Below are 55,763 nucleotides of genomic sequence, written 5' to 3'. Positions count from 1 at the left end.
GCCCTTCAGCCGTACGACCGACTTGCCCTGCTTCGCGTGCTCGATCAGGGCGTTGTTGATGGCCTCCTGGGCCATGTAGCGGCCGTAGGGGATCTTCGCCGCGTCGATCACCTCGACGTGCGGCGGGAGTTCGGCGAGGAGGTCGCGGGGGCCGAGGCGGTCGGCGATGACCACGTCGGCCTCGGCGAGGAGGCGGCGGCCGCGGACGGTGATCAGGTCCGGGTCGCCGGGGCCGCCGCCGACAAGCGCGACGCCGGGGGTGCGGGTGCGGTGGTGGGGGGCGACCAGGGTGCCGTCGCGCAGGCCCTCGACGACCGCGTCGCGGATGGCGGCGGTGTGGCGGGGGTCGCGGCCCTTGGCGTCCGTGGTGAGCACGGCGACGGTGACGCCCTCGCTGTGGCCCGTCGCCGGGGTCCAGGCGGTGGCCGCGTCGGCGTCGTCGGAGCGGACGCACCAGACGCGGTGTCGCTCGGCCTCGGCGGAGGCCAGGGTGTTCGCCTGCGTGTCACCGGTGGCGATCAGCGCGTACCAGGCGCCTTCGAGGTCGCCCTCCTCGTACGGCCGCCGCTGCCAGCTGATCTCGCCCGCGTCCGCCATCGCCTCGACGGAGGGGGTGACCTCCGGGGAGACGAGAAGGATCTCCGCGCCCGCCGCGATGAGGGCCGGGAGGCGGCGCTGGGCCACCTGGCCGCCGCCGAGGACGACGACCTTGCGGCCGGTGAGGCGGAGGCCTACGGGGTAGGCGGGGTTCTCGGCCATGAGGGGCGGCTCCTCTTTACGGCAGTGCAGTGGCCCTGACGTGCGAATTTTACGGGGTGGGCGGGGAGGACGGCGCGGGTGTCCGGTGGCTGGGCTTCGTCGCCCGGGCGGGAGAGGGACACGGCGACACAGGCGAGGGGGCTCGGGGACGGCGTCCCCGAGCCCCCTCCTCGCGGCTACTTCTCGGTGACCCCTGCGGAGTCGAAGGTCGCCACCTCGTGCATCGCCCGGGCCGTGCTCTGGACCAGGGGAAGGGCCAGCAGTGCGCCCGTGCCCTCGCCCAGGCGGAGGTCGAGGTCGACCAGGGGGCGCAGGCCGAGTTTGTTGAGGGCGGCCACGTGGCCGGGTTCCGCGCTGCGGTGGCCCGCGATGCAGGCCGCGAGGACCTCGGGGGCGATGGCACGGGCGACCAGGGCGGCGGCACCGGCGCTGACGCCGTCCAGGATGACCGGGGTGCGCAGGGAGGCTCCGCCCAGCAACAGGCCCACCATCGCGGCGTGTTCGAAGCCACCGATGGCGGCCAGTACGCCGATGGGATCGGCCGGGTCCGGGCTGTGGAGCTCGATCGCGCGGCGGACGACCTCGGTCTTGCGGGCGAGGGTCTCGTCGTTGATGCCGGTGCCGCGACCGGTGACCTCGGCGGGGTCGGTGCCCGTGAAGACCGAGATCAGAGCGGCGGACGCTGTGGTGTTCGCGATGCCCATCTCACCTGTGAGGAGGGCCTTGTTGCCGGCGGCGACGAGGTCGCGGGCCGTCTCGATGCCCACCTCGATGGCCTGCTTGGCCTCCTCGCGGCTCATCGCGGGACCGGTGGTCATGTCCGACGTGCCGGCCCGGATCTTGCGGGGCAACAGCCCGGGCGTGGCCGGGAGTTCGGCCGCGACGCCGACGTCCACCACGCACACCTCGGCGCCCACCTGACCGGCGAAGGCGTTGCAAACTGCGCCGCCGCCGAGGAAGTTGGCGACCATCTGGGCCGTCACCTCCTGCGGCCAGGGGGTGACGCCCTGGGCGTGCACACCGTGGTCGCCGGCGAAGATCGCGACGGCCGCGGGCTCCGGGATCGGCGGCGGGCACTGCCGCGAAAGCCCGGACAGCTGGGCGGAGATGATCTCCAGCATGCCGAGCGAACCCGGCGGCTTCGTCATCCGCTTCTGCCGCTCCCAGGCCTCGCCGAGCGCCTTGGCGTCCAGCGGGCGGATCTGCGCGACGGTCTCGCCGAGCAGGTCGTGCGGCTCCTCGCCGGGCAGGGCGCGACGGCCGTACGTCTCCTCGTGCACGACCCACGACAGCGGGCGCCGCTTGGACCAGCCGGCCTGCATCAGCTCGGGCTCGTCCGGGAACTCGTCGACGTACCCGACGCACAGGTAGGCGATGACTTCGAGGTGCTCGGGCAGCCCCAGCGCGCGGACCATCTCGCGCTCGTCGAAGAAGCTGACCCAGCCGACGCCCAGGCCTTCGGCGCGGGCGGCGAGCCAGAGGTTCTCGACGGCGAGCGCGGCGGAGTACGGGGCCATCTGCGGCTGGGTGTGCCGGCCGAGGGTGTGGCGGCCGCCGCGCGTGGGATCGGCGGTGACGACGATGTTCACCGGGGTGTCGAGGATGGCCTCGATCTTCAGTTCCTTGAACTGCTTGGCCCGGCCCTTGGGCAGCGACTTGGCGTACGCGTCGCGCTGGCGCTGGGCGAGTTCGTGCATCGCGCCGCGGGTCTCGGCGGAGCGGATGACGACGAAGTCCCAGGGCTGCGAGTGGCCCACGGAGGGCGCGGTGTGCGCGGCCTCCAGCACCCGGAGCAGCACCTCGTGCGGGATCGGGTCGCTGCGGAAGCCGTTGCGGATGTCCCGGCGCTCCCGCATGACCTTGAGAACGGCCTCGCGCTCGGCGTCGTCGTAGGCGGGCGCGGCGGGACCCGTGGACTGGCGTGCTTCTTCCACGGGGGCCGTGCTCACTTCTTCCTGGACCTGCTGGACGTGCTGGTCTCCCTGGACCTGCTGGACGTCCTGGTCTTCCTGATCGGCCGCTCTGGTGTCCAAGTCGTCGGCCTGCTGTACGAGTTCGGCGTCGGCGTCGGCCTCGCGGGGGGCCGGGACCACCGGCTGCTGTCCGTCGTCCACGGGCAGCCGCAAGGGGTGCGGCGGGGTCGGCGCGAGGTGCGGGGTGGTCGGCACCTGACCGTCCACGGGCACGAACTCGCCGAGCGGCTGGCCCGGTTGAGGCTCGGTGGGCACCCCGGCGGGCAGCACCACGGGCACCTCGGCGGCTGCGGCGTCGGCGAACTGCGGCTGGGCGTCGGGAAGTTCGGCGGGCAGCGGCTGCGGGCCCTGCGGCGCCTGGTCCGGGATGGCCGTGACGTCCTCCGGTGCGGTGGGGGCCGACAGGGGCTGCGCTTCGGGGGCCGGGTCCATCGGCTGTACGTCGACGGCGGCCGGCTCCGCGGCGACGGGCTCGGCGGAGTCCGGGGCCGGGAGGAGGTGGGGGTCCTGCGGGCCCGCTACGGGCAGGGTGTCCGGGGCGGACTCCTGGGCCTGCTCCGGGGCCGGTACCGGCTGCTCGGCCTGCGGCTCGGGAAGCGGGGCGGCGACGGCGTCCTCGGCGGGGACCTCCGTGGGCTGCGGGGCCTGCTCGGGCTCCACCGCCTCCGGGAGGGCTACGGCTTCGGGGGCATCCGGGGCGGACTCGGCGACGGGCATCTCACCGGGGAGCGCGGCTTCCGGACCGGCGAGTTCCGCAGCGAGGGGCGCGGCTTCCTCGGTCGGCGGTGCGGCTTCCGGAGTGGCGACGGCGCCCTCGGACTCGGGCAGCGCGTCCGTCTCCTCGGCGGCGACGGGTTCCTCAGCAGCGGCCAGCACCTGAGCGGCGTCCGTCTCCGCAGACAGGCCCGCGTCCTCGACAACGACCGTTTCCGGCACGTCGGCGGCCTGCGGGGCCTCCTCGGCATCAGCGACCTGGCCGTCCGTGGGCGACTCGGCTCCGGCGATCTCCACCTCTGGCACGACAGCCTCGGCGACCGGCTCCACGACCTCGGGAGCAACGGCATCCGGAACAGCGGCCTCGGGAGCGGGCGTCCCCTCGACAGCCACGGCCTCCGGCAGGGGCTCCTCCGCAGCGGGAGCGGCCTCGGCCACGTCTCCAGCCTGTACGTCCTCGGTCACCGGCACGGCTTCGGCGGCCTCGGCGGCGTCCTCCGCCACGACCTGTGCCGCGTCCGCCACGACCTGTGCCGCGTCGAGCGCGACGCCCTCCCCCGGCACCTCACCCAAGGCAGCGTCCGGCACGGACCCGTCCCCCGGCACCTGCCCCGCGCCCAGGTCGGCTCCCTCGACCGACCCCTGCTCGGCAGCCGGATCCACGGCGGCGACAGGCACAGACCCGTCCCCCGAGTCGCCCCCGTCCTCCAGAACCTGCCCGGTTCCAGGAGCGGGCACCTCGGCGGGCTCCGGGGCGTAGGCCCCCTCGGCGGCCACCGGCGCCTCCGTCGGCACCTCGTACCCCGCGGCGCCGGCCTCGGACGCCAGCCGGGCCACCGCGGCCTGCGCGGCGCCCACCGGCTCCGGGGCCGGAACAACCGTTTCGGCAGCCTGGGCCACCGTGCTCACCGGCGTCTGGACGGCGGCCTGGGAGGGCGCGCCCCACGGGACCGCGCCCTGCGGCTGGGGGGCGTCGAAGTACTCGGTGCCCGGCGCGGCCACGGCGGGCTGGCGTACCGGCGCGCCCGCGGGGCCGCGGTCGGCGAGGGAGCGGACCGGGCTCGCGGAGGCGTCGGGGATCGGCGGGCCGAGGTGCAGGGGCCGACGGGGCGTGATGGGCGGGATCGGCGTCGACGGGGCCCGGGCCGTGCGGACCGCGCTGAGGTCGTGCGCGCCGCTGTCGCGCCCGGACATCTCGTGCGGGCCGGGCTCGTGGACGGCGTCGACGACCGGCTCCGGTGCGGGCGGGGCGACCTCGTTGCCCCAGGGGCTCTGGGCGCCCGGCAGCAGCAACAGGTCTTCGTCCTCGGCGGTGGTCTCGGAGAGGTAGGTGTACGCACCCGGCGCGGGGACGCCCGGCTGTTCCACCATGCCTGCGTTCTCCGGCAGTCCCTCGCCCGGGACCTGGCCGGTGTCGGTCATGCGTACCCCTCGCCCATCGGTTAGTGCTTCTACGACCAGCTCACCGGGGACGGCGCACCGACCGCCCCCGTAGTGAAGAACGAGCGTGCGTGCCCAGCGGCACGAACGGCCCGCCGAGAAAGACGACAAAGCCATTAACTGGCATTGTCCCGGCCGTTCGGCCGTCGCGACAGCTTGATCCGCGACGGTCTGCTGTGGACTGCGCCACGTTGCGCGTCCTCCGGTTCCGCCGTACCACACCTGCCCCAAAACGGGCGCGCTTTCCGGACATTGACGAACGAAGTGCCGGTCCACCCGGTGCGGTACAACGGTCGGCCAGCCTACCGCGAGCAGTACGACAACAGGATCACCGGGACGGTGATCCGAGGGCCGACAGGGTCAGGCCGTACGGTCCGGGAGAACCCCGCTGAGCAGGAACGCGACACTCCGTTCCGTCTCCGTCCAGGCCCTGGTGTCGAGTTCGACGGACTGGAGGAGGGCGCACTCGACCCGGTAGCCGTGCTCGGTGAGGTCCCGGCCGAGGAGTTCGGCCTCGTCACGGGTGGCCGCGTGGGCGACGATGCGCTGCGGACGCCGGTCCGCGACCGCGGAGACCACGGCGAGGCCCCCGCCGCCGACACGGACGACGTCGGGCTCGGGGAGGTTCTCCAGGACGTGCGGGGCGATGCCGGGGACGATCTGGAGCTGGAGTCCGAAGGCGCGCGCGTTGGCCTCGGTGCGCTCGCAGGCCCGCAGATCGCGGTCGACGGCGATGACGGCGGCCCCGGCCCGGGCGGCCTCGGTGGCGAAGGCGCCGCTGCCGCAGCCGATGTCCCAGACCAGGTCCCCGACGCGCGGGCCGAGCCGGGCGAGTTGGGCCGCGCGGAGCGGTTCCAGTTCGCCTTCGCCCATGAGACCGCCGTACGCCTCGGCGGGCAGGGTCCAGCCGCGCGGGGCCGCGGACGGGTCACGGCCGGCGATCCAGCCGCCGCCGTCCGTCACGGTGGCGGTTCCGCCGATGACGATCACGAGGTTGGGGTCGCGCCAGGTGTGGTCGGCGGCCTTGTCGGAGGTGACGACGGTGACCTGCTCGCGGTCGGTGCCCAGTTCCTCGCAGATGACGAAGGTGCGGTGGACGCCCTCCATCAGCAGGCCGAGTTCGGCGGGGCCCGCGCCGGGTGAGGTGAGGACGGCGACCTTGGTGTGGGCCCGGCACACGTTCACCGCGCGTCGCAGGGTGCGCCGGTGTGCGACGACCACCTGGGCGTCGTCCCAGGCCATACCGGCGCGGGCGAAGGCGGCGGCGACCGAGGAGACCCCGGGGACGACCTCGACCTCCAGGCCGAACTCGGGTGCGCGCAGGGTCCGTACGACTCCGAAGAACCCGGGATCGCCGTCGGCGAGCACGACCGCGGTGCCGCGGTGGCCGGTGATGCGGCGGGCGGCGAGGGCGACGCTGCCGAGGCGGATGCGCTCGGCGGCGGGCGGCACCTCGGGGAGTGCCAGGTGGTGCGCGGCGCCCGCCACGAGCGTGGCGGCGCCGAGGGCGGCGCGTGCCGCGGCGGTCAGCGGCGAGCCGTCCCAGCCGATCACCGTGACCCGGTCGGCCATCTTCTCTCAGTCTCCAGGAGTGTGCGCAGGTGGTCGTCGGGAGGTTACCCGGTACGACGGGGAAGCGCTTTCGTCGGGCTGGGACGGGATCCGGTCAGTTCCAGTCCGAGTACGTCGTGAAGTCACCGCTGTCGGCCAGCTGCTCGCCCGCACCCTCGATGTCCTCGGGCAGCAGGCTCCACACGATGAAGTCGGTGCGGACGTCGGTCCAGGTGCCGTCCTCGGTGCGATGGTGCGCTATGCAGGCGTTGCGCAGGACGCCCTCGCTGATGCAGCCGATCTTCTGGGCGACCTGCTGGGACGCGGTGTTGTCGGCCGCCGTGCGCAACTCGATGCGCTCGAGCTTCTGGTCGCCGAAGAGCCACTGCGCGGTGGCGAGCGCCGCCTCGGAGGCGTACCCCTCGCCGCGGGCCCAGGGGGCGATGATGTACGACAGCTCGGTGGACCGGACGTGCCAGTTGGTCCTGGCGAGCTGGACGATGCCGACCAGGCGCTGGGTGAGGAACTCGGTGACGGCGAGGTCGATTCCGCGGCCCGCCTCGCGTTCGGTGGGCGCGTACTCGGTGATCCAGCCGCGCGCCTGCTCCTCGGTGTAGGGCTGGGGGACGTCGGTCCAGGCCCCGACCTGCTCGTCGTTCATCATCTCGGCCAGCGCGGGCACGTCGTCCTCATCGAGAGGACGCAGCACCAACCGCTCCGTGCTGATGGAGATGTTGGGGAAGGTGCCAGTCATGCGCCGCTCCGTAATCGTCGGAAACCTTCAGGGCCTGCGAACTGCCCAGCATGCAGCATGGAGGCACGCGACCGCACCACAGGGTCCACTCCATGTGACGGAGCGGACCCTGTCCGCTGTGGCCGTGTCTCAGAAGGACGTCTCTCAGAAGGAGGCGATGACGGAGCCGTCGTACTTGTCCTCGATGAACTTCTTGACCTCGGCGGAGGTGAGGAGCTTCGCGAGCTTCTCGACCCGCGGGTCGTCCTCGTTGCCGTCCTTCACCGCGAGGAAGTTGCCGTACGGGTTGTCCTTGGCGGACTCCAGCACGAGGGCGTCGTCGGCGGGCTTGAGGTCGGCCTCGATGGCGTAGTTGCCGTTGATGACGGCCGCGTCGACGTCGTCCAGGGAGCGCGGGGTCTGGGCCGCCTCCAGCTCCTTGAACTTGAGGTTCTTCGGGTTCTTCGCGATGTCCGAGGGGGTCGCCTCGTTGCCCACGCCGTCCTTGAGGGTGATGATCCCGTTGGCGTCGAGGAGCTTGAGGGCACGGGCCTCGTTGACGCTGTCGTTCGGGACGGCGATCGTCGCACCGCTCTTGAGGGCGTCCGCGCTCTTGACCTTGTTGGAGTAGAGGCCGAGCGGCTCCAGGTGGACCGTGACGACGGGCACGATGTGGGTGCCGTTCTTCTTGTTGAAGTCGTCGAGGTACGGCTGGTTCTGGAAGTAGTTGGCGTCGACCGAGCCGTCCTCCGTCGCCGTGTTCGGCGTGACGTAGTCGGTGAACTCCTTGACCTCCAGGTCGAGTCCGGCCTTCTTCGCCAGGTTCTCCTTGATGTAGTTCAGGATCTCGGCGTGCGGGGTCGGGCTCGCGGCGACGACCAGCGGGCCGCTGGTGTCGGAGGCGGAGTCCGAGCCGGACGAACCGCAGGCGCCGAGGCCGAAGGTGAGGGCTCCGGCGGCGAGGACGGCGGTGGTGAGCTTTGCGGTGTTACGCACGAAAAGTGCCTTTCCTTTTGGGTGCAGCGATCCCGCGAAGGGTGTGCGGGGTGTCTCAGACGGTCTTGGTGTCCGCCGTCGCGGCCTTCAGCAGCCGCAGTCTCGGCGCCGGGCCCGATGTCCCGCCCCGGCTGTGCAGCGAGCGGGCCGCGTAGTCGCCGGCGAACTGGATGAGCGAGATGACGACGGCGAGGATCGCGACGGTGATCCACATGAGCTGGGTCTCGAAGCGCTGGTAGCCGTAACGGATGGCGATGTCGCCGAGGCCGCCCGCGCCGACCGTGCCTGCCATCGCGGAGTAGCCGATGAGGGCGACGATCGTGGTGGTGGTGCTGGCGATCAGCGAGGGCAGCGCCTCCGGTACGAGGACCTTGCGGACGACGGTCCAGGTGTTGCCGCCCATCGACTGCACGGCCTCCACGAGCCCGCCGTCCACTTCCCGGACAGCCGTCTCGACCAGGCGCGCGAAGAACGGGATGGCCCCGATGGCGAGCGGCACGATGGCGGCCTCGCGGCCGATGGTCGTGCCGGTGATCGAGCGGGTGAAGCCCATCAGCGCGACCATCAGGATGATGAACGGCATCGAGCGGGCGACGTTCACGACCTGCCCGATGACCTTGTTCGCGACGACGTTCTGGAGGAGCCCGCCCCGGTCGGTGAGGACGAGGAGGACGCCGAGCGGAAGGCCGCCCACGACGGCGATGACCGTGGACCAGCCCACCATGTAGAGGGTGTCCCAACACGCCTGCTCCAGCAGGGGCTGCATCTCGGACCAGGTCACTTGGCACCTTCCTTCACCAGCTGGGGCTCACCGACGACGTCGATCTGGAGGCCCTGCTCGCGCAGGAAGCCGACCGGTACGACGTTGTCCTCGTAGCGGCCGGGCAGTTCGATGCGCATCCGGCCGACCTGGAGGCCGCCGACGGTGTCGATGGCCGCGCCGAGGATCGAGATGTCGATGTTGTAGGTGCGGGACAGCTGGGAGATGACCGGCTGGGTGGCCGCCTCGCCCTGGAAGGTGACGTCGAGGACGGTCCGGTCCTCGCCGGTGGCCTCGCCGCCGACGGGGAAGAGGGCGGAGGCCAGCTCGGAGCCGGGGGTGGCGAGCAGTTCGCTGACCGTGCCGGACTCGACGACGCGGCCGTTCTCCATCAGGGCGGCCGAGTCGCAGATCGACTTCACGACGTCCATCTCGTGGGTGATGAGCAGGACGGTGAGCCCCAGCTGCCGGTTCAGGTCGCGCAGCAGCTGGAGGATCGAGCGGGTGGTCTCCGGGTCGAGGGCGCTGGTGGCCTCGTCGGAGAGCAGGACCTTGGGGTCGCCGGCCAGGGCGCGGGCGATGCCGACGCGCTGCTTCTGGCCGCCGGAGAGCTGGGCCGGGTAGGCGCCCGCCTTGTCGGCGAGTCCGACCAGGTCCAGCAGTTCGAGCGCCTTGCGGGAGCGCTCCTTGCCGGACTTCCCGAGGATCTCCAGGGGCAGCTCGACGTTGTCCTGGACGGTCCGGGTGGACAGCAGGTTGAAGTGCTGGAAGACCATGCCGATACGGCTGCGCGCCCGCCGCAGTTCCCGGCCCGCGCGCGGTCCGCGTCCGGCCAGGGCGGTGAGGTCCTGTCCGGCGACCGTGACCGTGCCGGCGGTGGGACGCTCCAGCAGGTTGACGCAGCGGATGAGGGAGGACTTGCCGGCACCGGACTGGCCGATGACGCCGTACACCTCGCCCTCGCGGACATGGAGATCGACGCCGTCCAGGGCGGTGACCTCACGGCCGCGCGAGCGGTAGACCTTGGTCAGGCCTGTTGTCGTGATCACTGGGTTTCCGTCACTGTCGAGTACGCGGGCGTGGGTGTGCCCTGGTACGGGAGGGAAGTCGTGCGCGGGCACAGGGGTCTCGTACGGCGTTCAGCGCGTACGGACGTGCCAGGGGGGTGCGAAGGCCTCTAGCAGGCGCACATTCGACACATACAACGAGCACCGGGCGTCATGGTCGCCTCGGTCGCAAGGGTGCGGCAGCTCGTCGTGGTCATGCGATCAGTAAAGCAGAAGTATGGGAGTGACCAAGAACCGCTGTCCGTATGACGGACAGCGGTGGACAGGCCGTCAGGCGCGGTCGGAGATCTCCACTCCCCCGTCGGTGACCAGCACCGACAGGGCCGACAGGTCCTCGACGACGAGATCGGCGTCGAGCTCGTGGGCCTGGTGGGTTGTGGTCAAGGCCACGGTGGTCATACCGGCGGCGCGACCTGCGCGCAGACCCGCGGGAGCGTCCTCGAGGACGACACAGCGGGTCGGGTCGACACCGAGTTCCCTGGCCGCGAGGAGGTAGGGCTCGGGGTCGGGCTTGCCGCGGGTGACGTCGTCGGCGGCGATCAGCGTCTTGGGCAGGATGCCGACCGCTTCGAGGCGGGCCTCGGCGAGACGGCGGGTGGCGGAGGTGACCACGGCCCAGCGGTCGGCGGGCAGCGCGCCGAGGAGAGCCTTGGTGCCGGGCAGCAGGTGGACACCGCCGTTGGGCACGTCCTCCACCTCCAGCAGCTCGATCCTCGCGACCGCCTCCGGTACGACGTCGGCGGGGAGCAGGTCGGCGGCTATCTCGACGGCGGGGCGGCCGTGCAGTTCGACCCGCGCGAAGGCCTCGGCGGTGATGCCGTACTCCTCGGCCCAGCGCGTCCAGCAGCGGTGGACGGATTCGAGGGAGGAGACGAGGGTTCCGTCGTTGTCGAACAGGAGGGCTTCGGCATGGATCTTCATGGCTTCGACCCTACGGTGCCGGGTGGGGGCGGCGGCATCAGGCCTTTTGGGCCGTAATAGGCTCGCCGCATGTTTGATGCCCTGACGCTGGTGACCGGCGTCGCCGCGCTTCTGCTCGCCGCGTGGTGCGGCTGGGCGGCCTACCGCGACCAGCCGACCAAGGACTGGCACTTCATCGGGATGGCCGTCGTCTCCGTGCTGGCGCTGGTGCAGCTGGTGGTCGGGATCGTGCAGCTCGCGCGGGGCGAGAAGCCGGAGCAGGGTACGACGATCTTCGTCGCCTATCTGCTGGGGGCGTTCGCGTGTGTGCCGGCGGCGGGGTTCATGTCGCTCGCGGAGCGGACGCGGTGGGGATCGGTGACGGTTGCCGCCGGCGGTGTGGTGCTGGCCGTTCTGGAGGTGCGGCTCTATGACATCTGGGGAAGCTGAGGCGGGTCGGCGACGGCTGACCAGTGGGCCGGGCACGCTGCTCGTCTGGTTGTACGGCGTGATGGTGGTGGGGGCGGTGTCGCGGTCCGCCGTGCAGATCTCCACCGAGTTCGACCATGCGCCGCTCGCGTATTCGCTGTCCGCGGTGGCGGGGGTGGTCTACGGGTTCATCACGTACTCGCTGGTGCGGGGCGGGGAGACCGCGCGCAAGGCGGCGCTGGTGTGCTGTGTCGTCGAGCTGCTGGGGGTGTTGACGGTGGGCACCTGGACGCTGGTCGAGCCGTCGGCGTTCCCGGACGCGACAGTGTGGTCGGACTTCGGGATCGGGTATCTGTTCATTCCCGTGCTGCTGCCGCTTTCCGCCATTTACTGGTTGCGGAAGGGTGCGCCCACCGGGGATGCCGCCTGAGGTCTGCCGGGCGGCATCCGGCCGGATTTGGCTGGTCGCGCAGTTCCCCGCGCCCCTGGGTGGGTGATCAAGCCGTGGCTGCGTATGCGCCCGCCGGCTTCTCCAGGACGATCATCGGGACGCCGTCCGCGCCCTCCGAGGTACCCACCGTCTGGTAGCCGACCTTGCGGTACAGGCGGAGGTTGCCCTCGCTGCGGTGGCCGGTGAAGAGGCGGAAGCTGGTGGCGCCGCGCTCTCCCGCGAGGGCGGATTCCGCCGCACGGAGGAGACGGGCGCCGATTCCGTGGCCCTGGAGGCGGGGGTGGACGCAGAGTTTGCCGATGGCGGCCGAGCCGTCCTCGGTGACATGGCCGCGGACCGAGCCAACCACCTCCTCGCCCAGGCGGGCGACGAAGACGCAGTCCGAGGCCACCTCCGCACGGACCGAGTCCAGGCTCTGGACGAGCGGATCGATGCGGTAGTTGCCGTACAGCGCCGCCTCACTCTGGAAGCACAGGTACTGCAGCCTGAAGATCTGCTCCGCGTCCTGCTCGGCCGCCGCAGAGATGGTCACGCTCATGCCCATGTGCGCACGCCTCCCGCTCACCTGATCGCCTGTTGTCCCCCACTCCTATCCCCGCGCCCGGCGTGTCGCAACCTCCGGTGTGAGCAATCTGCGAAGACAACCGAGACATCTGGAGCGTTCCGGACCGAGACTTCCCTGTGAGATACCCAACTCACCCGCGATCTCCCGGTACGTGAGGTCTCTCGGGGAGAGCAGGGCGGCCATGAGGGAGGGGCAGCGGCCGGGCAGCCGACGCACCGCGTCGTACAGGGCCCGGCGGCGGGCCGCGGCCAGGGTGAGCTCTTCGGGGGTCCGGCCGTCGTCGGCCGCGGGCTCGGTGTCGTACGGCTGCTCGCGTCGGGTCGTACGACGGCTGCGGCGGGACTCGGAGCGGACCGCGCGGCGGAGCCAGCCGGGCGGGTCCAGCGGCGGGCCCTGGGTCTCCAGGTGCTCCAGGAGGCGGAGCCAGACCGCCTGTTCCAGGTCGCCCGGTTCCGTACCGGTGGCATGTGCCTCGGCGGAGGCCTCGGCGGTGAGCAGCGGGCGCAGGGTGGTGACCAAGTCGTGCGTCATATGCGCTACGACACGGCCGCCCGGGCTCTGGGTTGCCCGGGCGGCCGGAAGTCACCCCATCCGGGGCCGGACGGCTCAGCCGTTGACGGAGCCGGACAGGTCAGCCGTTGGCGAAGTCCGCGCGGGCGAGGACGCCGGTGTCCGCGTTGTCGGTGAAGACGCCGTCGATGCCGGTGGCGAAGTACCTCTTGAAGGCGCCGAAGGCGTCCCCGTAGGCGTCCGCGTCCGTGCCCTTGCGGTACTCCAGCGGCAGGAAGGGGTTCTCGTTGCGCATGGTGTACGGGTGGAGGATCAGGCCCACCTTGTGCGCGTCGGCGACCAGGGTCGTCTCCTTGTCGAGGCTGCCGTCGGCCTTCTTGGTGATGACCAGGTCGAGCGTCGGGCCGATGCCCTGGGCGTAGCCGGCGATCTCCCTGAGGCCCTTGGGGGTGATCAGGTCGGCGACGGTGCGCGGGTCGCCGGTCTCGACGAAGTCCCAGGGGCGGGTGTTCGCGGCGGACAGCAGCACGACCAGGGGGTTGTCGACCAGCTTGTTCAGGCGCTGGATGCTGGTCGGCTCGAAGGACTGGAGGATGACCGGGGAGTTCCGCTTGTCCTTGCCGTGCTTGTGCAGCAGCTTCGCGACCCGCTCCTCAAGGCCGAGGCCGAGCTTGCGGAAGTAGGTGGGGTGCTTGGTCTCGGGGTAGATCCAGACCTGCTTGCCGCGCTTGCGGGTCTGCTCGTCCTGCCACTTCAGGACCTCCTCGAAGGTGGGGATCTCCCAGCGGCCGTCGTAGAGCGTGTTGTGCGGGCGGTTGGCCGGGATGCGCTCGATCGCGCGGAGCGTCTTGAGCTCGGCGAGCGTGAAGTCCTCGGTGAACCAGCCGGTGGTGGAGACCCCGTCGAGCAGCTTGGTCTTCTTACGGTCGGCGAACTCCTTGTGGTCGGCGACGTCCGTGGTGCCGCCGATCTCCGGCTCGTGCCGGCAGACGATGTGGCCGTCCCTGGTGGGGACGAGGTCACCGGCCTCGACGATGTCGGCGCCCAGGTCGAGGGCGAGCTGGTAGGAGCCGAAGGTGTGCTCGGGGCGGTAGCCGCTGGCACCCCGGTGGCCGATGATCGTCGGCACGGGCAGGCTCTTCAGCCCGCCGCCGTGTCCGTGCCCCGCCGACCCGGCCGCTCTCGCCGTACCGGAGAGGCCCAGGACCGCTCCCCCGGCGCCGAACACCGCGGCTCCGAGGAGCGCCCGTCGTCCGGTGCCGTCCGTCTGCTCGTCCTGCGATCCCATGTGGACCCCTCTCCTGCCGTCGCCTCTTCGATGCGGGCTGATCGTAGGTGCGTGTCCATGACGGACGGGAGACCTCCGACGGAACACGCGGGTGACGCGGGATGTCGTATGGGAACAGATGTCTGACGACTCGTCGGCTTCGGGGCGATGAGCCGGGGTAGGCGCTGTTTCGAGGCGTCTGTCACATCGTTCCGCTCAGGTTTCCGGGGTGCGACGCGGACCCGCCGCAGGTAAACGAGCGTCAACAGTGCGTAAGACCTCGGTGAACCCCGGGTACTCGATGTGCACGATCCCCCGGCGCGCGAGTAATGTCCTCACCTGCACAGACTCATACAGTTTCCCTGGCCGTTCTCTTGACACCGGAGGGCCCGTTGTCCCGCTTCGCGCTCATCAAGGCAGTGCTCGGACCGATCATGCGCCTGATGTTCCGCCCACAGGTGGAGGGCGCGGAGCACATCCCGGGCGACGGTCCGGTCATCCTGGCCGGCAACCACCTGACCTTCATCGACTCGATGATCCTTCCGCTGGTGTGCGACCGGCAGGTGTTCTTCATCGGCAAGGACGAGTACGTCACCGGGCAGAGCCTCAAGGGCAGGCTCATGGCCTGGTTCTTCACCGGCGTCGGCATGATCCCGGTGGACCGGGACGGCGGCCGTGGTGGTGTGGCCGCGCTGATGACCGGGCGGCGGGTCCTCGAAGAGGGCAAGGTCTTCGGGATCTACCCCGAGGGCACACGGTCGCCCGACGGGCGGCTGTACCGGGGACGGACCGGCATCGCCCGCCTGACCCTGATGACGGGCGCGCCCGTGGTCCCCTTCGCCATGATCGGTACGGACAAGTTGCAGCCGGGTGGGGCGGGGATGCCGCGGCCCGGGCGGGTGACGGTTCGGTTCGGTGAGGCGATGGAGTTCTCCCGCTACGACGGCATGGACCGGGATCGGTATGTGCTGCGGGCTGTCACGGACTCTGTGATGACCGAGGTCATGCGGTTGTCCGGGCAGGAGTACGTGGACATGTATGCGACCAAGGCGAAGGCCGCGTAGCCGGTTCGTCGTCGGGTGCGGGTGCGGGGGGCTTCTCGCGCGGTTCCCCGCGCCCCTAAGAACCCAACCGTTGGTTCTTCAGCATGAACCAGGCTGCCACCGCTGTTGCGAGCAGGACCGCTGCTCCCGCGCCCGCGGCGATGGTCAGGCCGTCCACAAAGGCTTCCCGGGCTGACGCCAGTAGGTCCTGAGCCGTGTTCGACGGCATCCGGGACGCTGCTTCCACCGCACCGCCCAGCGACTCGTGTGCGCCCTCCGGGGTACCTGCGGGAGCCGCGAAGCCCCGGTACACACCCGTCACGATCGAGCCGAGGACCGCGATGCCCAGGGCCGCGCCCAGTTCGTACGCCGTCTCCGAGACCGCCGATGCCGAGCCCGCCTGCTCCTTCGGTACGGAGGACAGGATCACGTCGGCCGTCACCGTGAAGGAGAAGCCGGCGCCCACGCCGACCATCAGGAGGGCGGCGCCCAGCAGGGGGTAGCCCGTGGACTGGTCGATCACGGTCAGGGAGGCCAGGGCCAGGCCGATCGCCGCGAGGCCGCCGGAGACGACCGCGCGTACCGAGTAGCGGCGGGCGAACGTGCCCGCGACCAGGCCCGCCGCCACCGCGCCCACGGCCGCCGGGAGTTCGGCCAGGCCCGCTTCCAACGGGCGCCTGCCCTGGACCAGTTGAAGGTACTGAGAGAGGAAGAAGACCAGGCCGGAGAGGCCGAGGATGGTCAGGAGGTCGGCGAGGACGGCGCCGCTGAAGCCGCGGTTGCGGAAGAGGCGCATGTCCAGGAGGGGTGCGGGGAGCGTGAGTTGGCGGCGCACGAAAGCGTACAGGGCAGCCGCGCCCAAGAGGCCCACGGCGAGCGGCTCCCAGGTGATGCCGTGCGAGGCGGCTTCCTTGACGGCGTAGACCACACCGATCATGCCGACCAGGGACAGGACGACGCTGATCATGTCCCAGGGGCCCGGGTTCGGGGTGCGTGACTCGGGCAGCAGCTTGATGCCGACGAGGACGAGGACCGCCATCACGGGCAGGTTGATCAGGAAGACCGAGCCCCACCAGAAGTGTTCGAGCAGGAACCCGCCGACGATCGGACCGACCGCCGTGCCCGCGGAGGCCGTGGCGCCCCAGATGCCGACGGCGAGGCTGCGTTCGCGCGAGTCGTGGAAGAGGTTGCGGATCAGGGCCAGGGTGGCCGGCATCAGGGTCGCACCGGCGACGCCGAGCAGGGCCCGGGCCAGGATCATCAACTCCGGTGACGTGGCATAGGCGTTGAGGACCGAGACGGCCCCGAAAGCCGTCGCGCCGACGAGCAGGATCCGCTTGCGGCCGATGCGGTCGCCGAGGCTGCCCATCGACACCAGCAGGCCCGCGATGACGAACGAGTAGACGTCGCCGATCCACAGGAGCTGGGTGCCGGTCGGCTTCAGGTCCTCGCTGATGTACGGGGTCGCGAGACCGAGGACGGTCGCGTCGACGGCCACCAGCAGCACGGCGAGCACGAGGACGGACAGCGCGAGCCACCGTCCGGGGCGCTTCACCGCCTCGGTCGTGGTCGCCGGCCGCAGGGTGCTGGTCATGATCCCTCTCTCCGTAGAGCACCGCCGAGCAGCAGCTCGACGGTCATGTGGTGGAAGTCCTTGGGCGCGCCCTTGCCGCTCTGCACCATCCAGGCGGCGGAGGCGAGCAGGCCGAACAGGGCCTCGGTGAGCCAGGCGGGCGTCAGGTCGATGCGGAACTCGCCGCTGTCCTGTCCGCGCCGGAACAGCGCGGAGATCCGCGCGTCGATCCGGCTCCAGCCGTCGTTGAGCTCCTCGCCCTCGAACAGCTGGTTCTCGGTGTAGAGGAAGGCGAGGAGACCGGCCGCGGGCTCGATCTCGCGCACCAGACGCCGTACGGCGTCGCCCGCGGGCCCGTCGTCCAGCCGGGCGGCGGCGAGCGCGGCCTCGCACTCCTCGATGCCGAGCGCCTCCAGCGCCCGGACGAGCGCGTCACGCCCGGCGAAGTGGCGGTGCAGCGTGGCCCTGCTGATCCCGGCGGCCTTCGCGACCTCGTCCATGGTCGCGGTGGATCTGCGGGTCAGCAGGGCCGCGGCACTGCGCAGCACTTGGTCACGGTCGACAGCCATGAGACAACCATAACCCATGTGAGACATTGATGTCTCACCATGAGCATGGGCGTCTCATCTATGACCGCTCGGCGGAGGTCTCCGTCAGTGCCAGGGCAGCTGCCCGCGCCGCTGCCAGTACGTCCGCGGTTCCTCGGCCAGTTCGGCGAGCCGGGACAGGTGCCCGTCGGTCAGGTCCACGACGGCCGCGTGCAGGTTGGAGGCGAGCTGGTTGGTGGTGGCGGCTCCGGAGAGGACCACTCCCACCCACGGCTGACGGAGGACGAGCGCGAGGGCCACGGCGTCACAGCCGAGGGACGTCTCTGCCGCTACGGCCTTCAGCGCGTCCGGGGCGTGCGCGTCGGCGAGCCTGCCGTTGGCCATGCCCTCCTTGACGATCACCGTGAGACCGGCGTCGTGGGCCTCGGCGAGAGCGGGTCCCGCGGAGGTCTCCAGGGCGTTGTACGTCGACTGGACGGTACGGAAGACGGGCTCGCCGTCGACGGTCACCTCCAGTGCGGCACGGATGGCGTCGGCCTGGGCGGGGCCACTGGTGGAGAAGCCGACGGTGACGCCCTGGGCGGCCGCTTCCGCGAGCCTCGCGTGGAGTTCCTTGTCGGTGAGGGCGGGGCTGTCCGGGGTCACCGAGTGGATCTGGTAGAGGTCGAGGCGGTCGCGCAGCAGTTCCGCGGATTCGGCGCGCTGACGGTCGTACGTCTGGACGCTGTGGTCCTTGACCTCGTGCTTCTCAGCATCGGTGGACCAGCCGGCGGTGTAGGTGTAGCCCCACTTGCTGCCGATGACGACGTCGTTTCGGCCGGGGTTCCTGTCGAGCCAGTCGGCGAGGAACTCCTCGGAGCGGCCGTAGGAGCGGGCCACGTCGAAGTAGCGGACGCCTTGGGCGTAGGCGGCGTCGAGGAGTTCGTGGGTGCGGGCTCGTAGCGTCTCGACGCTCCGGTCGTCTCCCAGGTCCTCGTCTCGGCCGAGGTTGATGTAGCCGGGGCGGCCCACCGCGGCGAGGCCTAGGCCGATGTGGGCGGTGGGGGTGGTCGCTGTGGTGAGGCGGGCGAAGGGCATGCCGACAACGTAACTCGGGATGCCCTTCGCTTCAGGGGGTGGGTTGTGCGGTGCGTCGGCGGGTGCGGGTGCGTCGTGGCTTGTCGCGCAGTTCCCCGCGCCCCTAGCGGCGTTCTGCCCAGCGGTGTTGAGCTGCCAGGTCCGCCTTCACTTCCGCCAGCTGTACGGCCACCGCGCTCGGGGCCGTGCCGCCCCTGCCGTTGCGGGATGCCAGGGCGCCGGGGACGTTCAGGACCGTGCGGACCTCCGGGGTCAGGTGGGCCGAGATCTTGGCGAACTGGTCGTCCGTCAGTTCGTCCAGTTCCTTGCCCTCGGCCTCGGCCGCCTTGACGCATTCGCCGGCGACCTCGTGGGCGACGCGGAAGGGCACGCCCTGCTTGACCAGCCACTCGGCGATGTCGGTGGCGAGGGAGAAGCCGGCCGGGGCCAGTTCCTCCATGCGGTCGCGGTGGACGGTGAGGGTGGCCATCATGCCGGTGAAGGCGGGGAGCAGGACCTCCAGCTGGTCGATGGAGTCGAAGACCGGCTCCTTGTCCTCCTGGAGGTCACGGTTGTACGCCAGCGGGAGGGCCTTGAGGGTCGCCATCAGGCCGGTCAGGTTGCCGATGAGGCGGCCGCTCTTGCCGCGCGCCAGCTCCGCGATGTCCGGGTTCTTCTTCTGGGGCATGATCGACGAGCCCGTGGAGAACGCGTCGTGCAGGGTCACGAAGGAGAACTCCTTCGTGTTCCAGATGATGACCTCCTCGGCGATCCGGGAGAGGTTCACGCCGATCATCGCGGTGATGAAGGCGAACTCCGCGACGAAGTCACGGGAGGCCGTGCCGTCGATGGAGTTGCCGACGCTTCCGTGCTCGAAGCCGAGGTCCTTCGCCACCGCCTCCGGGTCGAGGCCGAGGGAGGAACCGGCCAGGGCACCCGAGCCGTACGGCGACACGGCCGTGCGCTCGTCCCACTGGCGCAGCCGCTCCGCGTCCCGGGACAGGGACTGGACGTGGGCCAGGACGTGGTGCGCGAACAGGACCGGCTGGGCGTGCTGGAGGTGGGTGCGGCCGGGCATCGCCACGTCCGGGTGGGCCTCCGCCAGGCCGATCAGGGCGTCCTGGAGCTCGGCGATCAGGCCGCCGACCGTGCGGGCGTGGTCCCGGAGGTACATGCGGAAGAGGGTCGCCACCTGGTCGTTGCGGGAGCGGCCGGCGCGGAGCTTGCCGCCGAGGTCCGGGCCGAGGCGCTCCAGGAGACCGCGCTCCAGGGCGGTGTGGACGTCCTCGTCGGCGATGGTGCCCACGAACTCGCCGGATGCCACCGCGGCCTCGAGTTCGTCGAGTCCGGCGATCATCCGCTGGAGCTCGTCCTCGGTCAGCAGCCCCGCCTTGTGCAGCACGCGCGCGTGGGCACGCGAACCGGCGATGTCGTAGGGGGCGAGCCGCCAGTCGAAGTGGACGGACGCGGACAGCTTGGCCAGGGCCTCGGCGGGACCGTCGGCGAAACGACCGCCCCAGAGCCGGACGTCACCGCTGTTGCTGCTCACTTGCGTTGCTCCTCACCGCTGCACTCCAGGTTATGCATGATTATGCAGAGTTCTGCATGATTCGTCAATTCGGGCTTCGGCAGACGGAGAATTTGCGCTCCCTTTGAACGCGGGAAACCGCTTGCCCGTACCTCTCGCCGAACGCAGGCGCCGCGTTTGTCAACGAAGACCACTCCCGAACCCGAGTGAGGCATCCGCATGTCCAGGGCTCTTCCTAAGTACAACAAGCGCCGCGTGGCGATCATCGGTGGCGCCGCCGCCGTGGCACTGACCGGGGCCATCGTGGCCGGTACCGCCCTCGCCGGGGAGACCAGCAAGAGCAGCACCACCAACGCCCGCACGCTGGCCGACCCCGGCAGCATCTCCTGCCCGGACGTGGCCTCGCAGCTCCCCGCGATCCCGGCCACCGCCCAGGCCGAGGTCGACCGCAACCTCACCCTGCTCCAGACCCAGATCGACGAGGCCAACAAGCGGCTCGTCGACACCGTCGGCCAGGGCGGACCCAACTTCGTCCAGAACGCCATCCTCGGCCCTCTGGAGGACAAGCGGGTCGCCACCGTGAACCGCATCGCCACGGCGATCGGGCGCACGGCCGACAAGCCGCAGGGCCTGGACGCCCTCGCGCCGTGCACCCTCAACGCCGGCGGCGCGGCCGACACGGGCGCCGGTGCGGAGGCGGGCGCGGGCGAAGAGGCGGGCGCGAACGCCGGTGCGGAAGCCGGGGCCGGTGCTGAGGCCGGTGCCGAGGCCACGCCGAGCGAGGCGGCCGGCGCCGAGGACACCGGGAACGCCGGGAACGCCGGGGACACCGGCGACGCGGGCGCGGCGACCGGTGCGGGAGCCATCTCCTGCCCGGACGTCGCCTCGCAGCTGCCCGCGATCCCGGCCACCGCCCAGGCGGAGGTCGACCGCAACCTCGCCCTGCTGAACACCCAGCTCGCCGAGGCGAACAAGCGACTGGTCGACACCGTCGGCCAGGGTGGCCCGAACTTCGTCCAGAACGCGATCCTCGGCCCGCTGGCCGACAAGCGGAAGTCGACCATCGACCGCATCGCCATCTCCATCGGCCGTACCGCGGAGAAGCCGCAGGGCCTCGACTCCCTGGCCGCCTGCACGCTCACCCAGTGACGTGACAGGCGCTGTGGCCGCCCCGTGTGAGCGCCGGCCGGGGCGGCCACGGGCGTGCCCTCGCAGAGCGAGGCACGGCCCCCCTTCCTCACACCCTCTGCGTCGATCGCCACGAGCCCGGACGGACCGTTCGGGCTGCCGTCGTCGCCGGGTCCGTCTACGGTCAGAGCCATGCGCATGCGCTCCGCCGTTGCGGCCGTTCTCGTGACCGCGCCGCTCGTGACCGCGCCACACATGACCGTGCCCCTGGTGGCCGGTGCCGCGCCCGCCGCCGAGGCGCCCCTGCCCGCCCGGATGGCCGACACCGGGGGCGGCGGCCAGCTGATCACCGCCGTGGCTCCGCGGACCGACTCGACCTCGGGCACCGTCACTTGGTGGGACCTCAGGGACGGGCGCTGGGTCGAGGCCGGTTCCGTCGCCGCCAGGTTCGGGGCGAAGGGGCTGGTCGAGGGGGCCTCGCGGAAGCAGGGGACCAGTACGACACCCACCGGGCTGTACGGGCTGCCGTACGCCTTCGGCATCAAGGCGGCCCCGGGCGGCACCTCGTACAAGTACCGTGCGGTGCGGCGGAGTTCGTGGTGGTGCCAGGACAACGACTCGCGGTCCTACAACCGTTGGGTCGAGCCGCGTCCCGCGCACTGCCGGGCCGCGCAGGCGGAGCACCTGGTGACCTACCGGGCGCAGTACGCGTACGCGCTCGTCGTCGGGTTCAACTACGAACGGCCCGTGCGCGAGCGCGGGGCCGGGATCTTCCTGCACGTCAACGGTCGGGGTGCCACCGCCGGCTGTGTGTCGGTGCCGGTGGACGCGATGCGGCGGATCGTCAAGTGGGCCGATCCCGGCCGGACTCCGCACATCGCGATCGGCACCACCGGCGGACGTACGGCGATCACGCGCTACTGAGCCTCCGGAGGCGGCTGAACACAGGAGCGTCGCGGCACGTATCTGAGGGCCAAGGGACCACGCCACCCCCCTTGCCCCCGTCCCCGGAGGAAACGTGACCACCACGCTCGCAAGCGGGCGCGCCGCCCGCCGCCAGACGATGCGCCGCATCCGCCCGCGCCGTTCCCCGGCGACCGTCCTGCTGCTCGCCGTATGGGCGGGCGCGGCCGGTGTGCTGTGGCTGTGGTGGCACAACACGCCGTCCGTGGCCGACGACAACAGCAAGATCCTCAACGCCGGCCGGATCACCGGTCTGCTGGCGGGGTATCTGATGGCGCTCGTGGTGCTCCAGATGGCCCGGGTGCCCGCGCTGGAACGCCGGGTGGGCTCGGACCGGGTGGCCCGCTGGCACGCGATGACCGGTCGCTACACGCTCTGCCTGGTCGTCGCCCACGTCTTCCTGATCATGTGGGGCTACGCCCTCCAGGCCGGCAAGGGGCTCGGCGACATCGTCCAGCAGACGATGGACTCCATCAACCAGCTGCCGGACATGGGCAAGGCGGCCATCGGCACCGGTCTGCTGTTCCTCATCGGGCTGATGTCGATCGGCGGAGTACGGAAGCGGATTCCGTACGACACCTGGTACCACGTGCATCTTCTGACGTACGCGGCGGTCTTCCTGACCTTCTGGCACCAGCTGACCACCGGCAACGACTTCGCGGTCGAGCCGGTCGCCAAGACCGTCTGGTACGGGCTGTACGGCACGGTCACCGCGCTGGTGGTCTGGTACCGGATCCTCACCCCGATCCGGCTGAACCTGCGTCACCGGATGTATGTCGAGGCGGTCGTCGAGGAGACGCCGGGCGTGGTGTCCGTGCTGATCGGCGGGCGCAAGCTGCACCGGATGGGCGCGGAGGCGGGCCAGTTCTTCCGCTGGCGGTTCCTCGCGCCCGGCATGCGGTTCTCCTCCCACCCGTACTCGCTGTCCGCGGCGCCCCGACCGGGCATGCTGCGGATCACGGTGAAGGCGATCGGCGACCACAGCGAACGGCTGCGCGAGCTGGTGCCCGGCACCAAGGTGTGGGCCGAGGGGCCGTACGGCGCCCTGACCGCCCAGCGCCGCAGCCGCGGCAAGGTGCTGCTGGTGGCCGGCGGTGTCGGCATCACGCCGATGCGCGCCCTGTTCGAGACCCTGCCGGGCGCGGCTGGTGACATCACGCTGCTGTACCGGGCCAACACCACCCAGGACCTGGCCCTGTGGGACGAGCTCGCCGCCATCGCGGACGAGCGCGGCGCCCGGTTGATGTACGCGGTCAACAGCCCGGACGGGGAGCGCCCGGACATCTCCGCGGAGTCCCTCCAGCGCAAGCTCCCCGACATCGACAAGCACGACGTGTTCATGTGCGGGCCCAACGGCTTCGCGCAGTCCGTGTACGAAGCACTGCGCGGCGCGGGTGTGCCCGCCCGCCGCATCCATCACGAGTCGTTCGAGATGTGAGCGACGGGAATTCAGGAGCTGTTGAAGCGATGAGGAAGTCTCACCCCGTCCGTCGAGTCGTGCTCGCGACCGCCGCCACCGTCTCCGGTGTCGTGCTGATCCTGTCGCTGAAGCCCTCCTCGGACCCGGCGTCCGCCCAGGCGGGCGGCATCCCCCAACAGACCGCGGCGGCACAGGAGTCGGCCCAGGGCGGCACCGGGGCGGCCGCCGGCGGCACGGTCACCGGGGACGTGGTCCAGACCCAGTACGGCCCCGTCCAGGTCCGGATCACCGTCAGCGGCAACCAGATCACCAAGTCCGAGGCGGTCCAGGCGCCCAAGGGCGGCGAGAGCGACGCGAAGACCGCGCTCTCCGTCCCGAAGCTCAACCAGGCCGTGGTCACCAAGCAGAGCCCGCAGATCGACTCGGTGTCCGGGGCGACCTACACCAGCGAGGGCTACAAGAAGTCGCTCCAGTCGGCGATCGACAAGGCGAACGAGGCGGCCTCCCAGGCACAGCCGTCGGCGCAGCCCTCCCAGACGGCGGGCGGCGGCGGTGGCGGTGGCGCGGCGGCGGCCAAGACGGTCACCGGCGCGGTCTCGCAGACCCAGTACGGCCCGGTCCAGGTCCGGATCACAGTCGCCGGCGGCAAGATCACCAAGGCCGAGGCGGTCCAGGCGCCGAAGGGCGGGACCAGCGACCAGAAGACGGCGCTGTCCGTCCCGAAGCTCAACCAGGAGGCCGTGGCGGCCGGCAGCGCGGACATCGACTCGGTGTCCGGGGCCACCTACACCAGCGAGGGCTACAAGAAGTCGCTCCAGTCCGCGCTGGACCAGGCCGGTGGCTGACACGGTGGCCGAGCCGGCACAAGCTCCCGCCGCGGTACGTCACGCGGAGGAGGTCATGGGGACAGTCTTCTCCTTCGACGTCCGCGGCGGGGAACCCATTGCCGTTCAGACGGCACTGCGGGAGGCGGTGGCAGGACTGCACCGCGTGAACGAGGTGTTCAGCACCTACCGCGACGACAGCCAGGTCTCCCGCCTGGCCCGCGGCGAACTGACGGTCGCCGACTGCGACCCCGAGGTCGCCGAGGTCCTCGAACTGGGCGCCGAGGCCGAGCACTTGAGCGACGGCTGGTTCAGCCTGCGCTACGAGGGCCGCCTCGACCCCACGGGCATCGTCAAGGGCTGGGCCGTGGAACGTGCGGCCCGTCGGATGGCTGAGTCGGGCGCCACGGGAGTGAGCGTCAACGGCGGCGGAGACGTCCAACTGCTGGGCGTACCGGGCCCCGAACGCCCTTGGCGCGTCGGCGTCTCGGACCCCCTGCGCCCCGGCGGCCTGGCGGCGGTGGTCTCCGCCCCGGGCGCGTCGGAACTGGCGGTGGCCACATCGGGCTCGGCCGAGCGGGGCGCCCACATCGTGGACCCCCGCACGGGCCGCTCCGCGGTGACGGACCTGGTGGCGGTAACGGTGGTGGCTCCGACCATCACCTGGGCCGACTGCTGGGCGACGGCGGCCTTCGCGATGGGTTCGCGGGAGGGCTTGGCCTGGCTGGAGAGCCTGCCGGACGTGGAGGCACTGCTGATCACGGCGGGCGACGAGGTCAGGTGCACAGGGGGCTTGGCAGCCAGGTTGGGGTAAGGGTCTTCAGGGGCGCGGGGCCGTATCGATGTGCGGCTCCGCCGCGTGGGCGCGACAAGCCCCCACGGGCCCGCACCCGCACACGGCCCTCAGTGCCCGTTCTGAGCCAACCGCAACAAGTGCTCGGCCAGCGCCTGCCCCCCGGTCGGGTTCCGGCTGATCAGCATCAGCGTGTCGTCACCGGCGATCGTCCCGAGAATGTCGTGCAGTTCAGCCTGGTCGATCGCCGACGCGAGGAACTGAGCCGCCCCCGGAGGCGTACGCAGGACCACGAGATTCGCCGAAGCCTCCGCGGAGATCAGCAGCTCCTGAGAGAGCCGCCGCATCCGCTCCTCCTTCGCCGACTCGCCCAACGGCGCCCGGGGAGTACGGAATCCCCCCTCACTGGGCACCGCGTAGATCAGATCGCCGTCGGTGTTGCGGATCTTCACCGCGTTCAGCTCGTCGAGGTCCCGGGACAGCGTCGCCTGCGTGACACTCAGCCCGTCGTCGGACAGCAGCTTCGCCAACTGGCTCTGCGACCGCACCGGTTGCCGGTTGAGGATGTCCACGATCCGCCGGTGCCGCGCGGTCCGCGTCTGCGGCACGGCAGGCCCCGCGCCCCCGTTGTGCTCGTGATCCTGCGCATGACTCATCGTCGTCTCAATCTCCGGATCATCCGTCTCCCTCGGCGGCACCCAGGATGCCGGGGAGAGCCTGAACAAGCGCGTCCACTTCGTCGTCGCCGAGATTCAGCGGCGGCATCAGCCGTACGACATCGGGGGCGGGCGCGTTCACCAGGAAACCGGCGTCCTGAGCCGCCTGCTGCACCTTCGGCGCGAGCGGCTCGGTGAGCACGATACCCAGGAGGAGCCCGGCACCCCGGACATGCGAGATCAAGGGGTTGCCCAAGGACTCGATTCCGTCCCGCAGCCTCTCGCTCTGCTGCTTGACGTTCTCCAGCAACCCGTCGCTCGCGATGGTGTCCAGGACGGCGAGTCCCGCGGCGCACGCGACCGGGTTCCCGCCGAAGGTCGTCCCGTGGTGTCCCGGCTGGAGCAGGTCCGCGGCCCGGCCGAACGCGACGGTCGCGCCGAGCGGCAGTCCGCCGCCGAGCTGCTTGGCGAGGGTGACGACGTCCGGCAGGACGCCCTCGCTGGCCTGGTAGGCGAACCACTGCCCGGTCCGGCCGATGCCGGTCTGCACCTCGTCGAGGACCAGCAGCGCCCCGGTGGCCGCGGTGATCGCCCGGGCCGCCTTGAGGTAGCCGGCGGGCGGGACCACGACGCCGTTCTCGCCCTGCACGGGCTCGATGACGACCAGTGCGGTCTCCTCGGTGACCGCGGCGGCCAGTGCCTGCGCGTCGCCGTACGGCACATGCGTCACGTCACCGGGCAGCGGCAGGAAGGGTGTCTGCTTGCCGGGCTGGCCGGTGAGCGCGAGGGCGCCCATGGTCCGGCCGTGGAAGCCGCCCTCGGTGGCGACCATGTGGGTGCGCCCGGTCAGCCGGCCGATCTTGAAGGCGGCCTCGTTGGCCTCGGCGCCGGAGTTGCAGAAGAAGACCTTGCCGTCCCGGCCGAACAGCTCCAGGAGCCGTTCGGCGAGGGTGACGGTCGGCTCCGCCATGAAGAAGTTGGAGATGTGCCCGAGGGACGCGATCTGCTTGCTGACGGCCTCGACGATCGCCGGGTGGGCGTGGCCGAGCGCGTTGGTGGCGATGCCGCCGACGAAGTCGAGGTACTGCCTGCCCTCGCTGTCCCAGACCTTGAGGCCCTCGCCGCGGACGAGCGGCAGCCGAGGGGTGCCGTAGTTGTTCATGAGCGAGCCCTGCCACCGCTGGGTCAGCTCCTGATTGTCCGTCACTTCGCGGCCCCCTCCTGCCCGTCGGGCACGACCATCGTGCCGATGCCTTCGTCGGTGAAGATCTCCAGCAGGATCGAGTGCTGGACCCGCCCGTCGATGACCCTGGCCGTGGTCACGCCGTTGCGCACGGCGTGCAGACAGCCCTCCATCTTCGGGACCATGCCGGAGCTCAACTCCGGCAGCAGCTTCTCCAGTTGGGAAGCCGTGAGGCGGCTGATCACCTCGTCGCTGTGCGGCCAGTCCTCATAGAGACCCTCGACGTCCGTGAGGACCATGAGAGTCTCCGCTCCCAGCGCAGCAGCGAGTGCCGCAGCCGCCGTATCAGCATTGACGTTGTAGACATGTCCGTCGTCCTGGCTACGGGCGATCGACGAGACGACCGGGATACGGCCGTCGGCGAGCAGTGCCTCGATCGCGCCCGTGTCGATCGCGGTGATCTCGCCCACCCGCCCGATGTCGACCAACTCCCCGTCGATCTCGGGCTGGTGCTTGGTGGCGGTGATGGTGTGGGCGTCCTCGCCGGTCAACCCGACGGCGAGCGGCCCGTGTTCGTTGAGCAGATTGACCAGCTCACGCTGCACCTGCCCGGCGAGCACCATCCGTACGACGTCCATGGCGTCCTCGGTGGTGACGCGCAGGCCGGCCTTGAACTCGCTGACGATGCCGTGCTTGTCGAGGGCGGCGCTGATCTGCGGGCCGCCGCCGTGCACGACGACCGGCTTGAGGCCGGCGTGGTGCAGGAAGACGACGTCCTGCGCGAAGGCGGCCTTCAGGTCCTCGTCGATCATGGCGTTGCCGCCGAACTTGATGACGACGGTTTTGCCGTTGTGGCGGACCAGCCAGGGCAGCGCCTCGATGAGGATCTGGGCTTTGGGGAGCGCGGTGTGCTTCCGCGTGGGGTTGCTCATGACGAGTAGGCGCTGTTCTCGTGGACGTAGTCGGCGGTGAGGTCGTTGGTCCAGATGGTGGCGGTCTCGGTGCCCGCCGCGAGGTCGGCGACGATGTGCACCTCGCGGTAGCGCATGTCGACCTTGTCGCGGTCCTCGCCGACGCCGCCGTTCTTGCAGACCCAGACGCCGTTGATGGCGACGTTCAGCTGATCCGCCTCGAAGGCGGCCCTGGTGGTGCCGATCGCGGAGAGCACGCGGCCCCAGTTGGGGTCCTCGCCGTGGATGGCGCACTTGAGGAGGTTGTTGCGGGCGATCGAGCGGCCCACCTCGACGGCGTCGTCCTCGCTGGCCGCGTTGACGACTTCGACCTTGATGTCCTTGCTGGCACCCTCGGCGTCCCGGATCAGCTGCTGGCCGAGATCGTCGCAGACCTGCCGTACGGCCTCGGCGAACTCCGCGTACTCCGGGGTGACTTCGGAGGCGCCGGAGGCGAGCAGCAGCACGGTGTCGTTGGTGGACATGCAGCCGTCGGAGTCGACGCGGTCGAAGGTGGTCCGGGTCGCGTCCCGAAGTGCCCTGTCCAGCAGGTCACTTGAGAGGTCGGCGTCAGTGGTGAGGACGACCAGCATGGTGGCGAGGCCGGGGGCGAGCATGCCCGCGCCCTTGGCCATGCCTCCGACGGTCCAGCCGTCCCTGGTCACGACGGACGTCTTGTGGACGGAGTCGGTGGTCTTGATGGCGATGGCGGCCTTCTCGCCGCCGTGCGGGCTGAGCTGGGCGACCGCCTTGTCGACGCCGCGCAGCAGCTTGTCCATGGGGAGCAGGACACCGATCAGGCCGGTCGAGCAGACGGCGACCATGCCGGGCGCGTGGCCGCCGGTCTCGTCGTACCCCGCGGTGTTGAGGGATTCGGCGACCTTCTCGGCGGTCGCGTGCGTGTCCTGGAAGCCCTTATGCCCGGTGCAGGCGTTGGCGCCGCCCGAGTTCAGGACGACGGCGGTCAGCTCACCGCTCTTGAGCACCTGCTCGGACCACAGCACCGGCGCGGCCTTCACGCGGTTGGAGGTGAAGACGCCGGCGGCGGCGCGGCGGGGCCCGGTGTTGACCACGAGGGCCAGGTCTGGGTTGCCGTTCTCCTTGATCCCGGCGGCGACTCCGGCCGCTGTGAATCCCTTGGCTGCCGTGACGCTCACGGTGCGACTCCGATCGTGGAAAGACCGAGCTCCTCGGGGAGGCCGAGGGCGATGTTCATGCTCTGGACGGCACCGCCCGCGGTGCCCTTGGTCAGGTTGTCGATGGCACTGATCGCGATGATGCGGCCCACGGACTCGTCGAGGGCGACCTGCACCTGAACGCCGTTCGAACCGTAGACGGACGCCGTGGCGGGCCACTGGCCCTCGGGCAGCAGGTGCACGAAGGGCTCGTCGGCGAGGGCCTTCTCGTAGGCGGCGCGGACGGACTCGGCGGTCACCCCCGGCTTGGCGGCGGCGCTGCACGTGGCGAGGATGCCGCGGGGCATCGGCGCGAGGGTGGGGGTGAAGGAAACGGAGATTCGCTCCCCCGCCACCCCGCTGAGGTTCTGGATCATCTCGGGCGTGTGCCGGTGGCCGCCGCCGACGCCGTACGGCGACATGGAGCCCATGACCTCACTGCCCAGCAGGTTGGGCTTGGGCGCCTTGCCCGCGCCGGAGGTGCCGGAGGCGGCGACGATCACGGCCTCGGACCCGGCGAGGCCGGCGGCGTAGGCCGGGAAGAGGGCGAGGGTGACGGCGGTGGGGTAGCAACCGGGCACCGCGATGCGCTTGGACCCCTCCAACGCGGCGCGGGCGCCCGGCAGTTCGGGAAGGCCATAGGGCCAGGTGCCGGCGTGTGCGGAGCCGTAGAACCGCTCCCAGTCGGCCGCGTCCTTCAGCCGGAAGTCGGCGCCCATGTCGACGACGAGGACGTCCGGGCCGAGTTGCTCGGCGACGGCTGCGGACTGGCCGTGGGGCAGGGCGAGGAAGACGACGTCGTGTCCGGCGAGGACGTCGGCCGTGGTCTCCTGGAGCACCCGGCCGGCCAGCGGCAGCAGGTGCGGCTGGAGCGAGCCGAGTCGCTGTCCGGCGTTGGAGTTCCCGGTCAGCGCACCGATCTCGACCTCGGGGTGCGCCAGGAGCAGCCGCAGGACCTCACCGCCCGCGTATCCGCTCGCCCCGGCCACTGCCGCACGTACCGCCATGTCATCCTCCTCCTGGATGGCATGACTATACGTTTCGATGCACGTTTATGCAACCACATGCATACTCACCACCGCCTCCGGCGGATGACCCCGAACATACCGATACCGATCAGCGAAAGCAGCGCGCCGCCTCCGACCGCCGCCCCCAGGCGCAGCCCGGGCGGACGGAAACCGCAGGTGACACTGGTCGAGGTGCCGTCGAGGGGTACGGCGATGAGGCCGTGGTACTGCTTCGCGGGTACGGCGTCCGCGTCCCCGGCGGCGCAGCGCCAGCCCGCGATCCGGGGCGCGGCGACGACGGCGACGCCCTTGCTGCCCGGCGGAAGCTCGGCCCGGATGGTGCCGCCGGAGTCGGAGACGGTCACCTCTGTGGCGCCGGTGGCCCGGAGCTGTCGTACGACGGAGTGCAGTCGGCCGGTGTCCAGACAGCCGACCGCCTGGTCCGGCACGACACTCATCCGGTCCGGGGACAGCTCGATGGTGAGGCGCCCGGAGTCCGGGACGGTACCGAGCCGCTGCATGGCGGCGATCTTGGTGAGGGGGTGGAAGTCGGCCCGGAAGCGTCCCGTCAGGCCGTGTGCGGTGGGCCCGGCGAGCCGTGCGGTGCCCGCGAAGTGCGGTGCCCAGAGGTAGACCTCGCTGCCCGCCCGGCACTGGGCGGTGATCGTCCCCCTGCCGCCGGTACGGACGCCCTGCCGCTGGTCGGTGCTGCGGTCCGCGGGCCTGCCCGCGCCGTTGAGGACGGTGATGCGGGGCACGGTGTAGACACGGGCGCCGAGCAGGAGTTCCTGGTTGCGGAAGGGCGAGGGCCCGTAGGAACCGGTCGCGGCGGACGGCCGTACCGTCACCAGCGGCGGGACGTCCTCGCGGGTCACGGTGACCCCGGTGCCGTCCTGCGGGAACCAGTTCTGGTGCGGGTCCGGCGGGGAGTGCACCCGGGCGCCGGTGGAGAAGATGGCGTCGGTCACCGCGTTGTCCAGGCTCTGGAGGCTGCGGCCGCCCGAGGTCCAGCCGTAGCCGAGGGCGGTGAGGGTGGTGCTGAGCACGGCGGAGGTGTGGCTGCTGTAGTACTGGGCGCCCTGGCCGCCGACCTCCAACGGGTCGTTGCCGACGGTCTGTTCGCGGCCCGGGTCGGTGCGGTAGCGGGGCCAGCCGTCGGCCCGCGCCGTCGCGTCCGCCTGTTGCTGCTGCCGGTCGCCCCAGGGCGCGTAGTCGTCCATGTGCCCGAACCGCATCCGGGTGGCCACGGCGTCGGTGGCGGTGGCCTCGCCCAGTTGCGCCCCGACGAGCAGGACGGCGGCGAGCGCGGCCGGGGCCATGCCCAGCACGGGGCGCCGGCGGCCGAGGAGGATCAGCCCGAGCAGCGCGCCGGCGGCCGCGAGCAGGAACACCGGCCAGGCGAAGAAGCGGACCAGCTCGCTGCGGCTCGCGACGAGCGCGATCAGGGCGAGGAGCCCGGCGGCGGCGCCCAGGGCCCGCCGGTCGAGGGGGCCGTAGGAGAGCGTGTGCCAGGCCGCGACGACCAGGAGGGCGCAGACCACGAAGGTCTGGCGGTACGAGCTGCCCTGCGGTTCGGCGAAGGCGTGCCACATCAGATGGGTCGGGCCCCACTGCATCGACAGGGTCACCGCGACCACCAGCAGCGTCCATCCGGCGCGCACCCTGCGCGGGGCGGCCCGGTGGAAGGGCAGCGCGAGGGCGAGCAGCAGGGCCGCGGTGCCGACGAAGAGCGCCGGGGAGCCGAAGCTGTACGTCGTCGGCAGCAGCCGGGCCAGCAGGTCCTCGGTGCCCACCGGGGCGAACTGGGTGAACCGGCCCGTGGAGGCGTGCGCGCTGCCGAAGTACACGACCGTGACCAGGGGCGCGGCCAGCCCCATGCCGAGCCCGAAGGTCAGCGCGGCCCGGCCCACCGTCGCGAGGCTCCGGCGCCGGGGCAGGTCGGCGAGCCACAACCGCAGCAGGAGGACGAGGGCGGCGGCGAGGGTGGCCATGTACGCGGTGTAGAAGTTGGCGACCCAGGCGGCCGTCACGACCAGCACCCCGAGGAGCGGGCGCCTGCCGTTCAGGACCCACTCGCCGACCAGGCACAGCAGCGGCAGGGCGATCAGCCCGTCGAGCCACATGAGGTTGTACGACGCCGTCGCCACGGTCCAGCCGCACAGGGCGTACGACGATCCCAGCAGGCCCGCCGCCCACCAGCGCCCGGGGCGCAGCCTGAGCAGCAGCCAGGCCATGGCCGCGCCGGCGCACGCGATCTTCAGCACGGTGATCACGTACACCGCGAGGTCGATCTGGTCCCGGGGGAACACCGCCACCAGCAGGGCGAACGGGCTGGTGAGATAGGTGCCGAGGTCGGGCAGGAAGCTGGTGCCGTATCCCGACTGCCAGTTGACGAGGAGTCCGCCGGTGCCCTGGCCGTGCAGCAGGTCCCAGAGGTGGGCGTGGAGGGGGACGTACTGGTTGCCCAGGTCGTTGACGTTGCGGGTGCGCGGCCCGAAGGGGTAGCTGCGGGCGATGGCGTCGGCCGCGCAGAGCACGAGGACGGTGATGGCCGCCGCGAGCAGGGCGGCCTGTCCCGGTCCCGGTGGCGATTCCGGTGCGGGCAGGGGCGGTCGGCCCCCTGTGAGGTCGTCCGCGGTCTTCGGTTCGAGCGGGATGGTCAGTCCCGCGCCCCGTTCACTGGTCACTTCAAGCCCCCGTCCGGGGTGTCAGCCCCGCGCGTTGTCACTGCGCCGAATTAGACGGGGGGTGAATACGCTTGGTTGTGCGACCCGCGTTGGCGGTGAGGTGAATTCCCGGCTACGCGGCAGCCAACGGAGAGTGCCGACGACGGAGGACCGGACATGAGCGAAAGTGAGAGCGGGATCGGGATCGGGAGCACCACTCGCGAGGAGCGTTTCGCGCAGGGCCTGGAGATGCTGCGGAGCGTCAACCCCGAAGTGGGGCAGCGGGTTCTCGACGCGCTCGCGGACATCAGCCCGGAGATGGGTCATCAGCTCGTCGCGTGGGGGTTCGGCGAGATCTACTCGCGGCCGCAACTCGCGCCCCGGGACCGCCAGTTGGTCACGCTGGGCATGCTCACCGCGCTCGGCGGCTGCGAGACCCAGCTGGAGGTGCACGTCCACACAGCCCTGAACGTGGGGCTGACACCGGAGCAGATCGCCGAGGCGCTGCTCCAGTCGGCCGGCTACTGCGGCTTCCCCAGGGCGCTGAACGCCATGGGCGTGGCGAAGAAGGTCTTCGGCGAGCGGGGGCTGCTGCCCGTCGGACAGCAGCCCACCGCCCCGACCGCTACCTCTGCTTGATCCTCAGGAACGTGACCGAGTTCGCCGGGAAGGTGTACGAGAACTTCCCGGCGACCCCGTCGAAGGTGGACTTCACGGGGGCGACCGCGGTCGACGTCTCGCTGTTCACGGCGTCCGGGTCGGCCGCCAGCGTGGTCACCCGGGCCTTGGACGCGACCTTGGCACGACCGAGGTCGATGGCCGTACGGGCCGCCGAGTCCTGGGCGTTGACGACCTTGACGATCAGGTCACCGGTCTTCTTGTCCAAGGTGGCGACCTGGCGGAACGGCTCGGCCGGCTTGTCGTCCTTGAAGCTGCCCCACTCCTGCCCGTCGAGGTAGAGGGTGACCTGGCGGCCCCGCACCTTGACGTCGACGTCGTAGGCACGGCCCGTCTCGACCGACCCGGCCTTGGAGATCAGCGTCGACTTGCCGCCGTCCACGGCCTGTTCGACGGCGGACTGGGTGTTGTTCCAGCCGCCCAGGTTCCACCAGTAGTAGTTGCCGGTGTCCTTGACGCCGAAGGCGATCAGGAAGCCCTCCTTGCCGGACCTCTTGGTGGCCTTCACGTGCAGGTCGTAGTCGTGCCAACTCGGGTCGCCCGCCGAGACCATGGTGTTCTCGGCGTTCACGTCCGTCTGCACGTACTGCCCGTCCTGGACGCTCCAGCTGCCGCCGCCGGTGTGGGTCCACTGTCCGGCGCCGCCGCCGAAGTCGTCGGTGAGCAGTGTGCTCCCGTCGGCGCCGGTGACCTTTACATCGTCGTACGCAGCCGTCGTCGCCCAGGTCGACAGGCCCACGGCGCCGCTGATCGGGGCGAGCAGCGAGGGCGTGCCGGTGGCTGTGGAGGGCACCACGCGGTCGCCGACGTTGTTCATGAACAGCTTCTGGACCTCGTAGTTGGCGGAGTTCCAGGAGGCGTGGTTGTTGAACCAGACCAGGTCGGGGCGCCACTGGACGTAGTCCTCGTTGGCGAACAGCGGTGCGTAGGAGGCGAGTTTGACGACGTCGGCGTTGCGTTCCAGGCCGGTCATGAACGCGGCCTCGGTGAGGCCGTTCTTGAAGGTGTTGCCCTGGGAGGCGTACTCGCCGAGGAAGACCTTCGGCCCGCTGCGGTCGTAGGAGTCGTAGCGGTCGTTGTTCTGGAGGAACCACTGCGGGCTGTTGTAGTAGTGCTCGTCGACCATGTCGACCTTGGCGTCCTTGTTGAGCTGCCAGGCCGTGTCGAAGGTCGAACCCGAGTCGTCCGGGCCGGAGTTGGAGATCACCTGGATGTCCGGGTACTTCGCCTGGATGGCGGCGCGGAACTCCTTGAAGCGGGCGAAGAACTCGACGGGCAGGTTCTCCTCGTTGCCGACCTCGATGTGGGTGAGGCGGAACGGCTTGGGGTGGCCCATCTGGGCGCGCTTCTTGCCCCAGGTCGAGCTCACCGGGCCGTTGGCGAACTCGATGAGGTCGAGGGTGTCCTGGATGTGCCGCTTCAGCAGTGCCTCGTCGACGACCGCCTTGTTCTGGCCGCAGCCGGTGACCAGGGCCGGGACGACGGGCAGCGGCATGGCGCCGATGTCCTCGGAGAGCCGGAAGTACTCGTAGTAACCGAGGCCGTAACTCTGGTTGTAGCCCCAGAAGTTGGCGTTGGTGGCGCGCTGCTCGACCGGGCCGATGGTGTCCTTCCACTGGTAGGACCGCTTGCGCTGATAGCCGGAGGCCGCGCTGTAGTCCTCCATGGAGCCGGTGTTGACCAGGCAGCCGCCCGGGAAGCGCACGAAGCCCGGCTTCAGGGCGGCGACCTTCTCGGCGAGGTCCTTGCGCAGGCCGTTGGACTCACCGCGGTAGGTGTCACGCGGGAACAGGGAGACCATGTCGAGGGCGGCGGCGCCCGAGGAGGCCACCGTCAGTCGGCCGTCGGAGCTGGTCCGGGTCGCGGTGAAGGTCGCCTTGTACTGGGCCCAGCCGCTCTTCCTCACGGCCACCCTGCGGGCGGTGGCGAGGGTGCCGCCGGAGTCCTGCAAGGACACGGCGAGTTCGGTGCCGGCGGCGGCGCGGGCCCACACCGAGAAGTCGTACTTCTTACCCTGCTCGACATGGATGCCGGTGTTGTATCCGGCGTTCGTCACGGACGAACCGGCGGCCAGGGAGAGGTAGTTGCGGTTGCGCTCGTTCAGGCGCCCGTCGTCGTTCACCACCTGGGCGGTGCCGGAGACCGTCCACGAGGTCAGCGGGGTGTACGAGGAGTTGTCGGCGGTGGAGTACTCGAAGGAGCGGTTCTGGACGAGCTCGGCGTACAGACCTCCGTCGGCCGCCCGGTTGATGTCCTCGAAGAAGACGCCGTACATCGTGTCGTCGATCTTCGCGCCCTTGGCGGACGGGTCGACGGTGATCGCGTAGTCGGTGACGTCCTCGGCGTGGGCGGGGGCGGGAATCATTCCGGCCGCCACCAGCAGGGCGGTGGCGCTGAGACCGAGTCTCCAGCGGGTGCGTGACATGGATGCTCCGCGGCTCTGTCGAGATGGACGTTCGAGATATCAGACACTGATCAGCACTTCGAACGGCAAGATAGGGAGGGGGATTCCTGAGCGTCAACGGGTCGCGCGGTATCGAAAGTGTCGGAAGCGAGGGACGGATGAGCGGGTTCTGGCCAGTGCCGGACGCGTTGACCTATCTGACCGGGAGCTGGCGGACCGAGCGAACCGTGCGGGATCTGGCGAGCGCGGACGAGGGCCGCTTCTCCGGTACCACTACTTTCGGCCAACTGGAGGGCGGCGGACTGCTGTCCGAGGAGTCCGGCACCTTTGTCTGGCGGGGTGTCCCACGCCCCGCCGAGCGGACGCTCCGCTTCCTGCCGGGCGGGGCCGCGGGCACGGTGGACGTCCGCTTCTCCGACGGCCGGCCCTTCCACGGTCTGGATCTGACCTCCGGGCACCACATCGCCGACCACCCCTGCGCGGCGGACCTCTACCGGGGCGAGTTCAGCGTCCTGGACGCCGGCCACTGGCGCACGGTGTGGCGGGTCGGCGGCCCGGCCAAGGACCTCGTCCTGACGACCGACTACGCGCGCGTGGGCTGAGCCGACACGCTCTCGAAACGCAGGTTCCAGCGGCCGGCCCGGCCGGTCACCGTGGTCGCCGACAGGGGGCGCACATCGATGTTCCAGTACGTCGACGGCGGCGCCTTCAGGGCGTACACCAGGGCGGCCCTGACCACCGAGGGCTCCGCGACGGCGACGACCCGGCCGCCGTCCTCCACCGGCCGGGTGTCGAGCCACTCCCCCACCCGGGAGACGAAGGTCAGCAGCGACTCTCCGCCGTGCGGGGTGGCGCGCGGGTCGGCGAGCCAGGCGTCCACGGACTCCGGTTCGCGGGCCATCGCCTCGCCCAGCGTCAGCCCGCGCCAGCGGCCCATGTCGCAGTCGCGCAGGGCGAGTTGGACCAGCGGGGAGTAACCGAGGGCGTCTCCCGTGGCCCGGCTGCGCGGGGTCGGTGAGCAGTAGCGCAGTTCGGCCGCCGCGAGCGGCAGGAGTTCGCGGGACGCGGCCAGCGCCGTGTCCCAGCCCGCCTGGTCGAGCGGACGGTCGTCCTCAAACCGCTCGGCGAGCAGCGAGGAGCTGCGCGCGGCGGCGACGAACGTGACCCGAAGTTGCATGCGGTGATCGTGAGCCGCGAAAGTGCGCAGGTCAAGAGGTGTTACCGGGGAGTTACCCAGGGTGCGCGCGGACTCACTGCCCGAAGAGGAGCGCCATCCACTGGTCCGGCTTCGCCAGCGGCGCGAACCCGAGCTTCTCGTAGACCCCGTGGGCGTCGTGGGTGGCGAGCAGGATGCGCCTGACGTCGTAGGGCCGCAGGTGCTCGCGCACGGCCCCGACCAACGCGGTGCCGATGCCCTCGCCCCGTGCGGAGGGGTCCACGTACACGTCGCACAGCCACGCGAAGCTCGCCAGGTCGGTGATCACCCGGGCGTAGGCCACCTGGTCCCCCGAATCCAGCGCGTACACGCCGAAGTTGAGCGACCCGGCGATCGCCCGGTCCTGCTTCTCCCGCGACCGCCCCGTCGCCCAGTAGGCGTCGGTGGACAGCCACCGATGCACCCGCTCGACGTCGAGGCGGTCGGGGTCGGTGGAGATCTCGTAGCCCTCGGCGAGGGGCGGGGTGTCGGTCATGGCGAGACGTTCGCAGGTCACGGGAGGCGGAGTCGAGCGGTTTTCGCGGCGGGCGGAGGGCGTTGCAGGCGGCGGGCCGAGGGCGGCGGGCGTTGCCGGTGGCGGGCGGCGGGTGCCTCGGACGTGACCGGGACGACGGCGACGGCGACGGCGACGGCGACGGCGACGGCGACGGCGAACGGCACGTGGCTCCAAGAGCGGCACGGCGCGGTCAGAGCACCTCCGCGCAGGCCGTGCGGAGCCGTCGTACGCCCTCCTGGATCTCCTGCGGGCCCGCCACCGCCGCGAAGCTCAACCGCAGGTGCCCCGCCGGGGGTTCGGCGCTGAAGTAGGGGCGGCCCGGGGTGATCGCGACGCCCGCGCGGAGGGCCGCCGAGGTGAGGGCGGACTCGGTGCCGTCGGGGAGGCGGAGCCAGAGGTGGTAGCCGCCCGAGGGGATGTGCGGGAGGGAGAGTTCGGGCAGGGCGAGGCGCAGGGCCGTCGTCATGGTGTCGCGGCGGGTCTTCAACTCCGCGGAGACGGTGCGGAGATGGCGGGGCCAGGCCGGGGAGCCGACGAGTTCCAGGGCGGCCTCCTGGAGGGGGCGGGGGACGAAGAAGGTGTCGACGATCTGGATCGCACGCAGCCGTTCGAGGACCGGACCCCGGGCGGCCAGGGCGCTCACCCGGAAGCTGGGCGAGGTCGCCTTGGTCAGTGAACTCACGTGGACGACAACCCCGTCGGGGTCGTCGGCGGCCAGCGGACGCGGCAGCGGGCCGGAGTCCTCGTGCACGAGCCGGCGTACGAAATCGTCCTCGACGACGAACGCGCCGGCCTCGCGGGCGATCCGCAGCACCTCGCCCCGGCGCTCCGGGGCGAGCACCGCGCCGGTGGGGTTCTGGAACAGCGGCTGGCAGACGAACACCCGGGCACCGGTCGCCCGGAACGCGTCCGCGAGCAGGTCCGGCCGCACCCCGTCCGGGTCCACCGGGACGGGGACCGGCCGCAGTCCCGCCGAGCGGGCGATGGCCAGCATGCCCGGGTAGGTGGGGGATTCGACGAGCACGGGGGCGCCCGGCGGCGCCAGGGCCCGCAGCGCCGTCGTGAGCGCCGACTGGCCGCCCGCCGTGATCAGCACCTCCGCCGCGGTGACCGCGCCGCCGATGGTGCGCGCGAACCACTCGCGCAGTTCCGGCAGCCCTTCGGTGGGCGGGCGTCCCCACGCCCCGGGGCGGCGGCCTGCGCGGGCCAGGGCCGCGGACATCGCGCGCTCCGGCTGGAGGGAGGTGTGCAGATAGCCGCCGTTGAACTCGATCACCCCGGGCGGCGGGGCGGCCAGCGAGACCAGGACTCCGGAGGCGTCCACCGAGCGCGGTACGAGGTCGGCGGCGCCGTCCGCGCTCAGCGCGACCTCCTGCCAGGAGGTGTCCCCGGCCGGCGCGGTGGCGGTGCGCGGCCTCGCGCGGAAGGCGCCGGCGCCGGGCCGGGTGACCACCAGTCCCTCGGCGGCGAGCTGGGCGAGGGCTCGGGAGACGGTGACCGGGCTGACCCGGAACCGGTCGACGAGGGCCCGGCTCGACGGGAGCTTTCCACCCGGAGAGTAGCGGTCCAGCTCCCGCCGGAGCTGTTCCGCCAGTTCACTCACACTGCTACGCTCTTGCATGAAAGTAGAGAGTAGCGCTACCGCGCCGACCGGGATAGCGGTCATCACCCCCACCAGGTCCCTGGGCACCCTGCAGGCCGCGCTGGGCGTCGCCGCCTTCTCCCTGACGTTCCCCGCCACCGCGTGGGGGCTGGAGGGCTTCGGGCCCTGGTCGCTCGTCGCCGTGCGCAGTGTCCTCGCGGCGATCGTCGCGGGCGGGTGTCTGCTCGCGCTACGCGTTGCGCCGCCGGGGCGCCGTGACCGGGCGGGGCTCGCGGTCGTCGCCGCCGGTGTCGTCGTCGGCTTCCCGATGCTGACCACGCTCGCCCTCCAGACCTCGACCACCGCGCACGCCGCCGTCGTGGTCGGGCTGCTCCCCCTGACGACCGCGCTGCTGTCCGCCCTGCGCATGGGCACCCGCCCCTCGCGCACCTTCTGGACGGCGGCCCTCGCGGGCGCGGCCGCGGTGGTGGCCTTCACCGTGCAGCAGAGCGGCGGCGCCCTGACCACCGCCGACCTGTATCTGTTCGCCGCGCTGCTGGTGTGCGCGGCCGGTTACACCGAGGGCGGGCGGCTGGCCCGGGTGATGCCCGGCTGGCAGGTCATCGCGTGGGCGCTGGTGCTGTGCCTGCCGCTCAGCGTGCCCGCGGCGGCGATCGCGCTGTCGTACGAACCCGTGCACCTGACCGCGCACAGCGTCGCCGGGCTGCTGTGGGTGGCGGTGGGCTCGCAGTTCCTCGGCCTGGTCGTCTGGTACCGGGGCATGGCGGCGATCGGCATCCCCAAGGCCAGCCAGTTGCAGCTGGCCCAGCCGCTGCTCACACTGGTGTGGTCGGTGCTCCTGCTCGGCGAGCACCTGACGGTGGCCGCCCCGCTGACGGCCGCGGCGGTGCTCGTGTGCATCGCGGTCACCCAGCGGGCAAGGGGCTGAGCGGTGCGGGTTCCCACCCGTGGGTTCGGGTTCCCACCCACGGGCACGGGTTCCCACCCCTCGGTACGGGTTCCCACCCCGCCCCCACGCCGTAAAATCGGGGCCACGGACCGCTGCTCCCGCACTTGGTGAGGAGGCACCGCAGATGCGTGCAACCGTGGGCGACCAGCTTGTGCAGCACGGCAGGGTGGTCGGACAGCAGGACAAGGTCGGTGAGATCGTCGAAGTGATGGGTCAGGAGGGCAACCCCCCGTACCGCGTCCGCTTCGAGGACGGGCACGAGGGTGTGTGCTCACCCGGCCCCGACACCGAGATCCGGCACCGGTTCCAGCAGACCGGCCGGTGACTCAGCGCGGCGGCAGCGCCGGCTCCTGATAGTGGTCGGCGACCACCCGCGCCATCGCCCCGATCGGGTCCGACGCCAACTCCCGCGCGGCGAAGAAGACATGCCCGCCCACCTGTGGGTGGCGGCGTGCGAGCGTGAGGTGCCGGGACAGCTCCGCGGGGTCCTGCCAGGCCGCGGGCTGTGCCGGGTCCCCGGCCTTGTAGAGGGCCTCGCCCAGGTACAGCCGCGTCCTGCTCCCCTGCGCCTGCTTCGCCCACCACGGCACGAGCTTGGCGTAGTCGGCGGCGGCGAAGCCGATGTTCCAGTAGAGCTGCGGCACGAGGTAGTCGATCCAGCCCTCGCGCACCCACTTGCGGGTGTCCGCGAAGTTGTCGTCGTACGACTGCACACCCGCGCGCGTGTCCGAGCCGAGCGGGTCGGTGGCGGCGTTGCGCCACACCCCGAAGGGGCTGACACCGAACCGCGCGGCAGGACGGACCCGCCGCACGCCGGCCGCGGTCTCCCGGACCAGCTGGTCGATGTTGTCCCGCCGCCAGTCGGCGCGGTTGGGGAAGGCGCCGCCGTGCCGGTCGTAGGCCGCGTCGTCGTCGAAGGTCTGGCCGGCCACCGGGTAGGGGTAGAAGTAGTCGTCGAAGTGGACGCCGTCCACGGGGTACTTGCGCACCGCGTCGAGGATCGCGGCCTCGACGAAGGCGCGGACCTCGGGCATTCCGGGGTTGTAGTAGAGCTTCCCGCCGTACGGCACCACCCAGTCCGGGTGCCTGCGGGCGGGGTGGGAGGCGACCAGCTTCGTCGGGTCCGCGTGGTTGGCGACGCGGTACGGGTTGAACCAGGCGTGCAGCTCCAGGCCCCGCTTGTGGGCCTCGGTGACGGCGGTGCCCAGCGGGTCCCAGCCGGGGTTCTTGCCCTGGGTGCCGGTGAGGTACTGCGACCAGGGCTCGTACGGCGAGGGCCACAGGGCGTCGGCGGTGGGCCGTACCTGGAAGAACACCGTGTTCAGACGGTCCGCCGCCGCCCGGTCGAGGTGGCCGATCAGCTCCGCGCGCTGCTGTGCGGCGGTCAGCCCCGGCCTGGAGGGCCAGTCGCGGTTGGACACGGTCGCCAGCCACACCCCCCGCATCTCGGTGGTCGTCCGCCTCGGATGCCGCGGCTCGGCTGCCGCGCCCGAAGCGGTGGTCAGGGTCGACAGCGCGGCCAGCGCGAAGACCCGGCGCGACAGACGTCCCATGTGCACACTCCCCCAACACCATGGATCCGCTCGGTCACGGATCGTCTCCGCGCCCCAGGATGCCCGACGGATGCCCCACCCCGACGATCGATCATCGATACTTGGGAGTAACGTGCACGAACGGAGCAGGGGCCGTACAACGGCGAACCTGCCACGAGGCGAAGACCAGCGAAAGGGACGAAGTGACGGACTTCCCGGCGGGAGACATCGCACGCGTCGGAGTGGTGGGCTGCGGCCAGATGGGGGCGGGCATCGCCGAGGTGTGCGCCCGCGCCGGTCTGGACGTGAGGGTCGCCGAGACCACCGGCGAGGCCCTGGAGATCGGCCGCACCCGGCTGTTCAACTCCCTGACCAAGGCCGCCGAACGCGGCAAGATCAGCGCGGACGAGCTGGCGGCCACGCAGGCCCGGCTCTCCTTCACCACCGACCTCGGCGAGTTCGCCGACCGCGACCTCGTCATCGAGGCCGTGGTCGAGAGCGAGCAGGTGAAGACCGAGATCTTCCAGGTGCTCGACCAGGTGGTGACCCGCCCGGACGCGATCCTGGCCTCCAACACCTCCTCCATCCCGCTGGTGAAGCTGGCGGTCGCCACCTCGCGGCCCGACCAGGTCGTCGGCGTCCACTTCTTCAACCCGGCCCCGGTGCAGAAGCTCGTCGAGCTGATCCCGGCGCTCACCACCTCCGAGGGCACGCTGGCCCGCGCGCAGGCCTTCGCCGAGAAGCTGCTGGGCAAGCACGCGATCCGCGCCCAGGACCGCTCCGGGTTCGTGGTCAACGCGCTGCTGATCCCGTATCTCCTCTCCGCGATCCGGATGTTCGAGTCGGGCATCGCGAGCCGTGAGGACATCGACAACGGCATGGAGCTCGGCTGCGCCCACCCGATGGGCCCGCTGAAGCTGTCGGACCTGATCGGCCTGGACACGGTCGCCTCGGTCGCGTTCTCGATGTACGAGGAGTACAAGGAGCCGCTGTACGCCGCTCCCCCGCTGCTCCAGCGCATGGTCGACGCGGGCCGGCTGGGCCGGAAGTCCGGCTCGGGCTTCTACAGCTACGGCTGACCTGCACAGTGTCCGTTCCAGTGTGCTGATTACACAGTGCGACGACCACGGGCCCGGCGCTTTTCGGAGTGCCGGGCCCGTCGTATTCACACACCGTGTGCGCGCCGGGCCCGCATATGCCCGTCGCACACTCTCCCCACGCGCCCACCAGGCGAGTTGACTCTTCATGCGCATGCAAGGGATGTGACGACTACGGAAAGGAGCGGACTCGTGACCGCCGACCCGGAGCATCCCGTGGTCCATGGAGAACTCGCAGAGTTACGACGCCGCCTCGATGTCGCGTACGCACGTGTCGAGGGCGGACTGGCCCTGCTCAGTCATCGTACGGAGGAGACGGACAAGGAGATCGACGACCTGAGCGCGCGGATCATCGCCCTGGAGCACGCCCGCTGGCCGCTCCCCGCGGTCGCGGCGATCACCGCCGTGGGCGCGCTCATCGTGGCGATCTGGCAGGCCCTGGGGCACTGAGGCTCCGGGACAGAGCGGGTGGGGGATCAGGGCAAGGTGTCCTGACCGAGCCTCAGATGGTGCAACAGCAGTAACGCGGCCGCCATGTTGGCGGCCGGGACCTCCCCACGGGCGACCATGTCGGGAACGAGCTTCAGGGGGACCCATTCCCGGCGGTCGGACTCGAAGTCGTCCACGGGGTGCCCGATGTACTCGCCCTCGTCGGCCCAGTAGATGTGGTGCACGGCGTCGGTGAGCCCGTTGGAGGGCTCCACGCTCATCAGGTGCTGGAGCGGCCCCGGCCGCCAGCCGGTCTCTTCCTCAAGCTCCCTGGCGGCCGCGAAGGCGATGTCCTCGCCGTCCTCGACCACCCCGGCGGCCAGCTCCCAGCCCCAGCTGTCGGTGATGAAGCGGTGGCGCCACAGCAGCAGGACCTCGTTGGCCTCGTTCACCACCGTGGCGACGGCGACGGGCCGCAGCCGGATCAGGAAGTGGTCGAGATGCCGGCCGTCCGGCAGCTCGACATCGGCGAGATTGACGCTGAACCAGCGGTTTTCATACACAGTTTGTTCGTTCTGTTTCGTCCACTGCACGGTTCTGCCACCTTCCGTCGAGTAAGTGGCAATATCGCAGCAGGGACTGTGGAGTGTCGGCGGGCGCGTGCCGTCCTACAGCGGCACGCGCAGTGCGCCGTCGATCAGTTCGGCTGCCTCGGCCGTGCCCGCGCAGCCGCTCCGGACCAGGTGTTCGCGTACCGCTCTGAGTCTGTCGCGCAGGCGCTGGGACTCCATTCCCCGGGCCTGTTCCGCCATCTGCACGGCGGTGGCCACCGCTTTGTCCGCGTTGCCCTGGCGCAGTTCGATGGTGCTGAGCATCGCCAGCCGGTGCACCCGGCCCCGGTCGTGGGCCGGATTGTCGACGGCGGCTGCGGCGTGCGCCGCGGCGGCCGCGAGTTCGCCGAGGCTGAGAAGCGCCTCCGCCACCTGGACGTTGACGAGGCCCGGCTGGACATAGCCGGTCTCGTCGGGCTCGTATCCGCGCCGGATGCGTTCGGCGGCCTGCTCGGCCCGCCGGATGCAGGACAGCGCGGTCGTGCCGTCGCCGAGGTGGGCGTACGCCTTGGCCTGCATCGCGTAGAGGTCGCAGGCGAGCGCCGGGGTGATGTGCTTGCCCGCCGCCCGCAGCGCGGCCTCGGCGAAAGCGACGGCCTGGCGGTACTCCCGCATGAACAGCGACTGGTTGACCAGCAGCGCTATGACGTACGCGCCGAGCCCCCGGTCCCCGCTGGCCTTGGCGAGCCGCAGTGCCTGGTGGAAGTAGCGCTGCGCGAGGCCGTGCGCGTCGGAGTCGTAGGCGCAGATCCCGGCGACCGCGACCAACCCGCCGGTGGCCCGGTGCAGTTGACGGCCCGTCTCGTCGGTGTAGCTGCCGCGCAGCAGCGGGGCGGCCTCGGCGTTGAGGAAGCCGACGATCCGGGTGCGGGTCGCGATGCCGCCGGCCTTGCGGTACATCTGCTCGTAGTGGGTGCGCGCCGCGCGCAGCATCTCGATGTCGGCCGAGGTGACCCGGTGCCGTCCGCCGCGGGACACGTCGACGTCCTCGGGCGGGTTCTCCCACTCCCACACCGGCATGACGGCCGGGGTGCCGGTGACCGCGGGGGCGCCCAGGATGTGCGGGCGTTGCTGTTCGTCCGAGCGCCACAGCGCGGTGGCCCGCTCGACGAAACCGGACAGGGAGGTGCCGTGCGGGGCGGAGGGCTCGCCGGGGACCCCGAGGCCGATGTCGTCGAGGGTGACGGGGCGTTGGAGGCGGCCGGCGAGCACCTCGCAGATCAGGTCGGGCACTTGGCCGCGCGGTCGCTGGCCCTTCAACCACCGTGCCACGGCGGTGTGTTCGTACCTGAGCGCGAGACCGCGTGCCCTCCCGGCCTGGTTCACATGTGCGGCAAGCCCCGCGTGCGAGATCCCGGCTTCGTCGAGGATCGCGTCGAGCAGAGTGTTGGGCTGCATAGATGCCCCCCGGGTGGCTCGGTGCCGTCAGATTAGTGGGTCCGCCTTCACACGGGGTGTGAACGGAGTGCTCGAATCCGCAGCGTGTGCGCACTGTTGCGGAGAGTTCCCTCCCCGGTTGACTGAAATGCCTCGCAAGAGGCCGGCCGGGCCGCCGGCTCCCCCTCGTACAGTGCGGTGGCCTGGCCGGCGGTTGAACCGGTCAGAGGTGCGTGGTCGGCTGCGGGTATGTCGTGGCTGGTCGCGCGGTTCCCCGCGCCCCTTGGGTGGGCTGTCGTTGGCGGTCGTTTCTCAGGACCAGTAAAGCCACGTCGTCCTTCGGGGTACCGCCCGCGTGGTCCAGAAGCGCCGTGAAGACCCCGCCCAGCACAGCTTGAGGAGCAGCCCCCTCAGCACCACCCAGCGCTTCACGTAGGGAGAAGAACCGGCCGAGCGCGTCTCTCGCGTCCTCCGCGCCGTCCGTGTGCAGGACCAGGCTTTCGCCCGGCAGCAGGTGACCGCACTCCAGGACCGGCAGCGCGCACGGGAGCGGGAAGAGGCCGAGCGGCGGTAACGGGTCCGTGCAGGAGAGTGGCTCGACCACTGAGCCACTGAGCAAGTACGGCCACGGATGACCGCAGTTGAGGGCGCGCAGCTCGCCGTCCCGGCCGATCTCCATGAGCAGCACGGTGACGAAGTCCTCGGCGACCGTGCCGTCCCGGTCGGCGCGGTCCCGTAAGTGGCGGGCGAGCGCGCGGTCCAGTCTGCGCAGTACGCCCCCGAGTTCGGGTTCGTCGTGGACGGCCTCGCGGAAGCTGCCGAGGACCGCGGCGGCCGTGCCGATGGCGGCGAGACCGTGGCCCCTGACGTCCCCCATGACGACCCGCACGCCGTGTTCGGTGGCGACCGCCTCGTACAGGTCACCGCCGATCGTGGCGCCCCGGTCGGCCGACAACTGGGCCGCGGCGACGGTGAGTCCGTCGATCCGCGGGGGCAGCGGCCGTAGCAGCACGCTCTGGGCGGCCCCCGCGACCTGGCGGGCCTGCCGCAGCTCACGCAGCAGCGCCCGCCGGACATGGACGATCAGCCCGGTACCGACCGCGAAGAACACGGCGCTGGTGACGACCCGCGCCCCGAGTCCGTCCTGCTGGGCCAGCGGACAGGTCAGCTTGTACGTGACCGCGACAGCCCCCCACATGGTGGGCAGCCCCATCGAGAGCACACGCCGCAACGCCCCCGCCCGGGGAACCGCAGCCTTGAAGCGCATCATGCCGATGGCCCCCCAACTAGGCCCTGCACACGCAATCGGACCGACCTCGAAAGGCCGGTCCGATTCTGTCGAGCGCATGGGCCGAAAGGACCAGATCACCAGAAGAACTCACCCTATCGAGTGAGGTGACCAGATATGGGGGGTGCCGGGGCGCCGCCCTGCACGCCCCAGGGCGGCTAGGCCCTCAGCACCGCCCCGGTCCGCTCCCCCGCAAGGGCAACCGCCGCATCCCGAGCCGCGGAAGCCTCGTCCACGGTCAGCGTCCGGTCACCGGCCCTGAACCGAAGCGCGTACGCCAGCGACTTCCGCCCGTCCCCCAGCTGCTCGGCGTTCTCATACACGTCGAACAGCCGGATCCCCTCAAGCAGTTCACCCGCACCCTCACGCAGCGCGGCCTCGACCTCGGTGGCCGGCACGAACTTGTCCACGACCAGGGCGACATCCTGCGTGGCCACCGGGAACGTGGAGATGCTCGGCGCCTGCGGGGTGTCGTCACCGGCCGCCTCCAGGGCGTCCAGGTCCAGCTCCATCGCCGAGGTCCGGGCGGGCAGCCCGAACGCCTTCACGACCCGCGGGTGCAGCTCGCCGGCGTGTCCCACGACGGTGTCCCCGACCACGAACTCGGCACAGCGCCCCGGGTGCCACGGCCCGTACTGACCGCCCCGCACGACCAGTTCGACCCCGGCCTCGCGGGCGACGACCCGGGCCGCCTCGACCGCGTCGGCCCAGTCCGCCGGACGGCCCTTGCCCCACCAGCCGGCCTGCTCCCGCGCACCGGCGAGCACGACGGCCACATGGCGCGGCTGGTCCGGCAGCGCGGCGTCCAGCTCGGCGATCTCCTCGTCCGTGGGGCGCCGGTCGACCGGCAGCACCGAGGCGACCCGCTGCTCCGCGCGGGGCAGGAAGACCAGCCCCGTCTCGAACAGCGCGAGATCGTGCGTGCCCCGCCCGTCGTTGCGCCGCAGCGCGCCGAACAGGCCCGGCAGCAGCGACGTGCGGAGCGCGGGCTCCTCGTCGCTCAGCGGGTTGGTGAGCTTCACGACCCGGCGCTTCGGGTCGTCCGCGTCGAGCAGCAGCTGGTCGAAGACCTGCTCGCCGACGAACGGGTAGTTCGGCGCCTCGACGTACCCGGCACCGGCCAGCACCCGGCCCACCCGGCGGTGCAGCCGCTGGCGCTGGGTGAGGCCGCGGCCCGCGGGGGGCTTGGGCAGCGTGGAGGGCAGGTTCTCGTAGCCCTCCAGGCGGATGACCTCTTCGGCCAGGTCGTTGATCTCCTGGAGGTCGGGACGCCAGGACGGCACGGTGACGATCAGCTCGTCCTGCCCGTACACGTCGCAGCCGACCTCCTGGAGCCGCCGTACGACGGTCTCGCGGCCGTAGGAGACACCCGCGACCTTGTCCGGGTGGTCCGCCGGGACGGCGATGGTGTGCGGGGCCGACGGGGCGACGACCTCGGTGACACCGGCCTCCGCGGTACCGCCCGCGAGCAGGACCAGCAGGTCGACCGTGCGCTGTGCGGCAGCGGCGGCGGCCTGCGGGTCGACACCGCGCTCGAAGCGCCGGGACGCCTCGGAGGAGAGCTTGTGGCGACGGGCCGTACGCGCGATGGCGACCGCGTCGAAGTGCGCGGCCTCGATGACGACGTCGGTGGTGCCCTCACCCTCGACGTGGTCGGCGATCTCGGTGTTGGCGCCGCCCATGACGCCGGCGAGGCCGATCGGCCCGCGGTCGTCCACGATGACCAGGTCCTCGGCGTGCAGCTTGCGCTCGGCGCCGTCGAGGGTCTTGATCTGCTCGCCCTCGGTGGCCCGGCGGACGCCGATGGTGCCCTGGACCAGGGAGCGGTCGTAGGCGTGCAGCGGCTGGCCCAGCTCCATCATCACGTAGTTGGTGACGTCGACGGCGAGCGAGATCGGGCGCATGCCGACCTTCTGGAGCCGGCGCTGGAGCCAGATCGGCGAGCGGGCCTCGGGGCTGAGGCCGGTCACCGTGCGCGCGGTGAAGCGGTCGCAGCCGAGCGGGTCGGAGACCTGGACCGGGTAGCCGTAGGCGTTCGGGCCAGGTACGTCGAGCAGCGCGGGGTCGCTGAGCGGGAGGCCGTAGGCGATGGCGGCCTCGCGGGCCACGCCCCGGATGGACAGGCAGTCGCCGCGGTTGGCGGTGACGGCGATGTCCAGGACCTCGTCGACCAGTTCCAGCAGCTCGATGGCGTCCTTGCCGACCTCGGTCTCCGGGGGCAGCACGATGATGCCGTGGCTGCCGTCGTCACCCATGCCCAGCTCGTCGCCGGAGCAGATCATGCCGTGGGAGGTCTTGCCGTACGTCTTGCGCGCGGAGATCGAGAACCCGCCGGGCAGGGTGGCACCCGGGAGGACGACGACGACCTTGTCGCCGACGGCGAAGTTCCGGGCGCCGCAGACGATCTCCTGGGGCTCGCCGGTGCCGTTGGCCTGGCCGACGTCGACGGTGCAGAAGCGGATCGGCTTCTTGAACTCCGTCAGTTCCTCGATGGTCAGGACCTGGCCGACGACCAGGGGGCCCTTGAGGTCGGCGCCGAGGTGCTCGACGGTCTCGACCTCAAGGCCCGCGGAAACGAGCTTGGCCTGGACGTCACGGCCGGTTTCGGTCGCCGGCAGGTCGACGTACTCCCGCAGCCAAGAAAGCGGGACCCGCATCAGATCTCCATCCCGAACGGCCGGGTGAACCGGACGTCACCCTCGACCATGTCTCGCATGTCCTCGACGTTGTGGCGGAACATCAGCATCCGCTCGATGCCGAACCCGAAGGCGAAGCCGCTGTACTTCTCCGGGTCCACGCCACAGGCGGTGAGCACCTTGGGGTTGACCATCCCGCAGCCGCCCAGCTCGATCCAGCCCTCGGAGGAGCAGGTGCGGCAGGGGCGGTCGGGGTTGCCGACGGACTCGCCGCGGCAGACGTAGCAGACCATGTCCATCTCGGCGGACGGCTCGGTGAAGGGGAAGAAGTTCGGCCGCAGCCGGGTCTTCATGCCCTCGCCGAACAGCGCCTGGACCATGTGGTCCAGGGTGCCCTTGAGGTCGGCCATGGTCAGACCCTCGTCGACGGCCAGCAGCTCGACCTGGCGGAAGACCGGGGTGTGCGTGGCGTCCAGCTCGTCGGTGCGGTAGACGACACCGGGGCAGATCACGTACACCGGCAGCTCGCGGGAGAGCAGCGAGCGGATCTGCACGGGCGAGGTGTGGGTGCGCAGCACGACTCCGGACTCGGTGCCGCCCTGGGGGCCCTGCACGAAGAAGGTGTCGGCCTCGCCGCGGGCCGGGTGGTCCGGGCCGATGTTGAGCGCGTCGAAGTTGAACCACTCGGCCTCGACCTGCGGGCCCTCGGCGACCTCGTAGCCCATGGCCACGAAGACGTCCTCGATGCGCTCGGAGAGGGTGGTGAGCGGGTGGCGGGCGCCGGCCGGTACCCGGTCGTAGGGCAGTGTGACGTCCACCGCCTCCTCGACCAGCACGCGCTGGTCGCGCTCGGCCTCCAGCTCGGTCTGGCGTCCGGCGAGGGCCTTGTTCACCGCGCCCCGGGCCTGGCCGACGAGCTTGCCCGCGGCGGCCTTGGCCTGCGGGGGCAGGGCGCCGATCTCGCGGTTGGCGAGGGCCAGCGGGGAGGTGCCGCCGGTGTGGGCGACCTTGGCCTCCTGGAGCGCGTCGAGGGAGCTCGCTGCGGCGAAGGCGGCGAGCGCCTCGTCCCGCATGCGCTCGATCTCTTCCGGTTTCAGGGCCTCGACCTCTACTGGGTCGTACGACTTGTTCGGTGCCGACATCTCTTCCCGTGCTTCCGATTGGCTGGCTGAAGGTCCCCGTCACCGACTCGCTGGAGGGCCGTCCATGGGACACGAAGGTGCCAAAGGCCGAGTCTAACGGGGTGGAGGTGTACGAATGCGCCCGTGGGCCGCTAGGCGAGATACGCCGGGGCCGCCACGGGCAACATAAATCGGAACTCGGCGCCGCCGCCGGGGGCGCGGCCGACCGTGATGGTGCCGCCGTGGGCTTCGACGATGCCCTTGACGATGTACAGCCCAAGTCCGGTGCCACCGCGCTTGCTGCCCCGCCAGAAGCGGGTGAAGACGCGGTTCATGGACTCCTCCGGGATGCCGGCGCCCTCGTCGCCCACGGTGACCGACGTGCCGATGTCCTCGCCCTCTCGGGGGGACGCGGCGGACGTGATGTCAATGGTGACGGTTCCCTCGCCGTGCCGCACGGCATTTTCGATGAGGTTGCTGAGCACCTGGTCGATCTTGTCGGGGTCGGCCCACAGGGCGGGCAGCGGCTGTTCCAGGCGGAGCAGGAACCGGTCGGCGGCGAGGCCGGCGGCGACGTAGGCCTGTATGTGGCGTCCGACGGCGGCGCCGATGTCGACGGGCTGGCGCCTGACCTCCAGGCGCCCGGAGTCGATGCGGGAGATGTCGAGCAGCTCGGCGATGAGCCGGGTGACCCGGTCGGCGTCCGCGTCGACGGTCTCCAGCATCAGCCGCTTCTGGTCGTCGGTGAACCTCTCCCACTTGGCGAGGAGGGTCGCGGTGAAGCCCTTGACGGAGGTGAGCGGGGAGCGCAGCTCGTGGGCCACGGTGGCGATCAGCTCGGCGTGGCTGCGCTCGGTGCGGCGGCGGGCCTCGGTGTCGCGCAGGGAGACGACGACGCGGTGGACGGGTCCGGTGGGCTCGGTGCGCACGTACTGCGCGGAGACCAGGACCTCACGGCCGCCCGGCAGCAGCAGGTTCCGCTCGGGCTGGCGCCTGCGGATGGCGAGGCCGCCGTAGGGATCGGTCAGCTGCCACCAGCGCCGGCCCTCCAGGTCCTCTAATGGAAGGGCCTTCTCCAGCCGCTGTCCGAGGGCGTCCTCGGCGGGGAGGGCGGTGATACGGGCCGCGGCGGCGTTGAAGCAGATCACGCGGCCCTGTTCGTCCGCGACGACGAGACCGTCGGGCAGCTGGTCGGGGTCGACGCCGAACTCGGCCGCACCACCGGCACCGGTCCCGGGCACGCCCTGCGCGCTCCTCGTGCCGACACTCATCCCCGCACCCCACCTCTCAGGCGTCTGAGGGGCCCCCGAGCTGGTCACCCTACTGGTTGTCGGTGACGGAGCGGCACCCTCCGGGGGCGCGCTGTGCACGGGCTGACGCATAGAGACATACGGCGGCGGCGGTGGCGAGGTTCAGGCTCTCGGCCTTCCCGTGGATCGGGACGCGCACGACGGCGTCCGCGAGTGCGCGGGTCTCCTCCGGGAGCCCCCACGCCTCGTTCCCGAACACCCACGCGGTCGGTCCGCCCATGGTGCCCTGGTCCAGCTCGTCGTCGAGGTCGTCGGTCCCGGCCCCGTCGGCGGCGAGAATCCGCACGCCGGCCTTCTTGAGCCCCTCGACGGCATCCTCCACGGGCACGCCGACGGCGACCGGCAGATGGAACAGGGAGCCCACGGAGGCCCGTACGGCCTTGGGGTTGTAGAGATCGACGGACGCGTCGGTCAGTACGACGGCCTCGGCACCGGCGGCGTCGGCGCACCGCAGGACGGTGCCGGCGTTCCCGGGGTCCCGCACGTTGGCGAGCACGGCGACGAGCTGGGGCCGGGCGGCGAGGATCTCGTCGAAGGGGGTGTCGAGGAACCGGCAGATCCCGACGAGCCCCTGGGGCGTGACGGTCGTCGAGATGTCGGCGATGACGTCCTCGGAGGCGAGGTGCGTCCGGGCCCCGGCGTCCCGGGCCTCGCCCACGATGTCGGCGTACCGCTCGGCGGCCTCGACGGTGGCGAACAGCTCGACCAGCGTGCCGTCGTGCCCCGCCGCCTCCCGCACGGCCTGCGGCCCCTCGGCGAGGAACAGCCGCTCCTTCCCCCGGAAGTTCCGCTTGGCGAGCCGCCGGGCGGCGGAGACACGCGGGGAACGGGGGGAGATCAGCTCGGGGGTGGCGGAGGGCATGTCGCTCACTTTCGATCACTACACAGCAGGACCCGCAAGCCCGGAAGCCTGCGGGTCCCTCATGTCACGTCGGCCTGGGCCAGGTGCGATGTCACGCAGCCTTGGGGGCGTTGACGTCGTCCGGCAGAGCCTTCTGCGCGACCTCGACCAGCGCGGCGAACGCGGTGGCGTCGTTCACGGCCAGCTCGGCCAGGATCTTGCGGTCGACCTCGATGTTCGCGGCCTTCAGACCCTGGATGAAGCGGTTGTACGTGATGCCGTTGGCGCGGGCAGCGGCGTTGATGCGCTGGATCCACAGCTGACGGAAGTCACCCTTGCGCTTCTTGCGGTCGTTGTAGTTGTAGACCAGCGAGTGGGTGACCTGCTCCTTGGCCTTGCGGTACAGGCGCGAACGCTGACCGCGGTAGCCGGAGGCCGCCTCGAGGATCGCCCGGCGCTTCTTGTGGGCGTTGACTGCCCGCTTGACGCGTGCCACTTGTTAACTCCTTGTAGCGGGGCCGTGGTTGGACTCACACGGCCCGGAAACGATTGGGTCCCGGTCCAGACGTACGGCGCTCGGTCGGAGCGCCGCGGACGTCACTTGCCGAGAAGCTTCTTGATCTTCGCGGCGTCGCCCGGGGCCATCTCGGCGTTGCCGGTGAGGCGACGCGTCACGCGGGACGACTTGTGCTCGAGCAGGTGGCGCTTGCCGGCGCGCTCACGGAGCACCTTGCCGGAGCCGGTGATCTTGAAGCGCTTGCTGGCACCGCTGTGCGACTTGTTCTTCGGCATAGCGCCGTTATCTCCTCGTAAAGGACGCTCCCGATGCCCGGCCTAAAGAAACCGGGCACAGTGGAACATCGCTCTTCCTTGTCGGGGTGTTGCTTCCGGGGGCTTCCGCCCCCCGGATCACGCCTCGGCCGGAGCCTCGGCAGGCGCCTCGGCGTCGTCCACGTCGTGGTCGGACTCCGCGGCGTTCTGCGACTTGCCGGGGTTGGCCTTCGCGTCTGCCTTGCGGGCTTCCTGCGCCTGGCGGGCCTCGGCCATCGCCTCGGTCTTCTTCTTGTGCGGACCGAGAACCATGATCATGTTCCGGCCGTCCTGCTTCGGGTTCGACTCGACGAAACCGAGGTCCTGGACGTCCTCCGCGAGACGCTGCAGCAGTCGGTAGCCGAGTTCCGGCCGGGACTGCTCGCGACCACGGAACATGATCGTGATCTTGACCTTGTCGCCCTGCTTGAGGAACCGGACGACGTGACCCTTCTTGGTGTCATAGTCGTGCGGGTCGATCTTCGGCCGGAGCTTCATCTCCTTGATGACCGTGTGCGCCTGGTTCTTGCGCGCCTCACGGGCCTTCATGGCCGACTCGTACTTGAACTTCCCGTAGTCCATGAGCTTGCACACGGGCGGACGGGCGTTCGCCGCGACCTCGACCAGGTCCAGGTCGTACTCCTGCGCAAGCTCCAGTGCCTTGGCCAGGGGGACGATGCCCACCTGCTCGCCACTGGGACCGACAAGTCGCACCTCGGGAACGCGAATCCGGTCGTTGATGCGGGGCTCGGCGCTGATGGATCCTCCTCGGTTAGCACCACACGGCGGTCTGGCGGACAGCCGCGTTTGTCTCTTTTCGACAGACCTAACCGCGCCGAGACACAAAAAATGCCCCGGACGATCACAGACGGGGCTCCAAAGGCACTACCGGAGCACCGCCGCGATGATCGCGGGGCGCGCTTTCGGGCGACTCCATCGTCCGTACGGAACGATGGTGACCGCCTGACCGGGGTGACCCGCCGCCCCGGAGGACGGTCAGGTGGGAGATCGGAGCCTCCACTTGTGGGCCGGACACATGAATGTCCAGCCGGTCGTCACACAAGGTTAGCAGCTACCCGGGGGTGGTGCTAACCGTCCTGCACCGGGCCCTATCGTGTGGGGCATGAGTGACACCCCTCCCGCGTCCCCTGACTCCCCCGGCTTCGACGAGATGACCCGCGACATCGCCGAGGTCCCCGCCGTCGAGGTGATCGTGACGGTCGCCGTCAACCTGATGAGCGCCGCCGCGGTGAAGCTCGGTCTGACCGAGGAGGGCGACAAGTACAAGGACCTGGACGAGGCCCGCAAGCTGGTCACCGCCCTCGCCGGTCTGCTGGACGCCTCCGTGACCGAGATCAGCTCCTTCCACGCGTCCCCGCTGCGGGACGGTCTGAAATCCCTCCAGCTGGCCTTCCGCGAGGCGTCCGTGGTCCCGGACGAGCCGGGCCAGGGCCCCGGTGAGAAGTACACCGGACCGGTCTACGGCTAGCTCATCCTCGTACGAACAAGGGCTCGCCCGGAGGCGTGGCCCCGGCCGGCAGGACCGCCAGGTCGAGGCCCCGCACCAGGCGGGCCCTGAGTGTCTCGTCGGCGGCCAGCCGCCCGGCGACGGCACGTGCGGCCTCCTCGGGCGGGGTCCCCGGATCCAGTACGAGCGCGAGGGTGCCGTCGGCCTGTCCCGGACCGAGGTGGGCGCGCAGCACCGCGGACTCGGCGGCCACGGCGTCCCGTACGGCACCGACGACGGCCGGATCGGCCAGCGGGTCCACGCTCGCGCGGCCCTCGGCGAGCGCGAGCAGCGCGGAGCCGGTCAGCTCGAAGGGCACCGGACCGGCCAGATCCAGTACGACGGTGTCGGCCTTCTCGTGCGCGGCGGCCTGCAGCGCCTGGTGCAGGGGTACGGCGACGGGGCGGGCCTCCGGGTCCCAGCGGGCCAGCGACTCGGTGGAGGTGAAGGCCGGCAGGGCGGTCCGGGATCCGGCCTTCAGGGTCGGCACCGCCATGTCGCTGGTCTTCTCGCGGCGCAGTCCGTTCTCGTCCTCCTCGACCTCGCCGAGCACGGCCACCACCGGGACCAGCAGCCGGGCGCCCCCCAGGGCCTCCAGGACGGGTGCCACGGCGGTGCGGTCCTCGGCCCAGGCGGTGAGCGCCGCGCTCAGCCGCGGGTCGGCGGAGCCGTCGTCGTCGGAGAAGCCGGGGTCGGGAATGTTCTTGTTCGCCACGGTCACCGACCCTATCGGGGGCTTGCTGCTGCGGTTGTGCGGGCCCGGAAACCCGGCCGTGACGGCTTTCACGGGTTTCTCAGGGTTCGCTGACACACATCTAACGTCCGTCTAACGGCCCGCACAGTCACCGGTCCGACCATCGCGGACATGGAGTCTTCCAGAGCTGCCGGACGCCGTGCCCGCCGGTCCCGCCGCAGGCCCTTGCTGTACACCGCGCTCGCCGCCGTCGCCGTCGTCGGCGCCTCGGCCGGGGGGACGGTGTACGTGAAGGCGCAGGCGCACTCCGGGGGCGGCGCCGTATCGTCGGCCACGACGCCGTCGGGCTCGCCCTCGTCGGCGACCACGACTCAGGAGGCGGCCGTGGCGAAGCCCGTGGTGGATCTCGACAAGCAGCTCGCGACCGCGATGAAGTCGGTGAGCGTGACGGGCGACCAGAAGGTGTCCGCGGCCGTCCTCGACCTGGAGTCGGACGACAGCGCGGTCCACGGCGACGGCACCTTCGACACGGCCAG

At 71.1% G+C, this 55,763-nt stretch carries 54 protein-coding genes (2 of these 54 cut by a window edge); 16 read left to right on the top strand and 38 right to left on the bottom strand.

Features of this window, described 5'->3' with window-relative positions; translation table 11 throughout:
- From cobA to G3I78_RS25440, 8 genes are all read right to left on the bottom strand, one after another.
- Window positions 1-759, bottom strand: the 5' portion of a protein-coding gene (cobA, locus tag G3I78_RS25475; RefSeq protein ID WP_164428466.1) for a uroporphyrinogen-III C-methyltransferase. The gene continues 474 nt to the left of window position 1, outside the view; 759 of the gene's 1,233 nt are visible here — the first part of the coding sequence; the start codon lies at window positions 757-759; the stop codon falls past the left edge of the window.
- Window positions 760-935: 176 nt separating this feature from the next.
- Window positions 936-4,868, bottom strand: a complete 3,933-nt coding sequence (gene cobT, locus G3I78_RS25470; RefSeq protein ID WP_164428464.1) for a nicotinate-nucleotide--dimethylbenzimidazole phosphoribosyltransferase — start codon at window positions 4,866-4,868, stop codon at window positions 936-938.
- A gap of 378 nt (window positions 4,869-5,246) precedes the next feature.
- Window positions 5,247-6,458, bottom strand: coding sequence for a precorrin-6y C5,15-methyltransferase (decarboxylating) subunit CbiE (cbiE, locus tag G3I78_RS25465; RefSeq protein ID WP_164428462.1), 1,212 nt, complete (start codon window positions 6,456-6,458; stop codon window positions 5,247-5,249).
- 94 nt (window positions 6,459-6,552) lie between these two features.
- Window positions 6,553-7,191, bottom strand: a complete 639-nt coding sequence (locus tag G3I78_RS25460) for a GNAT family N-acetyltransferase (RefSeq protein ID WP_164428460.1) — start codon at window positions 7,189-7,191, stop codon at window positions 6,553-6,555.
- 144 nt (window positions 7,192-7,335) lie between these two features.
- Window positions 7,336-8,166, bottom strand: a complete 831-nt coding sequence (locus G3I78_RS25455) for a MetQ/NlpA family ABC transporter substrate-binding protein (RefSeq protein ID WP_164428458.1) — start codon at window positions 8,164-8,166, stop codon at window positions 7,336-7,338.
- Between the two features lie 55 nt (window positions 8,167-8,221).
- A complete protein-coding gene (locus G3I78_RS25450; RefSeq protein ID WP_164428456.1) occupies window positions 8,222-8,947 on the bottom strand; it encodes a methionine ABC transporter permease in 726 nt (241 codons plus the stop codon).
- The gene (locus G3I78_RS25445) at window positions 8,944-9,975 is read right to left on the bottom strand and encodes an ATP-binding cassette domain-containing protein (protein WP_164428454.1); all 1,032 of its coding nucleotides are present in this window, start codon (window positions 9,973-9,975) and stop codon (window positions 8,944-8,946) included. Before G3I78_RS25445 ends, G3I78_RS25450 begins: the two co-directional genes overlap by 4 nt.
- Window positions 9,976-10,263: 288 nt before the next feature.
- Window positions 10,264-10,914 (bottom strand): HAD family hydrolase, encoded by a 651-nt coding sequence (locus G3I78_RS25440; protein ID WP_164428451.1) that lies wholly within the window; start codon window positions 10,912-10,914, stop codon window positions 10,264-10,266.
- 69 nt (window positions 10,915-10,983) lie between these two features.
- Here G3I78_RS25440 and G3I78_RS25435 point away from each other — a divergent pair, with 69 nt between their 5' ends.
- Together G3I78_RS25435 and G3I78_RS25430 are read left to right on the top strand one after the other, a co-directional pair.
- Window positions 10,984-11,343, top strand: a complete 360-nt coding sequence (locus G3I78_RS25435; protein ID WP_164428449.1) for a hypothetical protein — start codon at window positions 10,984-10,986, stop codon at window positions 11,341-11,343.
- Window positions 11,324-11,752 carry a hypothetical protein gene (locus G3I78_RS25430; protein ID WP_164428447.1) on the top strand — a complete coding sequence of 143 codons (429 nt, stop codon included), beginning with the start codon at window positions 11,324-11,326 and terminating at the stop codon, window positions 11,750-11,752. Before G3I78_RS25435 ends, G3I78_RS25430 begins: the two co-directional genes overlap by 20 nt.
- Window positions 11,753-11,819: 67 nt before the next feature.
- Here the strand turns inward: G3I78_RS25430 and G3I78_RS25425 are convergent, their stop codons facing one another.
- The 3 genes from G3I78_RS25425 to G3I78_RS25415 all read right to left on the bottom strand — a co-directional run bounded on the left by G3I78_RS25425 (window position 11,820) and on the right by G3I78_RS25415 (window position 14,136).
- Window positions 11,820-12,317 (bottom strand): GNAT family N-acetyltransferase, encoded by a 498-nt coding sequence (locus G3I78_RS25425; RefSeq protein WP_164428445.1) that lies wholly within the window; start codon window positions 12,315-12,317, stop codon window positions 11,820-11,822.
- Window positions 12,318-12,362: 45 nt separating this feature from the next.
- Entirely contained in the window at window positions 12,363-12,869 is a 507-nt protein-coding gene (locus G3I78_RS25420) for a sigma-70 family RNA polymerase sigma factor (protein WP_164428443.1), read from the bottom strand.
- Window positions 12,870-12,969: 100 nt separating this feature from the next.
- Entirely contained in the window at window positions 12,970-14,136 is a 1,167-nt protein-coding gene (locus G3I78_RS25415; protein ID WP_164428441.1) for a glycerophosphodiester phosphodiesterase, read from the bottom strand.
- 371 nt (window positions 14,137-14,507) lie between these two features.
- Between G3I78_RS25415 and G3I78_RS25410 the strand changes: the two genes are divergently transcribed.
- Window positions 14,508-15,179: a lysophospholipid acyltransferase family protein gene (locus G3I78_RS25410; RefSeq protein ID WP_164428439.1), complete on the top strand. Its 672-nt coding sequence runs from the start codon at window positions 14,508-14,510 to the stop codon at window positions 15,177-15,179.
- A 55-nt stretch (window positions 15,180-15,234) separates the two neighbouring features.
- On the opposite strand, the gene G3I78_RS25405 is transcribed toward G3I78_RS25410, so the two are convergent.
- The 4 genes from G3I78_RS25405 to argH all read right to left on the bottom strand — a co-directional run bounded on the left by G3I78_RS25405 (window position 15,235) and on the right by argH (window position 19,884).
- Window positions 15,235-16,752, bottom strand: a complete 1,518-nt coding sequence (locus G3I78_RS25405; protein ID WP_164428437.1) for an MFS transporter — start codon at window positions 16,750-16,752, stop codon at window positions 15,235-15,237.
- Entirely contained in the window at window positions 16,749-17,300 is a 552-nt protein-coding gene (locus tag G3I78_RS25400; RefSeq protein WP_239158025.1) for a TetR/AcrR family transcriptional regulator, read from the bottom strand. The genes G3I78_RS25405 and G3I78_RS25400 overlap by 4 nt, the downstream gene beginning before the upstream one ends.
- A gap of 84 nt (window positions 17,301-17,384) precedes the next feature.
- Window positions 17,385-18,356, bottom strand: coding sequence for an aldo/keto reductase (locus G3I78_RS25395; RefSeq protein ID WP_164428433.1), 972 nt, complete (start codon window positions 18,354-18,356; stop codon window positions 17,385-17,387).
- A 103-nt stretch (window positions 18,357-18,459) separates the two neighbouring features.
- Window positions 18,460-19,884: an argininosuccinate lyase gene (gene argH, locus G3I78_RS25390; RefSeq protein WP_164428431.1), complete on the bottom strand. Its 1,425-nt coding sequence runs from the start codon at window positions 19,882-19,884 to the stop codon at window positions 18,460-18,462.
- Between the two features lie 198 nt (window positions 19,885-20,082).
- Here argH and G3I78_RS25385 point away from each other — a divergent pair, with 198 nt between their 5' ends.
- The 5 genes from G3I78_RS25385 to G3I78_RS25365 all read left to right on the top strand — a co-directional run bounded on the left by G3I78_RS25385 (window position 20,083) and on the right by G3I78_RS25365 (window position 25,012).
- On the top strand, window positions 20,083-21,012 hold the full coding sequence (locus G3I78_RS25385; protein ID WP_164428429.1) for a hypothetical protein: 930 nt from the start codon (window positions 20,083-20,085) through the stop codon (window positions 21,010-21,012).
- A gap of 177 nt (window positions 21,013-21,189) precedes the next feature.
- Window positions 21,190-21,915 (top strand): L,D-transpeptidase family protein, encoded by a 726-nt coding sequence (locus G3I78_RS25380; protein WP_164428513.1) that lies wholly within the window; start codon window positions 21,190-21,192, stop codon window positions 21,913-21,915.
- Between the two features lie 94 nt (window positions 21,916-22,009).
- The gene (locus tag G3I78_RS25375; protein ID WP_164428427.1) at window positions 22,010-23,392 is read left to right on the top strand and encodes a ferredoxin reductase family protein; all 1,383 of its coding nucleotides are present in this window, start codon (window positions 22,010-22,012) and stop codon (window positions 23,390-23,392) included.
- Between the two features lie 29 nt (window positions 23,393-23,421).
- A complete protein-coding gene (locus G3I78_RS25370) occupies window positions 23,422-24,219 on the top strand; it encodes an FMN-binding protein (protein WP_203615471.1) in 798 nt (265 codons plus the stop codon).
- Between the two features lie 55 nt (window positions 24,220-24,274).
- Window positions 24,275-25,012, top strand: coding sequence for an FAD:protein FMN transferase (locus G3I78_RS25365; protein ID WP_203615470.1), 738 nt, complete (start codon window positions 24,275-24,277; stop codon window positions 25,010-25,012).
- An 89-nt stretch (window positions 25,013-25,101) separates the two neighbouring features.
- On the opposite strand, the gene G3I78_RS25360 is transcribed toward G3I78_RS25365, so the two are convergent.
- The 6 genes from G3I78_RS25360 to G3I78_RS25335 form a co-directional block, all read right to left on the bottom strand.
- Window positions 25,102-25,647 (bottom strand): arginine repressor, encoded by a 546-nt coding sequence (locus tag G3I78_RS25360; RefSeq protein WP_053848933.1) that lies wholly within the window; start codon window positions 25,645-25,647, stop codon window positions 25,102-25,104.
- Between the two features lie 19 nt (window positions 25,648-25,666).
- Window positions 25,667-26,809, bottom strand: a complete 1,143-nt coding sequence (locus G3I78_RS25355) for an acetylornithine transaminase (protein ID WP_239158040.1) — start codon at window positions 26,807-26,809, stop codon at window positions 25,667-25,669.
- Between the two features lie 41 nt (window positions 26,810-26,850).
- The gene (argB, locus tag G3I78_RS25350) at window positions 26,851-27,762 is read right to left on the bottom strand and encodes an acetylglutamate kinase (RefSeq protein WP_164428423.1); all 912 of its coding nucleotides are present in this window, start codon (window positions 27,760-27,762) and stop codon (window positions 26,851-26,853) included.
- Window positions 27,759-28,937, bottom strand: a complete 1,179-nt coding sequence (argJ, locus tag G3I78_RS25345; protein WP_164428421.1) for a bifunctional glutamate N-acetyltransferase/amino-acid acetyltransferase ArgJ — start codon at window positions 28,935-28,937, stop codon at window positions 27,759-27,761. The genes argB and argJ overlap by 4 nt, the downstream gene beginning before the upstream one ends.
- Entirely contained in the window at window positions 28,934-29,962 is a 1,029-nt protein-coding gene (gene argC, locus G3I78_RS25340) for an N-acetyl-gamma-glutamyl-phosphate reductase (RefSeq protein WP_164428419.1), read from the bottom strand. Before argC ends, argJ begins: the two co-directional genes overlap by 4 nt.
- A gap of 65 nt (window positions 29,963-30,027) precedes the next feature.
- Window positions 30,028-32,649: a YfhO family protein gene (locus G3I78_RS25335; RefSeq protein WP_164428417.1), complete on the bottom strand. Its 2,622-nt coding sequence runs from the start codon at window positions 32,647-32,649 to the stop codon at window positions 30,028-30,030.
- 156 nt (window positions 32,650-32,805) lie between these two features.
- Between G3I78_RS25335 and G3I78_RS25330 the strand changes: the two genes are divergently transcribed.
- Window positions 32,806-33,267: a carboxymuconolactone decarboxylase family protein gene (locus G3I78_RS25330; RefSeq protein ID WP_164428415.1), complete on the top strand. Its 462-nt coding sequence runs from the start codon at window positions 32,806-32,808 to the stop codon at window positions 33,265-33,267.
- Here G3I78_RS25330 and G3I78_RS25325 read toward each other — a convergent pair.
- Window positions 33,254-35,731, bottom strand: a complete 2,478-nt coding sequence (locus tag G3I78_RS25325) for an alpha-L-arabinofuranosidase C-terminal domain-containing protein (RefSeq protein ID WP_164428413.1) — start codon at window positions 35,729-35,731, stop codon at window positions 33,254-33,256. The two genes, G3I78_RS25330 and G3I78_RS25325, sit on opposite strands and share 14 nt — an antisense overlap.
- 137 nt (window positions 35,732-35,868) lie before the next feature.
- Here G3I78_RS25325 and G3I78_RS25320 point away from each other — a divergent pair, with 137 nt between their 5' ends.
- Complete coding sequence (locus G3I78_RS25320) at window positions 35,869-36,312, top strand: DUF6314 family protein (protein ID WP_164428411.1); 444 nt, start codon at window positions 35,869-35,871, stop codon at window positions 36,310-36,312.
- Here the strand turns inward: G3I78_RS25320 and G3I78_RS25315 are convergent.
- The 4 genes from G3I78_RS25315 to G3I78_RS25300 all read right to left on the bottom strand — a co-directional run bounded on the left by G3I78_RS25315 (window position 36,294) and on the right by G3I78_RS25300 (window position 39,043).
- On the bottom strand, window positions 36,294-36,887 hold the full coding sequence (locus G3I78_RS25315) for a histidine phosphatase family protein (RefSeq protein WP_164428409.1): 594 nt from the start codon (window positions 36,885-36,887) through the stop codon (window positions 36,294-36,296). The two genes, G3I78_RS25320 and G3I78_RS25315, sit on opposite strands and share 19 nt — an antisense overlap.
- A 73-nt stretch (window positions 36,888-36,960) precedes the next feature.
- Window positions 36,961-37,401: a GNAT family N-acetyltransferase gene (locus G3I78_RS25310; protein WP_164428407.1), complete on the bottom strand. Its 441-nt coding sequence runs from the start codon at window positions 37,399-37,401 to the stop codon at window positions 36,961-36,963.
- Window positions 37,402-37,418: 17 nt separating this feature from the next.
- The gene (locus G3I78_RS25305; RefSeq protein WP_164428405.1) at window positions 37,419-37,586 is read right to left on the bottom strand and encodes a hypothetical protein; all 168 of its coding nucleotides are present in this window, start codon (window positions 37,584-37,586) and stop codon (window positions 37,419-37,421) included.
- Window positions 37,587-37,612: 26 nt separating this feature from the next.
- On the bottom strand, window positions 37,613-39,043 hold the full coding sequence (locus G3I78_RS25300; protein ID WP_164428403.1) for a PLP-dependent aminotransferase family protein: 1,431 nt from the start codon (window positions 39,041-39,043) through the stop codon (window positions 37,613-37,615).
- Here G3I78_RS25300 and G3I78_RS25295 point away from each other — a divergent pair.
- Both G3I78_RS25295 and G3I78_RS25290 read left to right on the top strand, forming a co-directional pair.
- Complete coding sequence (locus G3I78_RS25295; RefSeq protein WP_164428401.1) at window positions 39,042-39,953, top strand: DMT family transporter; 912 nt, start codon at window positions 39,042-39,044, stop codon at window positions 39,951-39,953. The genes G3I78_RS25300 and G3I78_RS25295 overlap by 2 nt on opposite strands.
- A 145-nt stretch (window positions 39,954-40,098) precedes the next feature.
- Window positions 40,099-40,299, top strand: coding sequence for a DUF1918 domain-containing protein (locus G3I78_RS25290; RefSeq protein WP_053848921.1), 201 nt, complete (start codon window positions 40,099-40,101; stop codon window positions 40,297-40,299).
- Window position 40,300: 1 nt separating this feature from the next.
- On the opposite strand, the gene G3I78_RS25285 is transcribed toward G3I78_RS25290, so the two are convergent.
- Window positions 40,301-41,527 (bottom strand): family 10 glycosylhydrolase, encoded by a 1,227-nt coding sequence (locus G3I78_RS25285; RefSeq protein ID WP_164428399.1) that lies wholly within the window; start codon window positions 41,525-41,527, stop codon window positions 40,301-40,303.
- A gap of 182 nt (window positions 41,528-41,709) precedes the next feature.
- Between G3I78_RS25285 and G3I78_RS25280 the strand changes: the two genes are divergently transcribed.
- The gene (locus tag G3I78_RS25280; protein WP_164428397.1) at window positions 41,710-42,585 is read left to right on the top strand and encodes a 3-hydroxybutyryl-CoA dehydrogenase; all 876 of its coding nucleotides are present in this window, start codon (window positions 41,710-41,712) and stop codon (window positions 42,583-42,585) included.
- A gap of 210 nt (window positions 42,586-42,795) precedes the next feature.
- On the top strand, window positions 42,796-43,053 hold the full coding sequence (locus G3I78_RS25275; RefSeq protein WP_164428395.1) for a hypothetical protein: 258 nt from the start codon (window positions 42,796-42,798) through the stop codon (window positions 43,051-43,053).
- Window positions 43,054-43,079: 26 nt separating this feature from the next.
- On the opposite strand, the gene G3I78_RS25270 is transcribed toward G3I78_RS25275, so the two are convergent.
- The 10 genes from G3I78_RS25270 to infC form a co-directional block, all read right to left on the bottom strand.
- Window positions 43,080-43,625, bottom strand: coding sequence for an NUDIX hydrolase (locus tag G3I78_RS25270; RefSeq protein WP_164428393.1), 546 nt, complete (start codon window positions 43,623-43,625; stop codon window positions 43,080-43,082).
- A gap of 75 nt (window positions 43,626-43,700) precedes the next feature.
- Complete coding sequence (locus G3I78_RS25265) at window positions 43,701-45,041, bottom strand: transcriptional regulator (protein WP_164428391.1); 1,341 nt, start codon at window positions 45,039-45,041, stop codon at window positions 43,701-43,703.
- Window positions 45,042-45,243: 202 nt separating this feature from the next.
- Window positions 45,244-46,290, bottom strand: a complete 1,047-nt coding sequence (locus G3I78_RS25260) for a PP2C family protein-serine/threonine phosphatase (RefSeq protein WP_164428389.1) — start codon at window positions 46,288-46,290, stop codon at window positions 45,244-45,246.
- A gap of 176 nt (window positions 46,291-46,466) precedes the next feature.
- Window positions 46,467-48,965, bottom strand: a complete 2,499-nt coding sequence (pheT, locus tag G3I78_RS25255; protein ID WP_164428387.1) for a phenylalanine--tRNA ligase subunit beta — start codon at window positions 48,963-48,965, stop codon at window positions 46,467-46,469.
- Window positions 48,965-50,086, bottom strand: a complete 1,122-nt coding sequence (gene pheS, locus G3I78_RS25250; protein ID WP_164428385.1) for a phenylalanine--tRNA ligase subunit alpha — start codon at window positions 50,084-50,086, stop codon at window positions 48,965-48,967. Before pheS ends, pheT begins: the two co-directional genes overlap by 1 nt.
- Before the next feature lie 131 nt (window positions 50,087-50,217).
- Window positions 50,218-51,336, bottom strand: coding sequence for an ATP-binding protein (locus G3I78_RS25245; protein ID WP_164428383.1), 1,119 nt, complete (start codon window positions 51,334-51,336; stop codon window positions 50,218-50,220).
- 49 nt (window positions 51,337-51,385) lie between these two features.
- Window positions 51,386-52,237 carry an RNA methyltransferase gene (locus G3I78_RS25240; protein WP_164428381.1) on the bottom strand — a complete coding sequence of 284 codons (852 nt, stop codon included), beginning with the start codon at window positions 52,235-52,237 and terminating at the stop codon, window positions 51,386-51,388.
- A gap of 91 nt (window positions 52,238-52,328) precedes the next feature.
- Window positions 52,329-52,712, bottom strand: a complete 384-nt coding sequence (rplT, locus tag G3I78_RS25235) for a 50S ribosomal protein L20 (RefSeq protein WP_020137982.1) — start codon at window positions 52,710-52,712, stop codon at window positions 52,329-52,331.
- A 101-nt stretch (window positions 52,713-52,813) separates the two neighbouring features.
- A complete protein-coding gene (gene rpmI, locus G3I78_RS25230; protein WP_003977225.1) occupies window positions 52,814-53,008 on the bottom strand; it encodes a 50S ribosomal protein L35 in 195 nt (64 codons plus the stop codon).
- 117 nt (window positions 53,009-53,125) lie between these two features.
- Window positions 53,126-53,785 (bottom strand): translation initiation factor IF-3, encoded by a 660-nt coding sequence (gene infC, locus G3I78_RS25225; protein ID WP_343243841.1) that lies wholly within the window; start codon window positions 53,783-53,785, stop codon window positions 53,126-53,128.
- A gap of 364 nt (window positions 53,786-54,149) precedes the next feature.
- Here infC and G3I78_RS25215 point away from each other — a divergent pair, with 364 nt between their 5' ends.
- Window positions 54,150-54,515, top strand: coding sequence for a DUF1844 domain-containing protein (locus G3I78_RS25215; protein WP_164428379.1), 366 nt, complete (start codon window positions 54,150-54,152; stop codon window positions 54,513-54,515).
- Window position 54,516: 1 nt separating this feature from the next.
- Here G3I78_RS25215 and G3I78_RS25210 read toward each other — a convergent pair whose 3' ends face one another.
- Window positions 54,517-55,248, bottom strand: a complete 732-nt coding sequence (locus G3I78_RS25210) for an SseB family protein (RefSeq protein ID WP_164428378.1) — start codon at window positions 55,246-55,248, stop codon at window positions 54,517-54,519.
- Between the two features lie 150 nt (window positions 55,249-55,398).
- Between G3I78_RS25210 and G3I78_RS25205 the strand changes: the two genes are divergently transcribed.
- Window positions 55,399-55,763, top strand: partial view of a serine hydrolase gene (locus G3I78_RS25205; RefSeq protein ID WP_164428376.1) — the 5' portion only. The gene runs 640 nt beyond the window's last position; 365 of the gene's 1,005 nt are visible here — the first part of the coding sequence; it begins with the start codon at window positions 55,399-55,401; its stop codon lies off the right edge, out of view.

Origin of the sequence: Streptomyces sp. SID13726 (assembly GCF_010548375.1) — a bacterium.
Classification (GTDB): domain Bacteria; phylum Actinomycetota; class Actinomycetes; order Streptomycetales; family Streptomycetaceae; genus Streptomyces.
The sequence above is the reverse complement of the archived record's forward strand: the minus strand, read 5'-3'. Positions and strand labels throughout refer to the sequence as shown.

Coding starts and splice junctions, on each gene's coding strand:
- G3I78_RS25355 (WP_239158040.1), bottom strand. CDS start 26,809: ATGAACAACTACGGCACCCCTCGGCTGCCGCTCGTCCGCGGCGAGGGC.
- G3I78_RS25310 (WP_164428407.1), bottom strand. CDS start 37,401: ATGACCGACACCCCGCCCCTCGCCGAGGGCTACGAGATCTCCACCGAC.
- G3I78_RS25385 (WP_164428429.1), top strand. CDS start 20,083: ATGTCCAGGGCTCTTCCTAAGTACAACAAGCGCCGCGTGGCGATCATC.
- G3I78_RS25300 (WP_164428403.1), bottom strand. CDS start 39,043: ATGCAAGAGCGTAGCAGTGTGAGTGAACTGGCGGAACAGCTCCGGCGG.
- G3I78_RS25400 (WP_239158025.1), bottom strand. CDS start 17,300: ATGGCTGTCGACCGTGACCAAGTGCTGCGCAGTGCCGCGGCCCTGCTG.
- argB (WP_164428423.1), bottom strand. CDS start 27,762: ATGAGCAACCCCACGCGGAAGCACACCGCGCTCCCCAAAGCCCAGATC.
- G3I78_RS25395 (WP_164428433.1), bottom strand. CDS start 18,356: ATGCCCTTCGCCCGCCTCACCACAGCGACCACCCCCACCGCCCACATC.
- G3I78_RS25370 (WP_203615471.1), top strand. CDS start 23,422: ATGAGGAAGTCTCACCCCGTCCGTCGAGTCGTGCTCGCGACCGCCGCC.
- G3I78_RS25240 (WP_164428381.1), bottom strand. CDS start 52,237: ATGCCCTCCGCCACCCCCGAGCTGATCTCCCCCCGTTCCCCGCGTGTC.
- G3I78_RS25425 (WP_164428445.1), bottom strand. CDS start 12,317: ATGGGCATGAGCGTGACCATCTCTGCGGCGGCCGAGCAGGACGCGGAG.
- G3I78_RS25380 (WP_164428513.1), top strand. CDS start 21,190: ATGCGCTCCGCCGTTGCGGCCGTTCTCGTGACCGCGCCGCTCGTGACC.
- G3I78_RS25460 (WP_164428460.1), bottom strand. CDS start 7,191: ATGACTGGCACCTTCCCCAACATCTCCATCAGCACGGAGCGGTTGGTG.
- pheS (WP_164428385.1), bottom strand. CDS start 50,086: ATGTCGGCACCGAACAAGTCGTACGACCCAGTAGAGGTCGAGGCCCTG.
- G3I78_RS25440 (WP_164428451.1), bottom strand. CDS start 10,914: ATGAAGATCCATGCCGAAGCCCTCCTGTTCGACAACGACGGAACCCTC.
- G3I78_RS25215 (WP_164428379.1), top strand. CDS start 54,150: ATGAGTGACACCCCTCCCGCGTCCCCTGACTCCCCCGGCTTCGACGAG.
- G3I78_RS25360 (WP_053848933.1), bottom strand. CDS start 25,647: ATGAGTCATGCGCAGGATCACGAGCACAACGGGGGCGCGGGGCCTGCC.
- G3I78_RS25320 (WP_164428411.1), top strand. CDS start 35,869: ATGAGCGGGTTCTGGCCAGTGCCGGACGCGTTGACCTATCTGACCGGG.
- pheT (WP_164428387.1), bottom strand. CDS start 48,965: ATGCGGGTCCCGCTTTCTTGGCTGCGGGAGTACGTCGACCTGCCGGCG.
- G3I78_RS25245 (WP_164428383.1), bottom strand. CDS start 51,336: ATGAGTGTCGGCACGAGGAGCGCGCAGGGCGTGCCCGGGACCGGTGCC.
- rpmI (WP_003977225.1), bottom strand. CDS start 53,008: ATGCCGAAGAACAAGTCGCACAGCGGTGCCAGCAAGCGCTTCAAGATC.
- G3I78_RS25265 (WP_164428391.1), bottom strand. CDS start 45,041: ATGCAGCCCAACACTCTGCTCGACGCGATCCTCGACGAAGCCGGGATC.
- G3I78_RS25290 (WP_053848921.1), top strand. CDS start 40,099: ATGCGTGCAACCGTGGGCGACCAGCTTGTGCAGCACGGCAGGGTGGTC.
- cbiE (WP_164428462.1), bottom strand. CDS start 6,458: ATGGCCGACCGGGTCACGGTGATCGGCTGGGACGGCTCGCCGCTGACC.
- G3I78_RS25365 (WP_203615470.1), top strand. CDS start 24,275: ATGGGGACAGTCTTCTCCTTCGACGTCCGCGGCGGGGAACCCATTGCC.
- G3I78_RS25420 (WP_164428443.1), bottom strand. CDS start 12,869: ATGACGCACGACTTGGTCACCACCCTGCGCCCGCTGCTCACCGCCGAG.
- G3I78_RS25405 (WP_164428437.1), bottom strand. CDS start 16,752: ATGACCAGCACCCTGCGGCCGGCGACCACGACCGAGGCGGTGAAGCGC.
- G3I78_RS25415 (WP_164428441.1), bottom strand. CDS start 14,136: ATGGGATCGCAGGACGAGCAGACGGACGGCACCGGACGACGGGCGCTC.
- G3I78_RS25430 (WP_164428447.1), top strand. CDS start 11,324: ATGACATCTGGGGAAGCTGAGGCGGGTCGGCGACGGCTGACCAGTGGG.
- G3I78_RS25260 (WP_164428389.1), bottom strand. CDS start 46,290: ATGATGCGCTTCAAGGCTGCGGTTCCCCGGGCGGGGGCGTTGCGGCGT.
- G3I78_RS25315 (WP_164428409.1), bottom strand. CDS start 36,887: ATGCAACTTCGGGTCACGTTCGTCGCCGCCGCGCGCAGCTCCTCGCTG.
- G3I78_RS25330 (WP_164428415.1), top strand. CDS start 32,806: ATGAGCGAAAGTGAGAGCGGGATCGGGATCGGGAGCACCACTCGCGAG.
- cobT (WP_164428464.1), bottom strand. CDS start 4,868: ATGACCGACACCGGCCAGGTCCCGGGCGAGGGACTGCCGGAGAACGCA.
- G3I78_RS25325 (WP_164428413.1), bottom strand. CDS start 35,731: ATGTCACGCACCCGCTGGAGACTCGGTCTCAGCGCCACCGCCCTGCTG.
- G3I78_RS25435 (WP_164428449.1), top strand. CDS start 10,984: ATGTTTGATGCCCTGACGCTGGTGACCGGCGTCGCCGCGCTTCTGCTC.
- G3I78_RS25295 (WP_164428401.1), top strand. CDS start 39,042: ATGAAAGTAGAGAGTAGCGCTACCGCGCCGACCGGGATAGCGGTCATC.
- G3I78_RS25285 (WP_164428399.1), bottom strand. CDS start 41,527: ATGGGACGTCTGTCGCGCCGGGTCTTCGCGCTGGCCGCGCTGTCGACC.
- argC (WP_164428419.1), bottom strand. CDS start 29,962: ATGGCGGTACGTGCGGCAGTGGCCGGGGCGAGCGGATACGCGGGCGGT.